The 56,015-nt window shown below is 62.9% G+C and carries 55 protein-coding genes (1 of these 55 running past the window's edge); 25 read left to right on the plus strand and 30 right to left on the minus strand.

Annotated elements, in window-relative coordinates:
* The 6 genes from NKJ64_RS06080 to NKJ64_RS06105 all read right to left on the minus strand — a co-directional run.
* On the minus strand, window positions 1–502 hold a 502-nt coding region (locus tag NKJ64_RS06080), incomplete at its 3' end, for a pilus assembly protein TadG-related protein (protein ID WP_352462158.1).
* Window positions 503–881: 379 nt separating this feature from the next.
* On the minus strand, window positions 882–1,868 hold the full coding sequence (locus NKJ64_RS06085; RefSeq protein WP_352462160.1) for a methyltransferase: 987 nt from the start codon (window positions 1,866–1,868) through the stop codon (window positions 882–884).
* A 237-nt stretch (window positions 1,869–2,105) separates the two neighbouring features.
* Window positions 2,106–3,497 (minus strand): chromate efflux transporter, encoded by a 1,392-nt coding sequence (gene chrA, locus NKJ64_RS06090; RefSeq protein ID WP_352462161.1) that lies wholly within the window; start codon window positions 3,495–3,497, stop codon window positions 2,106–2,108.
* Window positions 3,494–4,312, minus strand: a complete 819-nt coding sequence (locus tag NKJ64_RS06095; RefSeq protein ID WP_023828391.1) for a chromate resistance protein ChrB domain-containing protein — start codon at window positions 4,310–4,312, stop codon at window positions 3,494–3,496. The genes chrA and NKJ64_RS06095 overlap by 4 nt, the downstream gene beginning before the upstream one ends.
* Before the next feature lie 140 nt (window positions 4,313–4,452).
* A complete protein-coding gene (locus NKJ64_RS06100) occupies window positions 4,453–5,241 on the minus strand; it encodes a 3-hydroxybutyrate dehydrogenase (protein WP_023828390.1) in 789 nt (262 codons plus the stop codon).
* 332 nt (window positions 5,242–5,573) lie between these two features.
* A complete protein-coding gene (locus tag NKJ64_RS06105) occupies window positions 5,574–6,110 on the minus strand; it encodes a TetR/AcrR family transcriptional regulator (protein ID WP_023670057.1) in 537 nt (178 codons plus the stop codon).
* A gap of 149 nt (window positions 6,111–6,259) precedes the next feature.
* Here NKJ64_RS06105 and NKJ64_RS06110 point away from each other — a divergent pair, with 149 nt between their 5' ends.
* A complete protein-coding gene (locus NKJ64_RS06110) occupies window positions 6,260–7,564 on the plus strand; it encodes an efflux RND transporter periplasmic adaptor subunit (RefSeq protein WP_023670058.1) in 1,305 nt (434 codons plus the stop codon).
* On the plus strand, window positions 7,561–10,644 hold the full coding sequence (locus tag NKJ64_RS06115) for an efflux RND transporter permease subunit (protein WP_023696405.1): 3,084 nt from the start codon (window positions 7,561–7,563) through the stop codon (window positions 10,642–10,644). Before NKJ64_RS06110 ends, NKJ64_RS06115 begins: the two co-directional genes overlap by 4 nt.
* Before the next feature lie 164 nt (window positions 10,645–10,808).
* On the opposite strand, the gene NKJ64_RS06120 is transcribed toward NKJ64_RS06115, so the two are convergent.
* On the minus strand, window positions 10,809–11,270 hold the full coding sequence (locus tag NKJ64_RS06120) for a L,D-transpeptidase (protein ID WP_023683946.1): 462 nt from the start codon (window positions 11,268–11,270) through the stop codon (window positions 10,809–10,811).
* Between the two features lie 330 nt (window positions 11,271–11,600).
* On the opposite strand from NKJ64_RS06120, the gene NKJ64_RS06125 reads away from it, so the two are divergent.
* Together NKJ64_RS06125 and NKJ64_RS06130 are read left to right on the plus strand one after the other, a co-directional pair.
* Window positions 11,601–11,933: a hypothetical protein gene (locus tag NKJ64_RS06125; protein WP_023670061.1), complete on the plus strand. Its 333-nt coding sequence runs from the start codon at window positions 11,601–11,603 to the stop codon at window positions 11,931–11,933.
* A 31-nt stretch (window positions 11,934–11,964) separates the two neighbouring features.
* The gene (locus NKJ64_RS06130) at window positions 11,965–12,135 is read left to right on the plus strand and encodes a hypothetical protein (RefSeq protein ID WP_023670062.1); all 171 of its coding nucleotides are present in this window, start codon (window positions 11,965–11,967) and stop codon (window positions 12,133–12,135) included.
* Window positions 12,136–12,206: 71 nt separating this feature from the next.
* Here the strand turns inward: NKJ64_RS06130 and NKJ64_RS06135 are convergent, their stop codons facing one another.
* The gene (locus NKJ64_RS06135) at window positions 12,207–12,911 is read right to left on the minus strand and encodes a response regulator transcription factor (RefSeq protein WP_023670063.1); all 705 of its coding nucleotides are present in this window, start codon (window positions 12,909–12,911) and stop codon (window positions 12,207–12,209) included.
* A 94-nt stretch (window positions 12,912–13,005) separates the two neighbouring features.
* On the opposite strand from NKJ64_RS06135, the gene NKJ64_RS06140 reads away from it, so the two are divergent.
* Both NKJ64_RS06140 and NKJ64_RS06145 read left to right on the plus strand, forming a co-directional pair.
* Window positions 13,006–13,734 carry a response regulator gene (locus tag NKJ64_RS06140; RefSeq protein ID WP_023690130.1) on the plus strand — a complete coding sequence of 243 codons (729 nt, stop codon included), beginning with the start codon at window positions 13,006–13,008 and terminating at the stop codon, window positions 13,732–13,734.
* A 223-nt stretch (window positions 13,735–13,957) separates the two neighbouring features.
* Window positions 13,958–16,048, plus strand: a complete 2,091-nt coding sequence (locus NKJ64_RS06145) for a PAS domain S-box protein (RefSeq protein WP_352462163.1) — start codon at window positions 13,958–13,960, stop codon at window positions 16,046–16,048.
* A gap of 235 nt (window positions 16,049–16,283) precedes the next feature.
* Here the strand turns inward: NKJ64_RS06145 and NKJ64_RS06150 are convergent, their stop codons facing one another.
* Entirely contained in the window at window positions 16,284–16,664 is a 381-nt protein-coding gene (locus tag NKJ64_RS06150) for a hypothetical protein (protein WP_023670066.1), read from the minus strand.
* 503 nt (window positions 16,665–17,167) lie between these two features.
* Here NKJ64_RS06150 and NKJ64_RS06155 point away from each other — a divergent pair.
* On the plus strand, window positions 17,168–18,370 hold the full coding sequence (locus tag NKJ64_RS06155; protein ID WP_352462165.1) for an aromatic ring-hydroxylating oxygenase subunit alpha: 1,203 nt from the start codon (window positions 17,168–17,170) through the stop codon (window positions 18,368–18,370).
* Between the two features lie 15 nt (window positions 18,371–18,385).
* Here the strand turns inward: NKJ64_RS06155 and NKJ64_RS06160 are convergent, their stop codons facing one another.
* Window positions 18,386–19,798 carry an aminotransferase gene (locus tag NKJ64_RS06160; protein ID WP_023670068.1) on the minus strand — a complete coding sequence of 471 codons (1,413 nt, stop codon included), beginning with the start codon at window positions 19,796–19,798 and terminating at the stop codon, window positions 18,386–18,388.
* A gap of 295 nt (window positions 19,799–20,093) precedes the next feature.
* Here NKJ64_RS06160 and NKJ64_RS06165 point away from each other — a divergent pair, with 295 nt between their 5' ends.
* The 3 genes from NKJ64_RS06165 (at window position 20,094) to NKJ64_RS06175 (ending at window position 22,997) form a co-directional block, all read left to right on the plus strand.
* Window positions 20,094–21,011 carry an ABC transporter permease gene (locus NKJ64_RS06165; RefSeq protein ID WP_023701363.1) on the plus strand — a complete coding sequence of 306 codons (918 nt, stop codon included), beginning with the start codon at window positions 20,094–20,096 and terminating at the stop codon, window positions 21,009–21,011.
* A complete protein-coding gene (locus NKJ64_RS06170) occupies window positions 21,008–21,832 on the plus strand; it encodes an ABC transporter permease (protein WP_023670071.1) in 825 nt (274 codons plus the stop codon). Before NKJ64_RS06165 ends, NKJ64_RS06170 begins: the two co-directional genes overlap by 4 nt.
* A gap of 91 nt (window positions 21,833–21,923) precedes the next feature.
* Entirely contained in the window at window positions 21,924–22,997 is a 1,074-nt protein-coding gene (locus NKJ64_RS06175; protein WP_023683949.1) for an ABC transporter ATP-binding protein, read from the plus strand.
* 40 nt (window positions 22,998–23,037) lie between these two features.
* Here the strand turns inward: NKJ64_RS06175 and NKJ64_RS06180 are convergent, their stop codons facing one another.
* The 5 genes from NKJ64_RS06180 to NKJ64_RS06200 all read right to left on the minus strand — a co-directional run bounded on the left by NKJ64_RS06180 (window position 23,038) and on the right by NKJ64_RS06200 (window position 28,172).
* Window positions 23,038–24,333, minus strand: a complete 1,296-nt coding sequence (locus NKJ64_RS06180) for a flavin monoamine oxidase family protein (RefSeq protein WP_023683950.1) — start codon at window positions 24,331–24,333, stop codon at window positions 23,038–23,040.
* Entirely contained in the window at window positions 24,330–25,406 is a 1,077-nt protein-coding gene (locus NKJ64_RS06185; RefSeq protein WP_023670074.1) for an extracellular solute-binding protein, read from the minus strand. The genes NKJ64_RS06180 and NKJ64_RS06185 overlap by 4 nt, the downstream gene beginning before the upstream one ends.
* 116 nt (window positions 25,407–25,522) lie before the next feature.
* Entirely contained in the window at window positions 25,523–26,605 is a 1,083-nt protein-coding gene (locus tag NKJ64_RS06190; protein ID WP_023670075.1) for an ABC transporter substrate-binding protein, read from the minus strand.
* A gap of 58 nt (window positions 26,606–26,663) precedes the next feature.
* On the minus strand, window positions 26,664–27,344 hold the full coding sequence (betI, locus tag NKJ64_RS06195) for a transcriptional regulator BetI (RefSeq protein ID WP_023690120.1): 681 nt from the start codon (window positions 27,342–27,344) through the stop codon (window positions 26,664–26,666).
* A 27-nt stretch (window positions 27,345–27,371) separates the two neighbouring features.
* Window positions 27,372–28,172, minus strand: coding sequence for a class I SAM-dependent methyltransferase (locus NKJ64_RS06200; RefSeq protein WP_352462168.1), 801 nt, complete (start codon window positions 28,170–28,172; stop codon window positions 27,372–27,374).
* Between the two features lie 201 nt (window positions 28,173–28,373).
* On the opposite strand from NKJ64_RS06200, the gene NKJ64_RS06205 reads away from it, so the two are divergent.
* The 4 genes from NKJ64_RS06205 to NKJ64_RS06220 are packed head-to-tail and all read left to right on the plus strand — an operon-like array spanning window position 28,374 to window position 33,071.
* Window positions 28,374–29,993 carry a phytoene desaturase family protein gene (locus NKJ64_RS06205; protein WP_023754157.1) on the plus strand — a complete coding sequence of 540 codons (1,620 nt, stop codon included), beginning with the start codon at window positions 28,374–28,376 and terminating at the stop codon, window positions 29,991–29,993.
* Window positions 29,980–31,545 (plus strand): phytoene desaturase family protein, encoded by a 1,566-nt coding sequence (locus NKJ64_RS06210; RefSeq protein WP_023756493.1) that lies wholly within the window; start codon window positions 29,980–29,982, stop codon window positions 31,543–31,545. The genes NKJ64_RS06205 and NKJ64_RS06210 overlap by 14 nt, the downstream gene beginning before the upstream one ends.
* Before the next feature lie 51 nt (window positions 31,546–31,596).
* On the plus strand, window positions 31,597–32,823 hold the full coding sequence (locus NKJ64_RS06215) for an aminomethyl transferase family protein (RefSeq protein ID WP_352462169.1): 1,227 nt from the start codon (window positions 31,597–31,599) through the stop codon (window positions 32,821–32,823).
* Between the two features lie 2 nt (window positions 32,824–32,825).
* Window positions 32,826–33,071 carry a hypothetical protein gene (locus tag NKJ64_RS06220; RefSeq protein WP_023690115.1) on the plus strand — a complete coding sequence of 82 codons (246 nt, stop codon included), beginning with the start codon at window positions 32,826–32,828 and terminating at the stop codon, window positions 33,069–33,071.
* Between the two features lie 3 nt (window positions 33,072–33,074).
* Here NKJ64_RS06220 and NKJ64_RS06225 read toward each other — a convergent pair whose 3' ends face one another.
* The 4 genes from NKJ64_RS06225 to NKJ64_RS06240 all read right to left on the minus strand — a co-directional run bounded on the left by NKJ64_RS06225 (window position 33,075) and on the right by NKJ64_RS06240 (window position 36,244).
* Entirely contained in the window at window positions 33,075–34,133 is a 1,059-nt protein-coding gene (locus tag NKJ64_RS06225; protein WP_023754155.1) for a dipeptidase, read from the minus strand.
* 249 nt (window positions 34,134–34,382) lie between these two features.
* A complete protein-coding gene (locus tag NKJ64_RS06230) occupies window positions 34,383–34,682 on the minus strand; it encodes a GNAT family N-acetyltransferase (protein WP_023683956.1) in 300 nt (99 codons plus the stop codon).
* Window positions 34,675–35,307, minus strand: a complete 633-nt coding sequence (locus NKJ64_RS06235; protein WP_023754154.1) for an alpha/beta hydrolase — start codon at window positions 35,305–35,307, stop codon at window positions 34,675–34,677. The genes NKJ64_RS06230 and NKJ64_RS06235 overlap by 8 nt, the downstream gene beginning before the upstream one ends.
* A gap of 4 nt (window positions 35,308–35,311) precedes the next feature.
* Window positions 35,312–36,244 (minus strand): VOC family protein, encoded by a 933-nt coding sequence (locus NKJ64_RS06240; protein WP_023816424.1) that lies wholly within the window; start codon window positions 36,242–36,244, stop codon window positions 35,312–35,314.
* A 218-nt stretch (window positions 36,245–36,462) separates the two neighbouring features.
* Here NKJ64_RS06240 and NKJ64_RS06245 point away from each other — a divergent pair, with 218 nt between their 5' ends.
* The gene (locus NKJ64_RS06245) at window positions 36,463–37,998 is read left to right on the plus strand and encodes an alkaline phosphatase family protein (protein ID WP_352462171.1); all 1,536 of its coding nucleotides are present in this window, start codon (window positions 36,463–36,465) and stop codon (window positions 37,996–37,998) included.
* Window positions 37,999–38,097: 99 nt separating this feature from the next.
* Here the strand turns inward: NKJ64_RS06245 and NKJ64_RS06250 are convergent, their stop codons facing one another.
* Window positions 38,098–39,402, minus strand: coding sequence for a PRC-barrel domain-containing protein (locus NKJ64_RS06250; RefSeq protein ID WP_352462173.1), 1,305 nt, complete (start codon window positions 39,400–39,402; stop codon window positions 38,098–38,100).
* A gap of 258 nt (window positions 39,403–39,660) precedes the next feature.
* Here NKJ64_RS06250 and NKJ64_RS06255 point away from each other — a divergent pair, with 258 nt between their 5' ends.
* Window positions 39,661–40,581: a diacylglycerol/lipid kinase family protein gene (locus NKJ64_RS06255; RefSeq protein ID WP_023670088.1), complete on the plus strand. Its 921-nt coding sequence runs from the start codon at window positions 39,661–39,663 to the stop codon at window positions 40,579–40,581.
* A 26-nt stretch (window positions 40,582–40,607) separates the two neighbouring features.
* On the opposite strand, the gene NKJ64_RS06260 is transcribed toward NKJ64_RS06255, so the two are convergent.
* Entirely contained in the window at window positions 40,608–40,835 is a 228-nt protein-coding gene (locus NKJ64_RS06260) for a hypothetical protein (protein WP_023742926.1), read from the minus strand.
* A gap of 112 nt (window positions 40,836–40,947) precedes the next feature.
* Between NKJ64_RS06260 and NKJ64_RS06265 the strand changes: the two genes are divergently transcribed.
* Window positions 40,948–42,522, plus strand: a complete 1,575-nt coding sequence (locus tag NKJ64_RS06265; RefSeq protein WP_502902856.1) for a sensor histidine kinase — start codon at window positions 40,948–40,950, stop codon at window positions 42,520–42,522.
* Between the two features lie 58 nt (window positions 42,523–42,580).
* Here the strand turns inward: NKJ64_RS06265 and NKJ64_RS06270 are convergent, their stop codons facing one another.
* From NKJ64_RS06270 to NKJ64_RS06280, 3 genes are all read right to left on the minus strand, one after another.
* A complete protein-coding gene (locus NKJ64_RS06270) occupies window positions 42,581–43,042 on the minus strand; it encodes a hypothetical protein (RefSeq protein ID WP_023706299.1) in 462 nt (153 codons plus the stop codon).
* A gap of 11 nt (window positions 43,043–43,053) precedes the next feature.
* A complete protein-coding gene (locus NKJ64_RS06275) occupies window positions 43,054–43,380 on the minus strand; it encodes an ElaB/YgaM/YqjD family protein (RefSeq protein ID WP_023670092.1) in 327 nt (108 codons plus the stop codon).
* A 124-nt stretch (window positions 43,381–43,504) separates the two neighbouring features.
* Window positions 43,505–44,266 carry a Crp/Fnr family transcriptional regulator gene (locus NKJ64_RS06280; RefSeq protein WP_023806537.1) on the minus strand — a complete coding sequence of 254 codons (762 nt, stop codon included), beginning with the start codon at window positions 44,264–44,266 and terminating at the stop codon, window positions 43,505–43,507.
* A 279-nt stretch (window positions 44,267–44,545) separates the two neighbouring features.
* Between NKJ64_RS06280 and NKJ64_RS06285 the strand changes: the two genes are divergently transcribed.
* Window positions 44,546–44,923, plus strand: coding sequence for a response regulator (locus NKJ64_RS06285; protein WP_023806536.1), 378 nt, complete (start codon window positions 44,546–44,548; stop codon window positions 44,921–44,923).
* Window positions 44,924–44,979: 56 nt separating this feature from the next.
* Here NKJ64_RS06285 and NKJ64_RS06290 read toward each other — a convergent pair whose 3' ends face one another.
* Both NKJ64_RS06290 and NKJ64_RS06295 read right to left on the minus strand, forming a co-directional pair.
* Complete coding sequence (locus NKJ64_RS06290) at window positions 44,980–45,531, minus strand: sigma-70 family RNA polymerase sigma factor (protein ID WP_023670095.1); 552 nt, start codon at window positions 45,529–45,531, stop codon at window positions 44,980–44,982.
* 3 nt (window positions 45,532–45,534) lie between these two features.
* Window positions 45,535–45,738, minus strand: coding sequence for a NepR family anti-sigma factor (locus NKJ64_RS06295; RefSeq protein ID WP_023670096.1), 204 nt, complete (start codon window positions 45,736–45,738; stop codon window positions 45,535–45,537).
* A 212-nt stretch (window positions 45,739–45,950) separates the two neighbouring features.
* Between NKJ64_RS06295 and NKJ64_RS06300 the strand changes: the two genes are divergently transcribed.
* The 6 genes from NKJ64_RS06300 (at window position 45,951) to NKJ64_RS06325 (ending at window position 49,432) form a co-directional block, all read left to right on the plus strand.
* Window positions 45,951–46,745: a response regulator gene (locus tag NKJ64_RS06300; protein ID WP_023670097.1), complete on the plus strand. Its 795-nt coding sequence runs from the start codon at window positions 45,951–45,953 to the stop codon at window positions 46,743–46,745.
* A gap of 220 nt (window positions 46,746–46,965) precedes the next feature.
* Window positions 46,966–47,133, plus strand: a complete 168-nt coding sequence (locus tag NKJ64_RS06305) for a DUF1328 domain-containing protein (RefSeq protein ID WP_023670098.1) — start codon at window positions 46,966–46,968, stop codon at window positions 47,131–47,133.
* 163 nt (window positions 47,134–47,296) lie between these two features.
* Window positions 47,297–48,331: a sensor histidine kinase gene (locus NKJ64_RS06310; protein WP_023670099.1), complete on the plus strand. Its 1,035-nt coding sequence runs from the start codon at window positions 47,297–47,299 to the stop codon at window positions 48,329–48,331.
* A 129-nt stretch (window positions 48,332–48,460) separates the two neighbouring features.
* On the plus strand, window positions 48,461–48,637 hold the full coding sequence (locus NKJ64_RS06315; RefSeq protein ID WP_023670100.1) for a hypothetical protein: 177 nt from the start codon (window positions 48,461–48,463) through the stop codon (window positions 48,635–48,637).
* Between the two features lie 142 nt (window positions 48,638–48,779).
* A complete protein-coding gene (locus NKJ64_RS06320; RefSeq protein WP_023670101.1) occupies window positions 48,780–49,106 on the plus strand; it encodes a hypothetical protein in 327 nt (108 codons plus the stop codon).
* A gap of 83 nt (window positions 49,107–49,189) precedes the next feature.
* Window positions 49,190–49,432, plus strand: a complete 243-nt coding sequence (locus tag NKJ64_RS06325; protein ID WP_023683965.1) for a YMGG-like glycine zipper-containing protein — start codon at window positions 49,190–49,192, stop codon at window positions 49,430–49,432.
* Between the two features lie 39 nt (window positions 49,433–49,471).
* Here the strand turns inward: NKJ64_RS06325 and NKJ64_RS06330 are convergent, their stop codons facing one another.
* The 4 genes from NKJ64_RS06330 to xylF all read right to left on the minus strand — a co-directional run bounded on the left by NKJ64_RS06330 (window position 49,472) and on the right by xylF (window position 54,586).
* Window positions 49,472–51,118, minus strand: a complete 1,647-nt coding sequence (locus NKJ64_RS06330) for a CHASE domain-containing protein (protein ID WP_023670103.1) — start codon at window positions 51,116–51,118, stop codon at window positions 49,472–49,474.
* Between the two features lie 156 nt (window positions 51,119–51,274).
* Window positions 51,275–52,072 carry an ATP-binding cassette domain-containing protein gene (locus NKJ64_RS06335; protein WP_023683966.1) on the minus strand — a complete coding sequence of 266 codons (798 nt, stop codon included), beginning with the start codon at window positions 52,070–52,072 and terminating at the stop codon, window positions 51,275–51,277.
* 12 nt (window positions 52,073–52,084) lie between these two features.
* Window positions 52,085–53,401: a sugar ABC transporter permease gene (locus NKJ64_RS06340; protein WP_352462175.1), complete on the minus strand. Its 1,317-nt coding sequence runs from the start codon at window positions 53,399–53,401 to the stop codon at window positions 52,085–52,087.
* A gap of 144 nt (window positions 53,402–53,545) precedes the next feature.
* Entirely contained in the window at window positions 53,546–54,586 is a 1,041-nt protein-coding gene (gene xylF, locus NKJ64_RS06345) for a D-xylose ABC transporter substrate-binding protein (RefSeq protein WP_023683968.1), read from the minus strand.
* Window positions 54,587–54,851: 265 nt separating this feature from the next.
* On the opposite strand from xylF, the gene NKJ64_RS06350 reads away from it, so the two are divergent.
* On the plus strand, window positions 54,852–56,015 hold the 5' portion of the coding sequence (locus NKJ64_RS06350; protein WP_352462176.1) for an ROK family protein. 72 nt of this gene lie beyond the right edge of the window; the window shows 1,164 of its 1,236 coding nt (coding positions 1–1,164); it begins with the start codon at window positions 54,852–54,854; its stop codon lies beyond the right edge, outside the window.

Raw genomic sequence — 56,015 nt, forward strand, 5'->3', positions numbered from 1 at the left:
CCGAACAGCCGGTGAGGTTGACGGTGGTGTTGCCGGAAAAGAGCGCAGCCTGGGAGGCCGACGGACTGAGCGCCAGCACGCAAGCTTTGGAGGCGTCATTGATCAGCGCCACCGCCCTTGCCTGTTCGGCAACGGGCGCCTGGTTGAAAATCGCCGTGAAGTAGCGGTCGAGGTTCTGCTTGACGATGACCTCCACTGCCTTCTTCGCGGTGTTCGGGCCGGACAATGGCGGCGTGTTGACCTGGATCGTGCCCGGCGTGGCAAAATTGTTCGAGGTCGCGGACTGCGTGGCGGCGGCGATGATGGTCGGGTTATCGGAACCCGCGACTTTCTCGAGCGCGCCGGCATAGGCCGCGGCATCGGCAACGGCCTGCAGCTTGAGGCTGCTGTAATACCAAAAGGATGTCTCCACACCGAGGCCGGCGCCGCCAACCACGACCGGCAAGGTGAAGGCAACGATGACGGCAACGTTACCGTTCGTGGCGCGCCTTAGGCGGCTCAAAGCAAACCAAATCCGGGTGAACGCGTTGGATGCCATATGTATTAGAAACCACGAATAGATAAACGAATGTCTAAAAACTCCATTCCGATTCGACGTAGTCGAACGGGCTAGCTAGGCGCAAGTTGCAGCGACCGCGCAACATCCTGTCGGAGGTTCCGCCCCAATCGACGAATGCGAAATATGCCGCTATCGCGAACTTTGTTGTCGACCAAGTGACATTTAAATGCCCCCTCTGCGAAGAAGCTATCGAGAAGACAGGGGACACCGCGCTGCCGGTAAGGGGAAAGATCGGCTCACGCCGCCTCAGGAACTTTGTGCAATCCGTCCGGGGCTGGCTCTGAGGGCCACACACGCCCGAAACCAACCACTCCAGCCACGTTCAGTCCGTGAGGCGCCCACGAAAGAACGTGGTGCCGTCGGTCAGCTGCGACCTGGAAATATCCCGGAACCCAGCTTCGGCCATCCACCCGCGATACTGACCTTCCGTGTACGATTCGCCTGCGCGGTAAAGGTTCAGGAAGGTGAGATTGAGAAAGACACCCTCTGGCGGGCCGAGGCGGTCGTCGTCGACGACACCCCACCCCGCAATTGCGATCTCGCCTCCCTGTGTGAGGCAACGCGCCGCGTTCAGGATCGAACTGCGCGCCTGGTCCGGCGGCAGGACCTGGACGACGGCCTTCAGGATCGCCAAGTCATGCAGGCCGGTCGATGGCGCGACCGTTATGTCGCCTTCTTCGACAACCATATCGCCGGCACCGTATTCCGACAGGATCGCTGGTGCGACCGCTGCGACCGTCGGGAGTTCCATCAACGTCGCCGCAATATGCGGCCATCGCTCGCGAAGTCCGACCAGAATGGTCCCGGCGCCGCCGCCGATGTCGATCACCGAACGGACCGCCGAGAGGTCCAGCTCACGGGCCAGATTCCGGCCGAAAATCACCCCTCCCGGTGCGAGCATGCGGCTGAAGGCCGCTGCGGATTCTGGCCCCGCTTCAGAAAAGTCATGCAGCGCGGCCGGCCGGTTCTGCCGCAGCGACTCTGCGGTCAAAAGGTCGGCTCCCCAGAGTTCGCGCAGCAGCACATGATCGCCGCCGCGATAGGTCGGCTTGGACGCGTCGAGAAACTCCGACGCTTCGGCTCCGTTGCGAAACTGACCATCCTCGACGTCGAGGAGACCGATGCTGGCGAGCGCGTACAGGAGCCGCGACAGACGAGCGGGCTCGACTTTGAGCGCTGCCCCAAGGCTGTCGGCAGTCGCAGCATCGCCGCCGAGCCAGGTGAAGATGCCAAGGTCCAGCCCGGCACGAAGCGCCAAGGCGGGGGGCACCCCTGTGATCAGCTTGTCGATCCGATCGGAATCCACCATGTCATATCCCGTTGTGCGATCCAGGATCGACTTTGAACAGCTCGGCCAACCTCGTCAAATCAGTTCGCCAGCGCGCCGCTCTCCGCGTCGAGCAGGTTCAGCTTGGCGGTATCGGGTTCGACATAAAGGGTATCTCCGGGGCCAGCGCTGATCCTACCAGCGCCCGCGACCGTTGTGCGCCGGCCCGGCATACCTCAAAAATCCGGCTGTGATAATGGCTGGTCGCGCCTTCGGACGCTACGCAGGCAAGGCCAGCAGCGCCAGTCCGGCCAGCGCCGAGCCGGCCAATGTCGGCAGCATGCCGATCCTCAGTTTCAGCATGGCGACCATAGCGGCTGCCGCCAGCAGCGCGGCACGCCAATCCAGCGACGACAGCACCGGCACCTCCATGCCCAGGCGAACGCGGTGCACCGCGCCGAAGACGACATGCAGTGCGAACCACAGCGCAAGGTTCATCACCACGCCGACGACAGCCGCTGTGATCGCACTCAGCGCCGCCGACAGTGCCTTGTTGCCGCGCAGCGCCTCGATGTAGGGGGCACCGAGAAAGATCCAGAAGAAGCACGGCACGAACGTCACCCAGAGCGTCAGCAATGCGCCGAGCGATCCGGCCACAAGCGGTCCCATCGCACCGGCGTGACGATAGGCGGCGACGAAGCCGACGAATTGCAGCACCAGGATCAATGGTCCCGGCGTCGTCTCGGCCAGGCCAAGCCCATCGACCATTTCACCCGGCGCCAGCCAGCCGAACGAGGTCACCGCTGCCTGCGCGACATAGGAGAGTGCGGCGTAGGCGCCGCCGAATGTGACCACCGCCATCAGGCTGAAGAAGCCGCCAAGCTGTGCCCAAACACTGGCAGGGCCGGTCAGCGCCAGGATCAGTACGACCGGCCCGAGCCAGATCGGCAGCCAGATCGCGATGGTGCGCGGCGCGTGCCATTTCGTCGGCTTGGTGTGAGCGAGTTCGCCGCGTTCGAACATGACGTCGACGGCGCCCCTGACATCGGGCAAATTGTCCTTGCCACGTGCGGCTCCGGAAAAACGCGCCGGTACCAAGCGGTTGCCGATCCAGCCGGTCAGCCCTGCAACCAGGATGATCAGCGGAAACGGCAGCCTTATGACATAAATGGCAAGGAACGCGGCCACCGCGATCGCCATCATCACCCGGTTCTTGAGCGCCCGTTTGCCGATGCGGAGGACCGCCTCGACGACGACGGCCAGCACCGCCGCCTTGATGCCGAAAAACAGCGCCTCGATGACGGGCGCATCATTGTAGAGCACGTAGAAGATGCTGAGGCCCAGCATGACGAACGCACCGGGCAGCACGAACAGGATGCCGGCAACGAGGCCGCCGGCGGTCCGGTGCAGCAGCCAGCCGATATAGATGGCGAGTTGCTGTGCCTCGGGGCCTGGCAGAAGCATGCAGTAGTTGAGCGCATGCAGGAACCGCTGCTCGCCGATCCAGCGGCGATCCTCGACCAATTCCTTGTGCATCAGCGCGATCTGTCCGGCCGGCCCGCCGAAGGAGAGCAGGCCGATCCTTGCCCACAGTTTCGCGGCTTGGCGGAAGGTCGGGACGATCGGAGCCTCGGTAGCCTGTGCATCGTCGTCCGCGGCGAGGGCCCTCATGGCGCTTTGCCCGCGCTGGGCCAATTGTGGGTTTCGTCAGTGGCATCGCGGCACCATCTGAAGAACGCATCGTAGAGCAGCATGCCGGCATCAAGCTGTTCGAGATCGTCGCGGAACTTGCGCGACAGCCCGAGCGATGCAGCGAGGAACCCGGCCGCCTGCGGTACGAGATCTAGGCGCGCCGTATCGGCTGCACGCACGATCAGCGCAAGGCGATCGAGCGCTTCGGACCGCAACCCGAACTCTTCGATCATCGTGTCGAAGGTGCAGCGCTCGCCGCGATGGCTCCAGAACACGTCGTCGATGTCGAAGGCAACCGCCCCAAACCGATCGGCGGCCGCCAGCACTTCAGACGGCTCGACAAACAGGAACACCGCCGAGGGATCGACGAAGCGGCGGATCAGCCAGGGACAGGCAATGCGGTCGACCTTGGGGCGGGCACGCGTCACCCAGACCGTGCGGCCCTTGTCGTCGCGGGGCGGTATCTTGTCGGCCTCGACCAGAAGTCCCTTGGCCGCCTGCCACGCCTCGAAGCCGCCTTCAAGAGATTCGGCAGCAATGCCCTCATGGCGCAGCCATGCGGCAACGCCTTGCGAGAGCTTCAGCCCCTTCTGGCAGATGACGACAGCATGAGCCCCCGTGAACTCGGCCGCCCAGCTCGAAACAGACTTGAAGTCGCGCCGGCACGAGGCCGGAAGCAGCCGCGGATCGACGTCGTAGTCTTCGTCGATGCGGACATCGACAAGAACAGGCGCGTCGGACAGACCGACAAGGCGGGAAAGCTGCGCTACGGTGATTGCGGTTGTTGACGGCATGGCGTCCACCTCCAGAGTGAGAGTTTGGACGCGATCATTGGGCCGACGCCTCACGGGGTCGTCGCGAAGGAACCCCTTGCCACAATGCTGGATTGATCCTTCGTATTTGTCAAGGAAAGAGCGGCGCCGGGGGACCGCGCCTACTGCGCCGTCCAGCCGCCATCCATCGGCAAGGTGGTGCCGGTGATCTGTCTGGCTGCGTCAGAGCACAGGAACAGAGTCAGCGCGGCGAGCTCCTCGACGGTGACGAATTGCTTCGTCGGCTGCGCTGCCAGCAGCACGTCGTGCTTGACCTGTTCCTCGGTCATGCCGCGCGCCTTCATCGTGTCGGGGATCTGTTTTTCGACCAGTGGCGTCCAGACATAGCCGGGCGCGATGGCGTTGACGGTGATGCCGTCCTGCGCGACTTCCAGCGCTACCGTCTTGGTCAGACCCGCTATGCCGTGCTTGGCCGAGACGTAAGCCGACTTGAACGGCGAGGCGACCAGTGCATGCGCCGACGCGGTGTTTATGATGCGGCCCCATTTGCGCGCCTTCATGCCGGGCACCACGGCCTTGATCGCGTAAAAGGCGGCAAGCAGATTGATGCGGATGATGGCTTCCCACTTGTCGTCGGGAAACTCCTCGATTGGCGCGACATGCTGTATCCCGGCATTGTTGACCAGAATGTCGAGGCTGCCCAAGGCCTGCTCGGCTTCGCGCAGCATGGCGGTCACCGCTGCGCCGTCCATCATGTTGGCGCCGGAGTAGCGGCACTGGACGCCGAAATCCTTCTCGATGCCGGCGCGCTCCTGTTCGATCGCCGCGGCTTCGCCAAGGCCGTTGATCGTGACGTTGGCGCCCTCGGCGGCAAGGGCGCGGGCAATGGCCAGGCCAATGCCGCTGGTCGATCCGGTGACGAGCGCATTCTTCGAAGAAAGGGAACCCATGGAGATCTCGCGACTGTTAGGAGGACTACAAAGGCACATAGTTTGTGCGCCGCAACATGACAATGCCATAACCATATGTCGGCGCCATCACAGCCCTAAAACGCGCTTTGCCGGCCTCGCCGAGCGCCGCCTCAAGGCTGACACGGCAGTGTTATGGTGCGGCGCAACATAGTCGGCCGCGCATTCGCGCAGTCATTCCTGAACCATCATCCAACGAATCAGGGGGGCTGTAGCTTGAAATCGCCGATGTCGTGATGCGTGCCTATGCCATGCCGCTCACCAACCGTCCTTTCCGCCCGGCCCGTATCGCTTCTTCGACGCGACGCCCTGAGCTATCCTGCAATCTCCAGCAGGGCCGATACCAGCAAGTGGCGTTCGTCGGCGGACAGCACGTCGGAATCGAAGAGGTTCATGCTGCGCAGCCCTTCGATGGCCAGAAAGCAGACCAGCAGCGTCTTCAGGTCCGGCGTCTCGCTCTTCAGCCGCTGCAGCAGCTGCGACTTGAAGGCTTTTATCGGCGTCAGGAAATCCGGATCCTCGGCGATCGCCGAGAATATCCACGAAGCCGTCGGCTTCGGCTCCTCGCAATCATCCGCCGAGAGCCGGATATAGGTGGCGAGCAGGCTCTCGCCGCTGGCGCCGGCGACACGGCCCGATTCCAGCGCCAGCTCGAACGCGCGCAGGTAATTCTCCACCAGGCCCTGCATCAGTTTGGCCTTGGTCGGAAAGTTATATAACAGGCCGCCTTTCGACACGCCGGCGCGGCTGGCGACGGCGTCAAGCGACAGGCTGCCGGGACCGGTCTCGCGTGCGACATCGGCGGCGGCGGCGAGTATCTTGTCGCGCGAATTTGCCCTTTGGGTCTTCATCGATCCCTTCCCCCACACCAGCCTAGGCGGAATTGACAAGACCGTCCAGACGGTACAGTAAGTTCGCCGTCATTTGTAATCGGGACCTGGCGTCGATAAGTGTCCCGCTATTCGGCTATTTTGCCGGACATCGGCCGAGGGGACAGTTCGTGAAGCGCTTCATCTCTATCACCGCAATTCTGCTTCTGCTCGCTCTGGTGTGCGTCGGCGTTGTCGGCTTCAACCTGTTCCGCGACAACGCTATCAAACAGTATTTCGCCACCATGAAGCCGCCGGCGACGACCGTATCGACGGTTGTCGTCAAGCCTTCCGACTGGACGCCGGGCGTCGAGGCGATCGGCACGGTACGCGCCGTGCGCGGTGTCGACCTTACCGTCGAGACCAGCGGCATCGTCAAGGACATCCTTTTCCATGCCAACCAGAAGGTGCCGGTCGATTCGGTCCTGCTGCAGCTCGACGATGCCGTCGAACGCGCGGATCTGGTCGCGGCCAAGGCGCAGTCCGTGTCCGACAAGACGGCGCTCGAACGCGCGCTGGAGCTGCAGCGGCGCGGCGTCGGAACGGATGCCACGCTCGACACCGCTCAAGCCGCTGCATCGGCCTCCGCCGCGCAGGTCAACAAGCTGCAGGCCGTGCTCGATCAGAAGCAGCTGACGGCGCCGTTCGCCGGCACCGTGGGCATCCCCAAGATCGACCTCGGCCAATATCTCTCGCCCGGCAACGCAGTGGTGACCTTGCAGGATCTGGACACCATGCGGGTCGATTTCTCGGTACCCGAACAGCAGCTGCCGCTGCTCAAGATAGGCCAGGCGGTGCGGCTCGGCCTCGGCGGCACCGGCGGCGGCGCCGACATGCCGTTTGCCGGCTCCATTCGCGGCATCGATCCCAAGATCGACGCTTCAAGCCGCCTGGTGTCCGTCCGCGGCGAGGTCGCCAACCCTGACGGCAAGCTGACGCCCGGCCAGTTCGTCCAGGTTCGCGTCGAGCTGCCGCAGGAGAAAAACATTCTGTCCTTGCCGCAGACGGCATTGACGTCGAGCCTCTATGGCGACTTCGTCTTCGTCGTCGTTCCGGCGAAGCCGGCGGAAGGCGCCCCAGCCGCGAAACCCGAGGAAAAGCCTGCCGCGGGGGCCGACGCAGCAAAGCCGGCGGCAGATGCAAAGCCGGCAGACGCGAAACCGGCTGCCGAAGACGCCGCGGCGAAGCCCGCGGACAAGCCGGCTGTCGACCCCGCGAAGCCCGCGGCAGAACCGGAAAAGCCGGCGCTCGTGCTGTCGCAGGTGTTCGTGAAGCCCGGCCGCCGCAACGACGGCATGGTCGAGATCATCGAGGGCATCAAGGCCGGTGACGAGGTCGTCACCGCCGGTCAGAACCGTCTCTTCAACGGCATGTCCGTCGCTGTCGACAACACCATTGACCCCAGCAAGTCGGCTAACCAGCAGGCTCAGCAATGAACTTTTCCGACATCTTCATTCGCCGGCCGGTCCTCTCCACCGTCCTCGCCTGCATGATCCTGCTCCTGGGTTTCCAGGGCATCTTCAACCTGTCGATCCGGCAGTATCCCAAGGTTGACGAGACGGCGATCACCATCACCACCGCCTATCCCGGCGCCAGCGCCGACCTGATCCAGGGCTTTATCTCCGCCCCGATCGCGCGGGCCGTCGCCTCGACCGAGAACATCGACTACGTCACCTCGTCCAGCCGGCCGTCTTCGAGCACTGTGGTCGTCCAGATGAAGCTCGGCTCCAATCCGGATGTCGCGCTCACCGAGGTCCTGTCGAAGGTGCAGGGCGTACGCGGCACCTTGCCGGATGCATCCAAGGACCCGGTCATCGTCAAGGGCACCGGCCAAGAGTTCGCGATGATGTACATCTCGATGCAGAATCCGAACATGAGCAAGGAGCAGCTCACCGAATATATCGAGCGCGTCGTGCGGCCTCGCATGTCGACGGTCGAAGGTGTCGCCGACGTGCAGATCTTCGGCGCCGAGGAATATTCGATGCGGGTCTGGATCGACCCGGTCAAGCTTGCTGCGCGTGGCGTCACCGCCGCCGAAGTGCTGGCGGCGATCAACAACTCCAACTTCCTGTCGGCGCCCGGCAACACCGAGAACGAATATGTCGTCTCCTCGATCACGGTTCGCTCGACGCTGCAGACGCCTGAGGCCTTTGCCGAGCTTCCGCTGCGCTCGACGGACGGCCAGGTGGTGCGCTTGCGCGACGTGGCGCGAGTCGAGCTTGCCGCCGAGAGCACCGACACGAGGGTGAGCTTCAATGGCAAGCCCGGCACCTTCCTCGCCATCTTCCCGACGCCGGCCGCCAACCCGCTGACAACGGCGGAGGCGATCCACAAGATCGTGCCTTTGATTCAAGAGACGCTGCCGAAAGGCATGACCATCGAAATCGTCTACGATTCCACCGAACAGATCAGCGCCTCGATCGATGAAGTGTTCAAGACCATCGCCGAAGCCGTCGCCATCGTCGTCGTGGTCATCCTGTTGTTCCTCGGCTCATTCCGCTCGGTGATGATGCCGATCGTGACCATCCCGCTGTCGCTGGTCGGCGTCTGCTTTCTTTTGTTTGCGGTCGGCTATTCGATCAACCTTCTGTCGCTGCTGGCCATGGTGCTGGCCATCGGCCTTGTCGTCGACGACGCTATCGTGGTGGTGGAGAACATTCATCGCCACATGGAGGAGGACCACATGTCGCCGATGCAGGCGGCCTTCAACGGCATGCGCGAGATTTTCTCCGCCATCGTGGCCATGACCATCACGCTCGCCGCCGTGTTCGCGCCGCTGGCCTTCACCGGCGGCCTGACCGGCGCGCTGTTCCGCGAGTTCGCGGTGACGCTCGCCGGTTCGGTGGTGCTGTCCGGCCTCATAGCCGTCACCATCACGCCGATGATGGCGGCGCGTCTGCTCAAGGCGGGATCGCACAGTCGCTTCCAGCGCGTCGTCGACGGAACCTTCAGCCGTGTCGAGCATGTCTATGAGCGGGCGGTCACCGCCTCCTTGAGAAATCGACCGGTGACGCTGCTGATGGTCGTGGCGCTGGTTGCGCTCACCGGCTTCATGTTCACCAAGACCTCGAGCGAACTGGCGCCGGAAGAGGACCAGGGCTTCCTCTTGTCTATCGTGACGGCACCGCGCTACGCGACCTCGGACTACACCGAGACCTACGTCAACCAGATCCTCGGCCTGGTGAAGGACATTCCCGAAACCAGGGCGCAATTCTCCGCCGTTGCCTTTGGCGGCGCCACCAACGGCGCCTTTGTCGGCTTCGCCTTCAAGGATTGGGCCGAGCGCCAGCGCAACTCAAAGGAGCTTCAAGCCGATATCCAGGGACGCCTCGGCAAGGTGGCCGGCGTCGAGGCCTTCGTCTTCGCGCCGCCGACGCTGCCGGGCTCCGGCGGCGGCCTGCCGATCTCCATGGTGGTGCGCTCGACCGGTGGTTCCGCCGAGGTCTACGAGGCGGCCGAGCAGATTAAGAACAAGGCGCAGGCCTCCGGCCGCTTCATCGTCGTGCAAAACTCGATGTCCTTTGACGCTCCGCAGGTGACGGTGACCATCGACCGCGACCGCGCGGCGGCTCTCAACCTGCCGATCGCCGACATCGGCCAGACGCTGACGCTGCTGGTCGGCGGCGCCGAAGTGGCTCAGTTCGACCGCGACTCCAACAGCTACGACATCATCCCGCAGGTGCCGAAGGAATTCCGCGACAATCCCGAGAAGCTCGGCGAATATTTCGTGCGTAGCGTGACCGGCGAAATGGTGCCGCTTTCAGCGGTGGTGAAGATTTCGACCAACGCCGCGCCGGCCGCGATCGAGCAGTTCAACCAGCTGAACTCGGCGACGATATCAGCGCTGCCGCTTCCCGGCGTCACCACGGGCGACGGGCTGCAGACCCTGGAGAACCTTGCCAAGGAGAGCCTGCCCGATACCTTCTTCATCGATTATTCCGGCCAGTCCCGGCAGGAGAAGGAGCAGGGCAACACGATCCTTATCGCGTTCGCAGCCGCCGTAATCGTCATCTATCTGGTGCTGGCGGCGCAGTTCGAAAGCTTCCGCGACCCGCTGATCATCATGATGGCGGTGCCACTGTCGATCTTTGGCGCCATCGTGCCGCTCAATCTGGGGCTTGGAACGCTCAATATCTACACGCAGGTCGGCCTGATCACACTGATAGGTCTGATCACCAAGCATGGCATTCTTCTGGTCGAGTTCGCCAACCAGCAGCGCGAGCTGCATGGCATGAGGCGGCGCGATGCGATCGTCGCCTCGGCCAAGGTGCGCTTGCGGCCGATCCTGATGACGACAGCGGCGATGGCGCTCGGCGTCGTGCCGCTGATCGTGTCCAGTGGTGCTGGTGCGGCGGCGCGCTATTCGATGGGCCTCGTGATCTTCACCGGCATCCTGGTCGGAACCATGTTCACCCTGTTCGTGGTGCCGATGTTCTACACCTTCATCGCCAGCAAGGACCTGCCGCACCACGCCGAAAAGCCAGACCCGAAGCTGATGCCGGTGCACGCGGACTGAGCTGCGAACGGCGTTAGCGAACAAACGAAAAGAGGCCGGAAATTTCCGGCCTCTTTTTTGACTGGATTGATTTACCGCGAAGCTCTGATGGAGCTTCAGGCGGGAACTTGCGGTGCGGCATGACCTGGCCGGCTGCGCTGCACCATCGCTCCAAACGCAGTCTGCTACTTGACGATGACGATGCTGGTGTTGGTCGGGCCGAAGGTTTCGACCAACTGGTAGAAGTCGGCGGCATTGTCGGGATGCAGCCGCACGCAGCCATGCGACGCCGGCCGTCCCAGCCGCTTGATGGCGTTGGTCGCATGCACGGCGTAGCCGCCGCTGAAGAAGACCGAATGCGGCATCGGCGCGTTGTCGTATTTCTTCGAATGCCACATCTCGTGCATGCGGGTCGGCTTGAACGAGCCGGTCGGCGTGACATGCGCACTGTCGCCGGTCGAGACCTTCCAGGCGAAAGTCGGCCGGCCATCGACCAGCACTTCCATGGTCTGCTGCGACAGCGAAACACGCGCCACGATCTGGTTTGCCGCGGCATGGGCGGTGCTGTTGGCGGTGCCAAGCAGAAGCGCGGCGCCGCCGGCTGCGGCGGTGACGTTGATGAGTTTGGCGGAAATGGCTTTGTACATGATGGCTCCTCTTTGCCGGTCCTGCCGGCGTCAATTCGGTGGCCGCCTTATCCCCGCGCCATGTTTCAGACTGACTTCGCTGAGGCTCGTTTGTGTTTCGAATCTGTTTCCTCTGGTTAACAAGCAAGGTGGACAAGGAGCGTGCTCCCGTCTTCGCTGCGCACTCCCGATCACGCACCGCCCCCCAAACGAAAGTGCTGATGTCCTTATATGAAAGAAGATTGGCATCGCTCGAAACCGACTTGCAACAAAGCGCGGCCTGGGCGGCATGATCTGGTTACAGGCTCACGGCACAGTCATCCCAACGAGAACAGCCGGCGCCAACGAAAAATGAGCATCAAATCGACAACCCTGTCCTGGCTCTTCAGGATAAGCATCGCCGCATTTGTCGTCGGCGGCATCGGCACAGTAGCCGGCACCCCGATGACGAAACTGGCGGTGATGAATTCGGGTGAGATTTCGACGCTGCATGCCGCGCTGTTCATAGCCTTGGTCTGGATTGTCTCCAGTCTGCGCATCAACCGTCTCAGGGCCCTCTGGCGGGTCGGCCTCGGGTTGAAGTGGATGCGCGGCCCCTCCGGCAACTTGCTGCCGAGAGGACCGAAGGCCCGCGTCGCAACGGGGGGCTCCGTGGGCGACGCGGGCACTTCGGGTTTATCCTGAAGCACCCGCGGTTCTGATTTTGGGACAACCGATGAAGACGAAATCTGCAGCCTCCGTGCTTTCGGTACTGCTCTATGCACAAGGCCTGCTCGGCTTTGCCGGTCTCGCCACGGTTCTCCTGAAGGACCGCGCGCATGCCGCCAGCGAAATCGTAGTCGCCAGCGAATTGCCGTCGGGACCATCGCTTCTGGTGGTGCGCTGACGCCTATGCATGGCGCCCAAGATTGCGCAGCTTTTTTGGGCGAGCCGAGGAACAATCCAGCCTCCCAACCCTCAGTCGGCGCGCTGCGTCGGCGGGTCGAACCGGTAGCCTGCGCCGCGTATAGTTGTGATGGTTTCGGTGTCGAGCTTGCGGCGCAGCCGCACGATGCGCGAATCGATCGAGCGGTCGAAGGCATCGGCATTTTCGGCGGGCGCCGCCGCAATGATGTCGTCGCGCGTCAGCACCTTGCGCGGGCTGGCCAGAAACAGCCTGAGCAGCGCCACCTGGCCCGGCGACAGCTGTTCTTCCGTACCCGAACGGTGCATGACGATGGCCGACCGCAAATCGACGGTGGCATTTTCCAGCACGATCAGTTCCTGGGCGGACCTGCCGCGCCGCGTCAGCAGGCCGCCGATGCGCGCGGCAAGCTCCCTGACATTGAGCGGACTTTCGACGACATCTGCGGCGCCAAGCTCGAGCGCCAGCACCTTGTCGACCAGATCGGCCGGCCGGCAGATCAGGATGAAATCCGGCCCCGCCTTCCCGTCCGCGCTCTGGCCGCCGCCATAACGCCTGAGCAGGTCCCGCCCCTCCGCCTGGCTGAGGCTGTCGCCGACGATGACGATATCGATGCCTCCGGCCGAAAGCAGGGATTCAGCTTCCCAGGGCTGCCGCGCCTCGCGCACGTCATGGCCGCGCCGGTCGAGATGATCGGCAAGATCGCCGGCCACCACATCGGCGACGGAAACCAGCGCGATGACGGATCGTGCAGCCATGTTTTTCTTCCCGTTCCCCCGCAACCGGATATGAGTGCTGGACATCATGTTTATACCCAATCTACTTTCCGCTGAAAGCGGGAGCGAGGCCATAGTGCGGGCACGGATTGTCATCGTCGAGGACGAGCCCGATCTCCGGGACGCGGTCGCCGAGTATCTCGGCGCCAACGGCTACGATGTGACCCAGGCCGGAAGCGCGGCCGAGGCGCGCGCCTTGCTGGAGACGGAATCGTTTCATTTGGCCATTCTCGACATCGCCATGCCGGGCGAGGACGGACTGTCGCTCGGCCGCTGGCTGCGCTCGCAAATACCGGTCGGCATCATCTATGCCACGGCTGCCGGCACCGCACTCGACCGCATTGTCGGGCTGGAGCTTGGCGCCGACGACTACATCGTCAAGCCCTACGAGTTGCGTGAGGTGCTGGCTCGTGTGCGCAGCGTGCTGCGCCGCGTTCCGCAGCCGAGCCCGCCCCAGGCGGCGAAGACACAAGCCGATGGCGGCCGCCGCCTGACCTTCGGCCCGTTCCAGGCCGACCTCGACGGCAGGCTTGTCACCGGCGCCAACGGCGCCGTCATCGACATGGCCAAGAGCGAGTTCGATGTGCTGGAGGTTTTCCTGACCCGCGCCAACCGGCTGTTGACGCGATCGGCGATCTCCGAGGCGATTGGTTTTGTTGAGGATCCTGAATCGTCGCGCGCCGTCGACATTCGCATCATGCGGCTGCGCAAGAAGATCGAAACCGATCCGGCCAATCCGAAATTTTTGCGCACAGTGCGCGGCGAAGGCTATATCTTCTCGCTGCCGACCGGTGACGGGCACTAGAGCAATTACAGGAAAAGTGTACGCGGTTTTCCGCCCGGAATTGCGTAAAAACAAAGAGATAGAGGCTTCTCCGTTTCCGTGAAACGGTGAAACGCTCTAGCAATTCCAGGAACAGTGCGTAGCGATTTTCCGTTCGGGATTGCATTGAAACATGGAGCGTTTCACCTTTTTCGTGAAATGCTCCATAGCTGCCTAATTCGACGGCCCTTTACTGATGGCTGACATGACCGCTGAACCAGCACCACGTATGGACCCGCAAGGCGCTCGCCAGAGCGCCGCGATGGCGGCTGTGCGCGTCGTCCGCCGGTTGCGCGATGCCGGCGACTGGCAGCGCGAGATGGAAACCATCCTCGAAACGCTCTGCAGCGCCATGAATTGCCAGCGCGGCATCCTGTTCAGGCTGCGCGAATTGCCCGGCCAGGGCTTCGCCCAATCGGTCGCCGCCTACTGGATCGATCCTCGCTTCGGCGGCGAACTGGCTTCGCCGACGGTGATCATGCAGTCGATCGTCGATACCGATCCGCTGCTGGAGCGGGTTGGAGAGGACGAGCGGCAAGGCAAGATCTTCGCCGGCCATACGCGCGATCTCGACGGGTTCCTCAGGGCCGATTTCGAAAAGCAGCACATCAAGTCGTTCCTGTCGGTATCGGTGTTCGCGCACGGTCATCTGTGGGGCACGTTCGCGGTCAATGACTGCCTAAACGAGCGCGAATGGACCGAAGAGGAAGAGGCGACGATGCACATCATCGCGCTCGCCATCGGCGACGCCATCGAGCACTCGCCGTCCGACGCCCATGCCAGCGAAGTCATCCGCCGCACCATGCTGCAGGCGTCGCTCGACGCCATCATCGTCATCGACGAGACCGGCTCGATCATCGAATTCAATCCGGCCGCCGAAAAGATGTTCGGCTATCAGCGCAGCGACATCCTCGGCAAGGACCTGCTCGATACCGTGGTGCCGGAATATTACCGCAAGGGCTATGTCTCGGGCGCCGAATACATGTCTGGCCGCGGCGCGCCGATGGTTGGCCAACGGCTTGAGACCGTGACACAGAATGCGGCCGGCGAGGTGTTTCCCATCGAATTGACGGCGACCGAGATGCGGGTGGCTGACCGTCAGCTCATCTTCGGTTCGATCCGCGATCTGCGCGATAAGCTGCGCGCCGAAGAAGAGATCAACCGCCAGCGCGAAAAACTGCACCAGAACGAGAAGATGGCGGCGATGGGTTCACTGCTGGCCGGTGTTTCGCACGAGCTCAACAACCCGCTCGCCGTGGTCGTTGCGCAGTCGACGCTGCTGCATGAATTCGCCACCGACCCGCAGACCAAGGTTCGCGCCGAGAAAGTGCGCGCCGCTGCCGAGCGCTGCGGCCGCATCGTCAAAAGCTTCCTGTCGATGGTGCGCCTGCATCCGGCGGCGCAGGCCGAGACCGATCTCAACCAGGTGATCCGCGCCGCACTCGAAGTAACCGCCTATGGCGCACGCTCGAGCGGCATCATCATCGACACCGATTTCGCGCCCGGCCCGCTGCTGGCGATGGCCGATGCCGACCACGTCACGCAGGTGGCCGCCAATTTCCTGATCAACAGCCAACACGCTCTGGCCGGTATCGGCGGCGACCGCCTGATCAAGGTGCGGACATTCCGCAGCGATCGCGGCAACCCCGGGTTTTCGGTCGAGGACAACGGACCGGGCATTCCCGAGGCGATCCGCAGCCGCATCTTCGAATCCTATTTCACCACCAAGCCGGTCGGCGTCGGCACCGGCATCGGCCTGTCGATCTCGAAATCGATCGTCGAGCGCCACAACGGCAATATCTGGTTCGAGGAGGTGCTGCCGCGTGGCGCGCGCTTCGTCGTCCAGCTGCCGGTAATCACCGGCGGCGCGGCAGCAGCCGGCGACAGCCCGGCTCGTTCCAGCGGCTTGCGCCATGCGCTGATCATCGACGACGAACCCGACGTCGCCGGCTCCCTCTCCGACATCCTGGAACTGATGGGTATCAAGTCGCGGGTCGTGCCGGCCTGGACGTCGGCGGCGGCGACCTTGACCGGCCACATGCCGCCAGACATCGTCTTTTCCGACTTGCGCATGCCCGGCACCAGCGGCATTGCCATCTACCGCGAATTGCTCGCCGACAACCTGGCGCTGGCCAAACGCTTCGTGCTGGTCACCGGCGACCTGATCGGCGCCAAGGCCGAGATCGAAGCCTTGCCGGCGCCGCAGCGCCCGCAAATCCTGGAAAAGCCGTTCTCGACGCTGGACGTCCGCGGCGTACTCTCGGCAATAGCCGACCAGGTCGCCGCCGCCGGCTAAGTTTTCGGAAGCACCCATGTAGGGTCTATCGAGATTCGGGTCAGGCCGAGTCGAGAATGGTGGTTCCCGAGAACCGGAGCGGAGCGTACTTGAAGTACGCGAGCACCGGAAGCGCAGGGAACCTCCATGCGCAGGCCGGCCTCACCCGAATATCGATAGGCCCTAAAAAAGAGGCTCCCGACCGAGGGAAGCGGCGGGAGCCAAGAACGAGCGCGGGAGGAAGCGCTCGGGAGGTTCAGAAAACGTTGGGTGTCGTGGTCAGCGGCGCTGCGTTGGCGATCATGCGGACGGAACGCGCCTTGTGCACGCCGGACTGGGCGGCGATGACGCGCAGGCACTCCGCGCTCTCGGCGCCCCAGGCCTGACCCTGGCAGGCAAAATCGATTTCCGGCTCCGGCAGCCGGGCGGTCTTGATGGTGGTCGGCGCGCCCTGGACAACATTGGCCGGCGGGTTGAGCGAAGCAAAAGCCGGACCGGAAGCCGGTGTCAGGAACATGACGGCCAGAGCGCAGGCGCCCAGCATGGAGAACATCGCAACCGGATGGTCGCTGGCGCGCTGACGCAGTGCCAGTTTGGCGCGTCGTTCGTTGCTAGTGATCTCGACTTTCGTATGCATTGCTGCTCCCCTTCGTTTTCTTATGAAACGAACCTAAGCGCGCCTGGTAACGGGCGAATGATGCGCTTGGCTTGCCCGCGTAACAGGTTTGAAACAAGAAATTCGGGCATATCCGGACAGATCCGGTCATGTGCCGACGGCAAGATGCGTTTGCGAAGCTGTTTCATCCGGGCAATCAAATGTTGACGACAGGCGGGCCGCGAACGCACCAAGCCCGCTTCCTGTCGGCCGCACTATGAACAAGCTCACACTGCGGATCGAATTTGCGGACGCCAGGTATTTTCGTCTCGGAGCGGGCCGTGTTTGCAAGCTCGGCACGGCCAAATCCGCATGCCGGACAGCTATTTCACGCCCCCGGTTAACGCCCGGATATTCCGGGATTTTCTGGCTTTCAGCTGGTCCTGTTGTGCCGACTTGAAAAGTTGTGATTTCTACAAGCCATTGCATTTCAATGTAAAATATGGTTTTATTGAATGAGTATTCAATAAAAGAAGAGCTTTTTTATGAACCCGCATCTCCGTGACGTGGCGATCCCCAATGATTGGGACCGGCGGGGTCTGCCGGGCTGGAGTTATCACTCCGACGCGCTTCTCGAACTTGAGAAGGAATACGTCTTCCGGAACCATTGGCAGATCGCCGGCCATGTCTGCGACGTGCCGAATGCCGGCGACTATCTGACTATGGACGTGGTCGGCGAGCGGGCGCTCATCGTGCGCGGCAAGGACGGCATCGTGCGCGCCTTCAACAACATGTGCCGGCATCGCGGCAGCCGCGTCGTCGCCGACAGCCAGGGCACCTGCAACAACGCGCTGGTCTGCCCGTTCCATGGCTGGGTCTACAATCTCGACGGCACGCTGCGCGGCGCCGCCCGGCCGCGCTCCTTCCCCGAGCTCGACAAGACCGAATTCGGCCTGATGCCGCTCAACCTCGAGATATGGATGGGCTTCATCTTTGTCCGCTTTCGCAAGGGCGGCCCGCAGCCTTCGGTGGCCGAACTGTTGAAGCCGATCGAGGCCGAGATGGCACACTACAATGTGACCGAGATGGTGCCGTCCTGGGGCATCTGGACACAGAAGACGCCGGTCAACTGGAAGTCGGTGCGCGACGTCGACAATGAAGGCTACCACGTTGCCATGGCGCATCCGGCGCTGCAGGATCTCTACGGCTCAACCTATTTCGACGAGCCGTTCATCGACGGCGTGTCGCGCTCGTTTGCCACCTACAATCCGCATGCCGGCCGGCGCTGGAGCGTGCGCGAATACATCAAGCTCACGCCCGATGCCTCACACCTGCCGGAGCATCTGCGCAGGGCCTGGATCTATTACGGCATCTTCCCCAACAACGCGCTGTCGATCATGCCGGAATCGGTGCAGTTCTATCAGGAGTTCCCGCTGTCGACCGGCGAGACGCTGCTGCGCGGCGCCATCTACCGCTACCCCGACGAGACCCGGGAACAGGCGGCCGCCCGCTATCTCGCCTACCGCATCGACCGGGACACCATGAACGAGGACGTGCAGCTTTCCGTCTGGTCAAACGAGTCCATGATCTCGGAGGCCTTCGAGGGTTTTTATCTCTCCGACCTCGAATACGGTGTGCGCACCCACCACGACCATCTGCGCAAGCAGATCCCGGTGCTGGGCCTGGAGACGGCGCCGGAGGAGAAGGACATGTGGAACCTCAATGAGGCTATGCGCTCGCAGGTGTAGGGGCGGAACTGCCAGTCACCCCTGCCACACGCCCTCTTTGCGCAGATCATCCATGGTCCGCGAAATGCCTTCGCGCAGGATCGCCACCATGTCGTCGATCTGCTCTCGCGTGATGATCAGCGGCGGCGACATCACGCACATGTTGATCAGCGGCCGGACCAGGAGGCCGAGTTCGTGGCAATGCGCGTCGATGCGCTTGCCGACATCCTTGTCGAGCTGCAGCGGATCCTTGCTTTCGCGGTCGGCTACGCACTCGACGCAGCCCATCAGGCCCATGCCGCGGACTTCGCCAACCAGCGGCAGTTCCTCCAGCGTCTTCAACTGCGCCTGGAAATAGGGCGCGACATCGCGCGTGTGGGCCAGCACGCTGTCTTCCAGGATATCGAGGTTCTTCAGCGCCACCGCGCAGCCGATGGGATGACTGGTATAGGTCAGGCCATGGCCGAACATCGCATCGGGATGGTTGGAACGGCGCATTTCCTGAAGCAGCCGCTCCGAGATGATGACGCCGCCAAGCGGGAAATAGCCTGATGTAACGCCCTTGGCGAAGGTGATCATGTCGGGGTCGATGCCGAAGCCATCGCCGGAGGCAAAGACATGGCCGAGCCGCCCGAAGCCGGTCACCACCTCATCGGAGATATAGAGGATATCGTTGTCCCTGCAGATTTCGCGAATGCGCTTGAGATAGCCATCCGGCGGCACGACGACGCCGCCGGATGCCTGCACCGGTTCGCCGACGAAAGCACCGATCTTCTCTGCGCCGACGCGGGCGACCGTATCGCGAAACTGATCGACCAGGAAATCGCAGAAGGCGGCGATGTCAATGCCTTTCGGCCGCCGGAACGGGTCTGGCGAGGACAGTTTGACGACCAGATCGTCGGCGCCGTCCATCCAGTCGCGGTCGCGCGGCCGGCCGTTGAGCGAGGCCGACAGATAGGTCGAGCCGTGATAGGCGCCGCCGCGGCTGAGGATCAGCTTCTTTTCCGGCCGCCCGCGCACATTGTTGTAGAACTGCATGAAGCGCAGTGCCGTCTCGACAGCCGACGATCCGCCGGTGGTGAAGAAGGTATGGCTGAGATCGCCCGGCGCATGATCGGCGAGGCGCTTGGCGAGCTCGGCCGACGGCGCATTCATCGTATACCAGGGCGTGTTGTAGGACAGCATCATCGCCTGGTCGTACATCACCCTGGCCAGCTCCTCGCGGCGGTGGCCGACATTGATGCACCACATGCCGGCCGGCCCGTCGATCAGTCGCTTGCCTGTTACATCGGTGATGTAGATGCCATCGCCCTCGCCAATCAGCGCACGCGCTTCATTGCCGACCGAGCCGGCATAAGGCCAGGGCTGGATGAGATGGCGCTTGGCCAGCTCGACCGCATCGCCACCGTCAGCCATTTCCATCGCTCTTAGGTCTCTTGCAGCCGCCATCATTGCCTCGCATCGTCTGAGCGTAATTTTCACCGGACAGAACATGAAGCGCCAAGGGCAGGAAAGCCGGCTTTCTTCACTCCATTTTGAATGTCCGTTCAATCAATATTACAGAAATAGCGCTTGATTTCAATGCACGGATGCGCTCATGATGAAAGAAAGCCGGCAAGCTTGGAGCGCGCAACCAGCAAAGCGCGCTCCGCAAAAATTGGGAACAGGCAGCCGGCCCGGTCGAAGGGAGCATCATGGCGGAACAGTTCGAGCCAGCAACCGAGATCACGCCCGGGTCGCTGCAATGACGGTAGCTGCCGAAGGGGTGCCCACGCGGCGCATGACGCGAGCAAGGCGAAACGCCCTTCTGCAGTCCGAGTCCGTCCAGGGCCTTGCCCTGATCAGCCCGACCTTGGTCTACGCTTTGATCCTGCTGCTGGTGCCGATCCTGGTGGTCTTCGCCCACTCCTTCTGGACGCAGAACTACCTCACCATCGACCATACATTCACGCTGGAGAATTATCGCATCGCGCTGACCGAGCCGATCTACCGCGATCTGCTCTGGCGCTCGCTCTACATTTCGCTGACGGTGAGCTTTTTCACCGTCATCCTCGCCTATCCGATCGCCTATTTCATCTCGTTCCATGGCGGTCGCCACAAGAGCCTGTGGCTGTTCCTGATTACCATCCCGTTCTGGACCAGCTATCTCCTGCGCGTGATGTCATGGAAAGTCATCCTCGGCTATAATGGCGTGCTGAATTCCGGCCTGATGGGCCTCGGCATCATCGACGAACCATCGACCGCGCTACTCTACAATTCCAGCGCCGTCATCATCACGCTCACACACGCCTGGGCGGCCTTCGCCATCCTGCCGATCTTCGTTTCGCTCGAGAAGGTCGACCGCACCTTGGTCGAGGCTGCCACCGATCTTGGCGACGGCCCGCTGCGCTCCTTCCTGCGCGTGACGCTGCCGCTGTCGGCGCCGGGCGTCATCTCGGCCGCTCTCATCGTCATGATCCCCACCGTCGGCGACTATGTCACCCCAAGGCTGGTCGGCGGCAAGGATGGCGTGATGATCGCCAATGCCATCGAGTCGCAGTTCCATAAGGCCTCCAACTGGCCACTCGGCGCGGCACTGTCCGTGACCACCATGCTGGTCGTGACGCTGATGGCGGGCGCCACCGTGCTCATCATCCGCGCGCTGCAGAGGCTGGCGCGATGACAGCGAGGCGGCGCCTTTTTCCCGGCGGCTGGCTGTCCGCCTACGCCTTCCTCTACGTCGTCTTTCTCTATCTGCCGGTGATCTTCCTGCCGATCTTCTCGATCAACACCGCGCCGACGCCAAAATTTCCTCTCACCGGCTATACGCTGAAATGGTACCAAGACCTGCCGAAGACGCCGGCGCTGCTTGACGCCGCCTGGAACAGCCTGATCGTCGGTATCTCGGCATCGGTGCTGGCGACGCTGCTCGGCATCCTCGCCGCCCGCTCGATCACCCGCTACCGCTATCCCGGCCGCCGCACAATCAATGGCCTGATCATGGCGCCGCTGGTGCTGCCGGAAATCATCCTCGCCATCTCCATGCTGCTGGTCATGCTGCAACTGGGCTTGAGCCTTTCGCTGTTCACCGTCGTACTCGGCCATGTCCTGATCTGCATTCCCTATTCGATGACGGTGCTGACCGCCGGTTTCGAGGGCTTCGACCGCAGCCTCGAAGAAGCCTCCGCCGATCTCGGCGAGAGTGCCTTCGGCACCTTCCGGCGGGTGACGCTGCCGATGGTGGCGCCGGCGATCATTTCCAGCCTCCTGGTCTGCTTCACCATCTCGCTCGACGAGTTCGTCATCGCTTTCTTCCTGACCGGCACCGAGACGACGCTGCCGATCTATATCTGGGGCCAGTTGCGCTTTGCCGCCAAGCTGCCGGGTGTGTTGGCGCTGGGCACGCTGCTGCTGGTTGCCTCTTTCGTTTTGATGACCGTTGCCGAGATCCTGCGCCGCCATGCGGCCAGACGCACCCAGAGCGAGGGAGGCCTCTATGCCTGAGCAGTCCCGGGCCGAACGGCCTCAGGATGAACCATCCAAGCAAGATAAGTCCGAGCGGGCCCAATCTGATCGACCCCAAACCGACCGAGCAATGATCGAAATCCGCAGCGTTACCCGCAGCTATGGGGCGTTCAAGGCGCTCGACGACGCCTCGCTGACCATCAAGGAGGGCGAATTCTTTTCGCTGCTCGGCCCTTCCGGCTGCGGCAAGACTACGCTGCTGCGCATGATTGCCGGTTTCGACAACCCGACCAGCGGCTCGATCTCGGTCGGCGGCCAGTCGATGGAAGGCATCCCCGCCAACCGCCGGCCGACCAACATGGTATTCCAGAGTTATGCCATCTTCCCGCATCTCAATGTCGAGCAGAATGTCGCCTATGGGCTGAAACGGCTCAGGCTGGGAGGAACGGAAGAAAAGCGCCGCGTCGAGGAAGGGCTGGCGCAGGTGTCGCTCACCGGCCTCGGCAAACGCCTCGCCACCGAGCTTTCCGGCGGCCAGCGCCAGCGCGTGGCGCTCGCCCGCGCCTTGGTGATGCGGCCCAAGGTGCTGCTGCTCGACGAGCCGCTGTCGGCTCTCGACAAGAAATTGCGCGAGCAGATGCAGGTCGAACTGCGCCGCCTGCAGCAGGCGGTCGGCATCACCTTCGTGCTGGTCACCCATGACCAGTATGAGGCGCTCGCTATGTCCGACCGCATCGCCGTAATGTTCCGCGGCAAGATCGCCCAGGTCGCCTCGCCCAAGGAAATCTACCAGCGGCCGGTCAACCGCCAGGTCGCCGATTTCCTCGGCGGCATGAATTTCGTAAAAGCGCAGATTATAGAGGAGAATGCCGCCTCGCTGGTCGTCGACACGCTGGGCTTCGGCCGCGTCAGGACCGACAAGCCGAAGGCCTTCATGCGCAATGGCGGCGGCGCCACTCTGGGCATCAGGCCGGAGCGATTGCGCGTGCTGTGGGACAATGCGACGGCGAAATTCGAAGTGGCCGGCAAGGTGGTCGAACGCCACTATTTTGGCGAGATCACCCATCTCATCGTCGAGATACCCGGATTGGAAAAGCCACTGTCGGTCACCGAGACCAACGACTTCGGCGCCGACGATATCCCCGTCGGCACTTCGATCCGCCTCGGCTACGATCCGGAGGCCTTGGTGGCGATGGCGGACTGAGCATGATCCCGAAAAGTGGAAACCGGTTTTCGGAATAAGATCATGCTCCACTAAGAATTTTAAGTTCCGTCGCGATCTGTTTGGCTGCGATCCGCCCCATCACGATGGCGCCTTCGACATAACCCGGGAATGACGGCGACAGTTCCGACGATGCGAAATGAACAGGATCTGCGCCGGCACGGATCGTGCGCTCGGCATCCCTTGCCGTCACATCGACAATAAGGTCGCTGTAGGCGCCGCCGCTCCAGCGGTCATCGATCCAGTCGCGCTGGCTGAAATCGATAATATCGGCCGCCTCCGGGCCAAGGGCATCAACGAGCCTTGCCGTGACCTCCGCACGCAGCGCCGCGTCCGCGAGCGGACGCCAACGCAACGCCAGTGGTCCGCCGACGAAGACGACCAGCGCGGCATGTTGCGCATCCTTGCTGGCGTCACAGGCGAACAGGCCCGGCAGGTCGCGCCACATCACCATGCCGCACAGGTCGCGCTCGCGCCAGAACGGCGTGGGATAGCGCACCAGGATCTTGATCACCGCACCGCTTTCCCAGACGCCGAGCGCCTTTGCGAGAGCCGGCGGCAGAGCGGGCGCGAAATCCAGCTTCGCGGCCGTCGCCGGCGGCAGCGCGACCAGCACTTTTCGCGCTTCGATGGAGTTGCTCGCCGAGACGGCACGAACCCGTTGCGGCCCGTGCTCGATGCGCGTAACCGGTTCGTTCAGCCAAACCCTGTCGCCGAGATCTCCCGCCATGTCGTCGGCCAGCGACTGCATGGTTTCGAGCAGCGAATACTGCAGCTCCGGCACCTCGTTGGTGATGCGGCGGTCATTGTCGATGAGGTACCACAGCGGCACCTTGTGCATCGCCAAGCACCACAGGCCTTCGATCATCGAGCGGAAAGCCGTCTTGGCGTCAGTGGGATCATGCTGGCGTTCGAGCCAGGCGGCAGCGCTCATGCCGGCGATCGAGGGATCGTCCGGCTCGATCGCATTCATCCGCTCGCGGATTGCCATCGCGCCATGATAGGTCCGTTCGGCCTCTTCGACCGACAGCGATGGATGGGTGATGAAATCGCCATTCACATAGGTTTCGACGAAGGCCTTGCCACGGGACGCGGCCAGCGCCGTCACCTCCGGCATGTCTTCGCAGAAAAACTGGCCGCCGCTGTCGATGCGCTCGCCAAGCCCGTTGCGAATAGCCTCGACCCTGCCGCCGACGCGGTCGCGTGCCTCGAGCAGCACGACATTGATGCCGGCCTTTCTCAGCTCAAGCGCAGCCGACAGGCCGGTGAAACCGGCGCCGACGATGACGACATCGGTTCTTTCAGTCCTGTCGCTCAATAGCCGGCCTTGATCTTCTCGAATTCCGTGACCATGCGCTGCTTGAGCTCAGGCGGCACCGGCTGCTGGAACAGCGTCTTGTCCAAGAACTTGTCGAGATTGTCGAAGCCACGGTCGCTCAGCACCTGATGGTCGATCGCGGCCATCCCGGCGCTGTTGCCGTGGCCGTAGCCGAAGGTCTTGACCAAGTAATCGGACACGGCATGCGCGTTGACCGCACTGAGGAAATCATAGGCCTGATCGAGCTTGCCCGGCGCGTCCTTCATCAGCACATAGCCGCACACCCAGGTGGATATGCCTTCCCTGGTGTCGCGGTTCATGGCGATCGGCATGCCTTGGCCCTTGAGCGTCACGAAGGTCTCATTCCAGCCCCAGACGAGGTCGACCTCATTGCCGGTAAAGGCCTGGTTGAGGTCGGTGTCGTCGGTCCAGTAAAAGCGGATGTTCTTGTGGACGTCACGCAGGAAGGCGGACGCCTCCTGGAACTGCGCGTCGGTCATCTTGGTCCAGTCCTTGAGGCCGATGACCAGGCTGGCCAGCGCATAGGCGTCATCGACATTGTCGCCGATGGTGACGCGGCCCTTGAATTTGGGATCGGCGAAAATCTTCAGCGACTGCGCTTCCTCCGCCGTGACCTTGTCGGTGCGGTAGAGCAGCGAAGTGTTGCCCCAGTCGAACGGCATGAACCAGGCCTTGCCGTCGGCGGTGACGGCGAGATCCTTCATCGCCATGATGCCGGGATTGAGATCCTTCCAGCCGGCGATCCGGGAGGTGTCGAGCGGTTGCAGAATGCCGGCCGCGCGCCACTTGGTCACGCTTTGCGAGCAGGGGTGGGCGATGTCGGCCTTGAAGCCGGCGCGCATCTTCTGGAACGCTTCCTCCTCGTCGCCGAAGAAAGCAAAGGTCGGCTCGGCGCCGTATTTGGCGGTGTAGTCGGGGTGCAGCAACGGATCTTCATAGCCTGACCAGTCGAACACGACGAGGTCGCCGCCGCCTTCGGCATAAGCAAGCACGGCGCCGGCGCCGACTGTAAGAGCAGCGGCAAGGGCGAGGCGGCGAAGCATGGAATTCAAGGCGCGAAACTCCTCATCGCGAAAAGCGGCCGGGCGACGTTACGGAATTTCAGCGGCCTTGGCGAGACCGTCTGCCCGGCGCACTGACAGGCAGACGGAGGAGGCCGGACAGAGCTTTAGTAGCCTGCCTTGATCTTCTCGAATTCGGCGATCATCTTGAGCTTGAGCGACGACGGCACGGGCGATTGGAACAGGGTCTTGTCGACGAATTTCTGCACGTCGTCATAGCCCTTTTCTTTCAGGATCGCCGGGTCGACGCCGGCCATGCCCTTGGCGTTGGCCTGGCCATAACCCCAGTCCTTGACCAGCACCTTGGCGGTCTCGGGATCGTTGATCGCGTTGAGGTAGTCATAGGCCTTGTCGACATTGCCGGGTGCGTCCTTGAACAGCACGTAGCCGCAGACCCAGGTCGAGATGCCTTCGTCCGTATCCTTCTTGGACTTGATCGGCACACCGGCAGCGACGGATTGTACCGTGGCATCGTTCCATGCCCAGGCGAGATCGACCTCGCCGCCGCTCAGCAACTGGACGACGTCCGTGGTATCGGTCCAGTAGGAGCGGACATTCTTGTGCACCTGGCGCAGGAAGTCGGACGCCTGCTTGAACTGGTCGTCCGTCATCTTGGTCCAGTCCTTGAGCCCCATGGCAAGGCTGGCCAGCGCATAGGCGTCGTCGACATTGTCGCCGATCGAGACCCGCCCCTTGAACTTGGGATCGGAGAAGGCCTTCAGCGACTGCACATCCTTCGCGTCGATCTTGTCGGAGTTGTAGGTGAGCTGGGTGTTGCCCCAGTCCCACGGCATGAACCAGGCCTTGCCGTCCGAAGTGGTGGCCAGATCCTTCATCGCCATGATGCCGGGATTGAGATCCTTCCAGCCGGTGATCTTCGAGGTGTCGAGCGGCTGCAGCAGCCCCGCCTCACGCCACTTTGTCACGCTCTGCGAGCAGGGATGGCCAAGATCGGCCTTGAAACCGGAGCGCACTTTCTCGAAGGCTTCGTCCTCGTCGCCGAAGAAGGCGAAGGTCGGCGAGTCGCCGTTCTTCTCGACATATCTGGGGTGGAAGCTCAGGTCCTCATAGCCCGACCAGTCGAACACGATCAGGTCCTTGTCGGCGGCGACCGCAATCGCCGCGGCCGAACCAGCCAGCGTCGCCGTCAGCGCCAATGTCAGTGTCAGGCGTCGGGTTATTCTTTTCATGCTGTTCCATCCTCTTTGTTTTTGATTGTTCGCTCCGGCTTGGATCCGCCGGTTGTTGTCAACGTCCGCTGTCCGGCGGGTAGTGCTTCGGAAAGGCGGCCGACAGGAATTCGTTTGCCGCCTGCAGCGCGCTCTCACGGGTGACGTCCTCGGTCCCCATCATCAGCCGCAGCCACAAGCCCTCCAGCATGGCGCTGAGCGCGAGCGCCATGACCTGCGGCTCATAGCCATAACCACCGCCCTGCTTGAGCGTGGCACAGAGGTCGATGAAGATCTTCTGGTAGGCCGCGTCGCGCGCGCCGCACAGCGCCTGGTAGGTCGGCCGCGACTTGGCCTCGCCCCAGAACGCGCACCACGCCGCGAGCTTGCGCTTGTTGCAGATCGAACGGTCGAAATCGGCGGCGACCAGCGCCCGCAGCTGCCGGGCTGGATCCTCGCCGGCCTTGGTCAGCGCGACGCGCCAATGCGCCGCATATTCGTCGGCCATATAGGCCAGCGTGGCGACGAGTAGCTTCTCCTTGCTCTCGAAATGGAAGTTGACGATGCCGCGCGACAGGCCGGCGCCGTCAGCGACATCGGCCATCGTCGTTTCCGAATAACCGCGCTTGGCCAGCGAATCGATGGTCGCTTCGATCAGCTGCTGTTGCCTGACCTCCTTCGACGCCTTGCGGCCGCGTTTTTCCGGCTCGGTTTTTCCAGACGTGTCGGAGGATCGCTCTTCGCGCGCTGCAGCTTTCATCGGTGCCGTCATGCTCCACATTGCCGGCTATCCCACCACAGCCGGCTTCCACCCGCGAAGATGAGTGGGACGGTGCTCGCCACTGTCAAGCACCTTCTGCATGGCTTCCCAGGTCTTGATGTTCTTGTCGACATAGGCCGCTCCGACCGCGACTGCCGCCGTCTCGTAGAGCGGGCCTTTCAGCCTTTCCAGCTCGCCGCGTGCGACCTCGCGGTACCAAGAATTGCGGTCCTTCACAGTGACATCGACAAAGCCGGCGCTGCGCATCGCTTGCGCATAGCGTGCCGGCGAGGCCATGGCGAAGGACAGGCCTTCGGCCGCGACATAGGCCTTCATCTCAGATGACGGCTCGCCGTCATGGCCGATCAGCCAGTCGGAGGCGGCAAGGACGCCGCCCGGCTTCAGCACGCGGAAGATTTCCGCAAACAGCGCGTCCTTGTCGGACACGTGCACCAGCGCATCCTTGGAGAAGACGACATCGAACGAAGCGTCGGCAAAAGGCAGCGGCCCCGGCGGCGCCTGGACGAAGCTGGCGCGGTCTGAAAGCCATCGTGCAGCGGCATGCTTTCTGGCCGCCTCGATCACCGGCCGCTCGATGTCGAAGCCGGTGGCATGAGCAGCACCGTGGCGCTCCACCAGATGCAGCGCGATGCCGCCGGAGCCGCAGCCGATGTCGAGGATCGTCTTGCCCCTGAGCGACAGCCCTTCGACCACCCGGTCGACCTCGTCTGGTCCGCCCGGCGACAGATAGCCCTCGCCCCACAGCGCCTCGAGGAAGCGGATCGCGGCGTCGTCATATTCCGGCTCGCCATCTGCCGTTTCGATCATCAGACCTTAAGTCCCGTCAGCCGAATTGCGCAGGTTCGAATGCCGGCAAAGCGTAGCGTATTAACAGGAAAACGCAATATCATTTGTTGAACATTCATTCAGAATGGCTGGACAGAATAGCCGCTGCCGTGCCAAATTCCGCGCATTCGGCGACAAATCACGCGAAAATGAAGGGTCGAGCACCATGAAGGCTGGGCGCGAATGAAAGCTTGGGATGCGATCGTCATCGGCGGCGGACACAACGGCCTGGTCAACGCCTGCTATTTGCAACGCGCCGGGCTCGACGTGCTGGTGGTGGAAAAGAACGACTGGGTCGGCGGCGCCGCCACCAGCCGCGAGCTGACGCCGGGCTTCCTCTACTCCAACTGCTCCTATGTCTGCTCGCTGTTTCGCCCCGAGATCATGCGCGACCTCGAACTGCCGCGTTTCGGCTTGCAGGTTATTTCCTATGAAGGCGGCGCCGTGTTCACCCGCGACGGCGACTACCTCGCCAACTACCGTGACCACGATGCGCACCGGCGCGAATTCGCCCGCTTCTCCAGGCGCGACGCGGAGGCCTATGACCGCTATTCGCGCGACGTGACGCGGCAGTGCCGTTTCATCCAGCCGCTGCTGATGCGCACCGCACCGGACCCGGCCAGTCTCAAGCCGCGCGACCTCGGAGAGCTTCTCTATCTCGGCAAGAAATTCGTCGGCCTGTCATCAGAAGAAATGGCGCTGACGCTGCGCTTCTGGACCATGTCGATCTCGGAATTCCTCGACGAATATTTTGAGACCGATGTCATCAAGGCGAACTTCGCTTTGTCCGGCATTATCGGTACCGCGCTCGGGCCGATGTCGCCCGGCACAGCCTACGTGCTGCTGCACCATTATATGGGTGAGGTCGACGGCTCGGTCGGCGCCTGGGGCTATGCGCGCGGCGGCATGGGCGCCGTCACCAAGGCGCTCGCCGCTTCATTCAAGGCGTCCGGCGGCGCTATCCGCACCGGCGCCGAGGTCGACCATGTGCTGGTGAGCCGAGGCAAGGCCAAGGGCGTGGTGCTGGCCGGCGGCGAGGAGGTCTACGGCAAGCTCGTCGTCTCCAACGCCGACGTCAAACGCACATTCCTGAAACTGGTCGAGGAGAAGGAACTGCCCGACATTTTCCTGCGGCGGGTCAGGAACTTCAAGATCCGCGGCTCCTCCGGCAAGGTCAACATCGCGCTGGATTCTCTGCCGGAATTCCCGGCACTGCCGAAGGATTCACCCGTTTATCGCGGCGACATGCATTTCACCGATTCCATGGAGCGCATGGAGCGCGCCTATGACGACTGGAAGGCCGGTCGCTGGTCGGCCGACCCATTCCTCGACATGGTCATCCCAACGACGCTCGACCCGACCATGGCGCCGCCGGGCAAGCATTTTATGAGTTGCTTCGTGCAGTACGCGCCGCCCAAGGTGAATGGCCAGGACTGGACCGATGCCGACCGCGACGGTTTCGCTGAAAGCGTGGTTGCGCAGATCGCGGAATACTCGCCAGGCTTCCGCGACCGCATCGTCCATATGGAGGTGCGCACGCCACGCGAGATCGAGGCCGAGGTTGGGCTGACCGAAGGCAATATTTTCCAGGGCGAGCTGACCTTCGACCAGCTGCTGTTCAACCGGCCGGTGCCGGGCTACGCACAATACCGCTCGCCGGTCGGCGGGCTCTATATGTGCGGCTCCTCGACCCATCCCGGCGGCGGCGTCATGGGCGCACCCGGCCGCAATGCGGCAGCCGAGATCCTGCGCGACCTCGCCAAATCGACCTCCCATATGAGCCCGGCCCATGACGTCATTTGATGCCATTATCATTGGCGGTGGCCACAACGGCCTTGTCGCTGCCGCCACTCTGGCGAAAGCCGGCCGCAAGGTGCTGGTGCTGGAAGCGGCCGGCGATGTCGGCGGCGCGGCGCGCACCGGAGAGTTTGCGCCGGGTTTTCGGGTCTCCTCGATCGCGCATGTGCTGAACCGCCTGCACCCCGACGTGGTGAAGAAATTGGAGCTGGAGAAACACGGGCTGCAGGTCACCCGTACAGACTTCATGCCGTCGGTCGCCTTGGCGAAGGACGGCCCGCCGCTTGTCCTGCATGGCGCCTATGGCGAGGTGCTGACCGGCTCCACTCCATCCGAGCAGGCGGCCTGGGAGGAATTGCGCGCGCAACTTCTGCGCTATGCCGGCATCCTGAAACCGTTCCTGTCGCGGCGCCCGCCCGATCTCGGTGGCATGTCGCTGCTTGAAACCGCAGCGCTCGGCCAGACGGCCGTGGCGCTGAAAAAGCTCGGCAAGGAAGACATGCGCGACTTCCTGCGCGTTCTCCTGATGAACGTCGCCGACCTGCTCGACGAACAGCTTGCCGATATCAGGCTGAAGGGCCTGCTTGCCTTCGACGCCACGCTTGGCAGCCATCTCGGTCCGCGCTCGCCGACCTCCCTGCTCGGCCTCTACTATCGGCTGGCCGGCGAGACCGGCGGCAAAACCGGCGCGCAGATGCTGCCGAAAGGTGGCATGGGTGCGGTCGTCGCCGCGATCCGCGCGGCGGCGGAGAAAGCCGGCGTCACCATCCGCACGGCAGCGCCCGTGGCCAGGATAGTCGTCGAGAAAGGCCGCGCCGTCGGCGTGACCCTCGACGGCGGCGAGGTGCTGCACGCCAGAACGATCGTCTCCGCCATCAACCCGGCGACCACCATGCTCGATCTCGTCGGCCCCCGCGAGATCGACACGGGTTTCGTGCGCAAGGTAAAAAACATCCGCATGAGGGGCGATGCGGCGAAGCTCCATCTGGCGCTCGAACGGCAACCGCAATTTTCCGGCGTCGACGCCGATAATCACAAGGGCCGTCTGGTCATCGCGCCCTCGCCCGACCATGTCGAGCGCGCCTTCAACCCGTCAAAATATGGCGAGTTCTCAGCCGAACCGGTGATGGAGATCACACTGCCCTCGCTCTCCGACCCGTCGCTCGCGCCAAGTGGCGCCTGCGTGCTATCGGCGATCGTGCAATACGCGCCTTATGCGCTGAAAGAGGGTTGGGATGCCGGCAAGCCGAAATTCCTCAAGGCTGTTTTGGCGCAGCTCGAAGCGTACGCCCCCGGTATTGGCAAGTCCGTGCTGCATGCCGAGCTTTTGACGCCAGCCGATATCGAAGCCAACTACCGCATGCCGGGCGGCCACTGGCACCACGGCGAATTGCAGGCCGACCAGATGCTGATGTCGCGGCCGGTCTCCGGCTGGTCGGGCTACGACACGCCGATCGAGGGGCTGTTCCTGGCCGGCGCCGGTTCGCATCCAGGCGGCGGCGTTTCGGGTGCTCCCGGTTTTAATGCGGCGCGGCGCATCATAGCGACGAAGGGATGACCGGATGTTTCAGCCAGTCAACGCCGCACTCTACGGCGAAGGAATGTCGTCATGACGAGTCCGATCAACAACGCCGCCCGCACCACAGCGCAGGGCCATTTCCGCACCTTGCGTCTCGGCACGCCGTTCCAGCCGCGCATCGATGCGGTGGCCAAAACTCAGGACTGGTACAATTGGGCCGGCTATCGCGCGCCGCATTCGCTGTGGGACGAGGAACTCGAATATTTCGCCATCCGCAGCCAGGCGGCTTTGTTCGACATCTCGCCGATGACCAAATACCGCATCGAGGGGCCGGATGCCGAAGCCTTCCTCGATCGCGTCACGCTGCGCGATGTCACCAAGCTGAAACCGGGCCGCGTCCACTACACCGCATGGTGCGACGACGAAGGTTTTGTCCTCGATGACGGCACGCTGTTCCGGCTGTCGCCGACCCGCTTCCGCCTGTGTTCGCAGGAGCGGCACCTGCCCTGGCTGCTCGACAGCGCCATCGGTTTCGAAGTGACCGTCGAAGAAGAGACTGAAAGCGTCGCTGGTCTCGCTCTGCAAGGCCCAACCTCCTTCGCCGTGCTGCGCGAGGCCGGCTTTGCCGGCGTTGAAAAACTCAAAGTGTTCGATCTCGCCGAGTTCCCGCACGATGGCGGCACTATCACCATCTCGCGCACCGGCTTCACCGGCGATCTCGGCTACGAACTGTTCGTGCCGGCCGAAAAAGCGCTCAGCCTCTGGGACCGCCTGATGACGGCAGGCGAACTGCGCGGCATCCGCGCCATCGGCTACGCCGCCCTCAACCGCGCCCGGCTGGAAGCCGGCCTCATCGTCGCCAATGCCGACTTCACCACCGCAGACCATGCCATTCGCGCCGACCGTCTGCGCATGCCGGACGAGATCGGTCGCGGCTTTATGGTCGATTTGGGAAAAGGCCATTTCAATGGCCGCCGCGCCATGCTCGAAGCGCGCGCCAAACGCAAGCTGCGCCACATGCTGGTCGGGCTGGAGATCGAAGGCAACATCCCGGCCGAGCACGCCATCGTCTACCACAAGAAGCATCAGGAGGTCGGGCTGGTCAGCGCCGCCATCTGGTCGCCGATGGCCAAGCGCAATATCGCCATCGCCTCGCTGACGCGTCCCTATGGTGATACGATGGTGGAAGACCTCTGGGTCGAGATCTACGCCATGCGCGAGTTGCAGTACCAGAAGCTGATGAAGCGGGCCAAGGTGGTGGCCCGTCCTTTCATCAAGCTCGACCGCCGCACCGCCAATCCGCCGGCGGATTTCTGATCATGGCCGACGAACCGGATGATGAGACGGAAGCCGCCGAACAGTGGCAGCTGGTCAACACGCCGCTCGGCGAAAAATGGTCGGGTCGTACCCGCTATGCCGCCGCCATGTACTTCTACAAGCGCGGCGAAATGAGCGCCGAGACGCTCGAAGTCTACCGCATCTGCGCGCGGCTGGACTGGGAGAACCCGCTGCCGATGATCAGGGATCGCGGCGGCCAGGATTGGCTGAAGCGCATGGGCGCTTAAGCCTCACCCTATGGTTCTTTCGAGAACGTTCAGCCAGTTGCGATAGGCGATCTTCTCGATCAGCGCGCGTCCGAAGCCGCGCGCGGCCAGCGCATCTATCAGCTTCGGCAGACCGGCAACGTCGCCGATGACCGCCGGGATCATGGCGCCGTCGAAATCGGAGCCGAGACCGACGCCGTCCTCGCCCAGCGCCTGCAGCAGCGAGTCGACATGGCGCACCATGATGTCGAGGCTGGTGTCCGAGTTCATCCGTCCGTCTTCACGCAGGAAGCCGGTTGCGAAGTTGAGCCCGACCATGCCGCCGGTCTCGCGGATGGCGCCGAGCTGCCAGTCCGTCAGGTTGCGCGAATGGGTGCACAGCCCATGCACGTTGGAATGAGTGGCGACCAGCGGCGCATCACTGAGTGCGGCGACATCGCGAAAGCCCTTTTCGTTGAGATGCGACAGGTCGATCATGATCTTGAGCTGATTGCAGGCCTTGACCAGCGCCTTGCCGGCATCGGTCAGCCCCGGTCCGGTATCGGGCGACGATGGAAAGCGGAACGGGACGCCATGGCCGAAGGCGTTGGGTCGGCTCCAGACAATGCCGAGCGAGCGCAGGCCGGCTTCGTAGAGCACGTCGAGCAAGGTAAGTTCGGGATCGATCGCCTCGACGCCTTCGATGTGAAACACCGCCGCGATCGAACCTTTCGCCATCGCTTCGCGAATGTCACCGGCACTGCGGCAGACGGTCAGCGCGCCCGCGCGCTCCAGCCGAAACAGGATCGAGGCCATGCCGATGGTGGAATTGAGCGCATCAGCGCGTGGCAGTTCCGGCGGCAATGGCTCATTGTCGCTCGGCGCCGGCGGCACCGCAGAGCGTTTGCTCTTCTCGACCGGCGGTGGAAAGATAGCGAACATGCCGCCGGCAAAGCCGCCCTTCTTGGCGCGCGGCAGATCTATATGACCGCCCTGCGTCCCCTCGATGAACAGCTTTTCGACGTCGGTGTCTTTCGACTGGTACAGTCGCAGCAGCGTGTCGTTGTGGCCGTCGAAGACGGGGACGAGATCGGATTCGGTCATCAGGAAGCCATTCGGTCAGTTGGCAGGAGCGGACGAACCGCAGCGAACTGTGTACTTAGGCAAGAAGGCCGAACTGCGCAAATGCCAGAGAGGTGTTCGCTCTTGTGGCTGAGCGACTCCGACCACCTACCGGGTCCCCGCTGCTTCGCAGCGTCCCGGCGTTCGCCGGCCTTTCATCGTGCCACTGGCACGATGAATTCGCCTTCGGCGACCGGCAACTCACCCCACAAGGGGAGAAGGGAAAAAGGTCTATTGCTTCAGCACATCCGCCCATTCCGGATGGCGGCGGAACTGGGCGTTGGCGAAGGGGCAGAGCGGGATGATCTTCTTGCCCACTGCCCGCGCGTCCTCGACGGCGCGTGTGACAAGCCGAAGGCCGGCGCCCTGGCCGCGAAACACGTCCGGCACTTCGGTGTGATCGATGATGATCTGGTGCTCGCCGACCTTGGTGAAGGTCATTTCCGCCTCGGCGCCACCGGGCCCGCGCAGGACATAACGTCCCTTCGAGCCGCGGTCCTCGAGTTCGATCTCAGGCAATTCGTCAGGCATCGCTTGCTCCTTCAACCGGCGCATCGGCAAAAAGCCGCCTCGCCGCTTCGATCTCGTTTGGCCGAATTTCGTGGCCGCCATCGTGCCACTCCACTGTGACATCGGCGCCATCTGCGCGCAAATAGGCTTCCAGCCGCGACGTCAGGTTGGGCGGGCAAATCGGATCGCGTTTGCCGGCGGTGACCAGGATGCGGCGTCCGGCAATGCTGCCCTGCACCTGCGGTTCGAACGGGATCAGCGGGTGCATCAGCACCGCCGCATCGAACAGCTCGGGCGCGGCGAACATTACGGACGCCAGGATGTTGGCGCCGTTGGAATAGCCGAGACCAAAGACCGAAGATGGCCTTGCCGCTATCACCTGCGCCTTGATGAAACCGGCCATCTTGGCGGTCGCCCGCGCGAGGTCGTCCATGTCGTAGACGCCCTCGCCGGTGCGGCGGAAGAAACGCGCCGCACCATGCTCGGAAACATCGCCGCGCGGCGATACGATCGTCGCCTGTGGCGCGAGGTCGCGCCCGAGGGACAGCAGCTGGCTCTCGTCCGCGCCGGTGCCGTGAAAGACGAAGAGCAGCGGGCCGCCGGGCGAACCCGGCAGCGCCTTATGGATGTAAGCTTGCTTGCTCATCGTCTCAGCCCTCCAGCTTCTGCAGATGCTCTTCAAGATAGGGCCGCAGATGCTGGTGCTGCGTCGGCAGTTTCAGGGCTTCGCCGAGATGGGCGGTGTCCTCGTCACGGTCGAAGCCCGGCTCATTGGTGGCGACTTCGAACAGCACGCCGCCCGGCGTGCGGAAGTAGATCGCCCAGAAATAGTCGCGGTCGATCACCGGCGTCACGCCATAACCCGTATCGATCAGCGCCTTGCGCACTTCGAGTTGCTGGGCGCGATTCTCCACCGCGAAGGCGACATGGTGGACCGAGCCGGCACCGAGATTGGCAAAGCCCGCCGTAGGCAGCGATTCGATGTCGACGACATCAGCGCCGTTGCCGTTCTTGACCGCCAGCCGGCTGACATTGCCGGACTTGTCCACTTGCTCATAGCCCATGAACTTCAACAGCTCTTCCGTGGCGCCACCATCCTTCAATCTGAGCGAGACCGAGTGGAAGCCGCGTATCGCCTCATCAGCGGGAATGCCGCCTTTCAACCACGGCGCGCGGCTGTCCGCTTTGTCTTCGACCAGCGCGAAACCGTCGCCGTCGGGACCGGCGAAGGCCAGCCGCTTCTCGCCGAACGTCTCTTCGCGGGAGACACCCGCAACGCCTTCATCGGCGAAGCGCTTTTCCCAATAGCCGAGCGTGCCGGCCGGCACCGAATAGGCCGTGGTACCGACCTCGCCGACGCCGTGGCGGCCCCTGGCAATGTCCGGGAACGGAAAATAGGTCATCACCGAGCCGGGCGTACCGTGCTCGTCACCATAATAGAGGTGATAGACATCTGGCGCGTCGAAGTTGACCGTCTTCTTGACCCGGCGCAGGCCGAGCTTGTGCGTGAAGAAATCATTGTTCTGGCGCGCATCGCCGGCCATCGACGTCACGTGATGCAGGCCCTTGATCTGGTCGAGCATTGGTCTTGCTCCTTCCCTTGGGTTTGCGGCCCTTGCCGCTGTCCACGCCTATATGAGGGGCCGCCCAACAATGGCAAAGGCGGCAAACTCAGAATGGACTGTATCTCAATAGTGAACAGCAGGAAATTTTCGTTCACCATTTAAGCAAGACCGACAGGCTTGCGCCGCAGCCAAATTCCGGTTCATTGAACGTCTTCCCGACGTGACAGGATAGAGCATTGGCCGCGAAAAGCAGACGCCCGAACATCCTATTGATCTCCTGCGACCAATGGCGGGGCGATTGCCTGTCGGCTGCCGGCCATCCCGTGGTGAAGACGCCGAATGCCGATGCGCTCGCCGCCGAAGGCGTCCGTTTCAAGCGGCATTACGGCGGCGCGGCTCCCTGCTCGCCGGCCCGCGCGTGCCTCTACACCGGCCTTTACCAGATGAACAATCGCGTTTGCCGCAACGGCACGCCGCTCGACGCCCGCCACGGCAACATGGCGCTTTCGGCCCGCGCCCTCGGCTATGATCCGACTTTGTTCGGCTACACCGACGTCTCGCCCGATCCGCGCACGATGGCGCCGGGCGATCCCCGGCTGAAAAGCTATGAGGGCGTGCTGCCCGGCTTCAGCGTGCGCCAGTTCCTGCCTGAGCATCAGAAACCATGGCTGTCATGGCTGAAGGCACGTGGCGTCGACACCAGCGCGGGCTCTCCCGGCATTCACCGTCCCGTGGGCGGGGAAGCGGGCGACGCCGTGACCAATGCGCCGCCTGTTTATTCCAGGGACGAGACGCCGACCGCTTTTCTTGCCGGCGAATTCATTCGCTGGCTAGACGAACAGGATGCGCCATGGTTCGCGCATGTCTCCTTCATCAGCCCGCATCCGCCCTTTGTCGTGCCGCAGCCCTACAACACGCTGTATGATCCGGCGGACGGACCGCCCTTCCGCCGTGCCGGGACTTGGCAGGCAGAGGCGCAAAGGCATCCCTATCTGGCTTACGACCTTGGTCGCCAGAAGCGGAGAAGCTTCCGCCCCGGCACCGACGGCCACGTGCGCGACTGGGGCGAGGACAACATCCGGGCCATCCGCGCGATCTATTACGGCATGATCTCGGAGGTCGACGCGCAGCTTGGCCGCATCTCGCAAGCGATCAAGACGGCGAATGCATGGGATGACACCATCATCGTGCTGACTTCGGACCACGCCGAGATGATGGGAGACCATTTCATGCTGGGCAAAGGCGGCTTCTTCGACGGCAGCTATCACATCCCATTGATCGTGCGCGACCCACGACGCGGCAATGCAGCCGGCTCGATCGTCAACCACTTCACCGAGGCAGTCGACATCTTCCCGACCTTGCTCGATCTGCTGGACGCCGACGCCCAGCTGCATCTCGACGGCCGCTCGCTAAAACCGTTCCTGCAATATGAACCGCCTAAGGATTGGCGCGACGCGGCGCATTGGGAGTTCGACTTCCGCTCGATTGCCGATGGTGAGGCCGAACGGCATTTCGGCATCGGCTCGCGCCAGTGCAACCTCGCCGTCATCCGTACGGAAAAATTCAAATACGTGCATTTCGGCGGCGGCCTGCCGCCGCTGCTCTTCGACATGGAGAAGGATCCGGGCGAACTGGCCAACGTTGCCGCCGACCCGGCCTATCTCAGCGTGCGGCTTGAATTTGCCGAGCGGCTGCTTGCCTGGCGCGCCGAGCATCTTGACCAGTCGTTGGCGCTTGCAGAGCTAACGGACGAAGGGGTGGTGGGTATGTGATAGGCAGTAGGCAGTAGGCAGTAGGCAGTAGAATGTTCTGGCGGCCTGATGCCTCGTCACTCGGTTTCGCCTACTGCCCAATCCCTACTGCCTATTCCCTTACTGTACCATCATCCGCTGCTGGTCGCGCTTCTCGGCATAGCTGCCCTTGTCATACGCGGCCTGCGCCTGCAGCTGCTCCTTGGTGAAGTTGGTGTAGAGATATTTGTTGCCGTCCTTGTCGGTCATGAATTTGAGCTTGTCCATGCCGACCGCGACCTCCTTGGCGCCGATGCCTAGAAAGCCGCCGACATCGATGATGACGGCATCCGGCTTGCTGTCGGGCGTGAGCACGACGTCGCCGATCTCGCCGACCTTGGCGTCGTTGGCGCCATAGACGGTGGTGCCCTTCAGGTCGTCGCCTCTGATGTTACCGACCGGCATTTCGGTCAGTGTCGACTTGTCGATCGCTGCCGTTTGCGTCGGATCGGTGGCCTTTGTCCCGGCCGGAGCTTCCGCGGTCTTGTCCCCTGGATGAGCATTGTCAGCCGGTGCAACGGCCGTCGGGGCAGCCGGAGCAGTCGGCTGCGTCGCGTCGGAGGTTGTCGTCACGGGCGCCGGATCATAGGGCTTCCGGTCGAAATCAGGCTGCGCCTGCAGTTCCTCCTTGGTCGTCTGCGCCACCAGCCAGCGATCGCCGTTCTTTTCGGCCCACCGCGCCTTGGCGAAATCATAGGTCACGTTCTTTTCACCCATGCCGAGGAAGCCGCCGACGCCGATCACCAGCGACTGCGCCTTGCCATCCTTGGTCAGCACGATGTCGTTGACGTCGCCGATATTCTGGGCATCGTCGCCAGTGCCATTGTAGACATTCTCGCCGATGATGTTGGTTGCGAGATTGCCGTCAGCGCGTTTCACCGCCGGTTCTGACGGCGCGGCGTTGAGATCAACCGGCTTCTGCGGGTCGTTCTGCGCCGTGGAAGCAGGCGCCGAGGCCGGATCGTAGGGCTTACGGTCGAAGTCGGGCAGCGCCGTCAGCGCTTCTTTCGTCGTCTCGGCGACGAGCCAGCGGTCACCATTCCTCTCGACCCATTGCAACTTGCCGTAGTCGAAGGCGACGTTCTTGCTGCCTATGCCGAGGAAGCCGCCAACGCCGATAATGGCGGATTTCGCCTGGCCGTTTTCATCGAGGACGACGTCGCTGACGTCACCGATCTTCTGCGCATCGTCGCCAGTGCCATTGTACACCGACTCGCCGATGATATTGGTCATCAGCGCGCCGTCGGCCTGTTGCGGCGCCGGCGCGATGGTAGCAGGGGCTTCAGCCGGCGCTGGGGTCGTCGCCGGGGTCGTCGTTGACTGCGCAAACGCACCGGTAGCGATCAGCGTTGCGAGTGCAGTCGTCGCGAACAGTGTGCGGATCATGATTAAGTCTCCTCTTGCGTGATCTCATGCGCGCCGCAATCGGCAAACCACTTGCCGGGAGACCGAAGGCGGCGCCTCCAATGGGATCACAACGTTGTGACAAGGCGCTTGTTCCGAAAAAACGGGAGCATCGAAATACCCTGGGCAAGTCCGCGGAATCGCCCGACATTCCCGCCCGGCCGATGGAACCTTTGCCAAGCTTGCCCGTTTCAGCCTGCGGCTGGCATTCCGGCCGCTAAAAAGAATACGGAGTGGGGCATGCGATTTGCAGCGGTGCTGAACCGGGACGGCGGCACCTTGCGGACCACCGATCTTTCAGCGCTAACCGACCGGATGCGCCAGACGCTCGAGGCGGCTGGTCATTCCATCGAGATCGACATCGTCGCCGGCAAGGAGATTGTCGCGGCGCTCGACAAGGTCGCCGCGCGGCGCGACATCGACGTCGTGCTGGCCGGTGGCGGCGACGGCACCATTTCGGCCGCCGCGGGGCGGCTGATGAATGGCAAGAAGGCGCTGGCCGTCCTGCCTGCAGGAACAATGAACCTGTTCGCCCGCGGCCTTGGAATTCCGCAGACCATCGATGGCGCGCTGAAGTCCTTTGCCGACGGCGAGATCATGGCGGTCGATATCGCGAGCGCGAATGGCCGGCCGTTCGTACATCAGTTCTCGATCGGTCTGCACGCCAGGATGGTGAAGCTGCGCGACAATATGGAATTCGCCTCGCGCTTGGGAAAGATTCGCGCTTCGGCCAAGGCCGCTTGGACGACGATCAACAATCCTCCCGCCATGAAGGTGACATTGACGGTCGGCGAAGCCGAGATCGTGACCCGCATCAGCGGCATCGGCATTTCCAACAATCTGTTTGGCGAAGGCCATCTGCCTTATGCCGACAATCCTGCCGGCGGCGTGCTCGGCATCTATGTCACCGTGGCGCGGCAGCGTGGCGAGCTGGTCAGGGCGCTCTTCGACATGGCTCGAGGCAGGTGGCGCGACAGCGATCATGTCGAAACTCATCAGGCCGACAAGGCAATCGTGAAGATCCATACCGGGAGCAAGAAATTCGGCGCCGTCATCGACGGCGAACTGGTCAAGCTGGAGCGTGAAACGACAATCCAGATCCACCCTGGCGCACTGAACGTCCTGGTTCCGGCGCAAGCCGCCCAGGCGAAGGCCGCCTGATGCGATTACGAATGACGCGGAAAACCCTAGCCGCCCGACTGCCCCTCGCCGGCTGGCGAGCTCTGGTTGGCCGGCGCGGTCTGGCCGGTGGGCTGCCCTTGGCTTTCAGGGCTATCTGGATCTATCTTTTGGCCATAAATCTCGGCCGCTCCCCAAGCAATAAAAGCCAGGAGCAACGCGGCGACCAATATGCGCAGGCCGTGCCAACCCCAGCGCCCCTGACGGGCTTTGTTTTCAGGGGCGATCTTGGTCATTGGCGGCGTTCCTATCGTGCAACCGGCATGGTCGATGAAACCATCGCCGGCGAAACATGGTGGGGTAACGATTGCTTGCTACAAAAGTTCCGGCGCGCGACGGCCGCGCAAGATGCGCGCCACCGCGGGTGGGGCCTGCAAGCGAGGGGGCTTGGTGGATAGCAAGGTGGCGAAGCAGGCTGGTTTGCCGGTTGAGGTCCGCCGCGCCGTGGCGGCGCCGGAGCGGCTTGCCGTACTGCACGGGCTTGACGCGATCGACACCGACTCCGATCCCGACTTCGATCGCATCACCGACCTTGCCGCAGCCGTGATGCAGGCGCCGATCGCGCTCGTCACGCTGCTCGACACCGAACGACAGTGGTTCAAATCCTGTGTCGGCTTCAACGAGACCGAAACCGCGACCGACATATCGTTCTGCGCCCATACCATTGCCGCCGGCGACGAGCCGATGGTGGTGCCGGATGCCAGCATGGACCCTCGCTTCTCCCGCAACCCGCTGGTCACCGGCGAACACCATGTCCGCTTTTATGTCGGCGCGCCGATGGTGGTCGCCGGCGCGCGCGTCGGCACGGTGTGCGTACTCGACCGGGAGCCGCATGAATTTCCGTCCGCTGCCGCGCTCGATCATTTGAAATCGCTGGCCAGCCTCGCCGCCAGCCTGTTTACCCTCAAGGACGCCACCCGCAGCGGCGCCATTGCCACGGCTGCTTTGGCGCAGGAGGAAAAGCGCCGAGCCATAGCGCTCGACGCCGCCTCGCTCGCCAGTTGGGCCTGGGATATCCGCACCGACATGATCGAATGCGACGTGCGTTTGTCGGAGCTGTTCAACCTGCCGCGTTCGAACCGGCTGCGGGCGCGCGACATTCTGGCCGCCATCGACCCGCGCGACGTTAACCAGACCGAGACGCGCTTTCGCGATGCCCTGACCGGCAGCGACGACTATTTCGGCGAATACCGGGTCAAAGGCTTCGATCCGCCGCGCTGGATAGTCACCCGCGGCCGCGTCATCGAGCGCGACGGCGAAGGCAAGCCGACGCTGATCTTTGGCGTCAACTACGACATCTCGGAACGCAAGCTCGGCGAGGACCGGCAAAGGCTGCTGCTGCGCGAGCTCAACCATCGGGTCAAGAACACGCTGGCGACGGTGCAGGCGCTGGCCACACAGACCGTTCGCCACGCTCGCCGCCCAAGCGAATTCCTGGAAGCCTTCGGCGCCAGGCTGCAGGCGCTGGGCGCTGCCCATAACCTGCTGTCGGATCGCGAATGGCGCGGCATCGGTATTCGCGAACTGATGCAGATCGAGGTGAAGCCGTTCGATTCGGCAGAACGGCCGCGCATCGTGATCTCCGGTCCGGAGCTGCTGCTTTCGCCCGACCAGGCGGTGGGGCTCGGCCTGATCATGCACGAACTGGCCAGCAACGCGCTGCAATACGGATCGCTGTCGGTTGGCTCGGGGAAGGTCGATGTCGACTGGAAGGCGGCGGGCAAGAAAGGCGCGCGCCGCCTTGTGCTGACCTGGAGCGAAAGCGGCGGGCCGAAAGTCGACCCGCCGGAACGCCAGGGCTTCGGCTCTATCCTGATCCGCCGCAGCCTCGCCAAGGTTTTATCGAGCGAAGTGACCCACGAATTCCGCAGCGAAGGCGTGTTCGCCGAAATATCGATGCCGCTTGAAGATCTGCCGGCTTAAAGCAATTTCAGAAGTGCGAAGCGGTTTTCCCGGGAACAGCGTATCAGCGCGACGCGCTTTAGTCGGCTTCGCTGTCTGGATCGCCCGGATCCGGTTTGACGTTCTCGCGGTAGATGGCATAGGCCGCGAGCGCGATCATCGGGCCGAGAATGACGCCCTTCCCGCCTTTCCCCTTGAGCAAGGCCGGCAGCACGGCAAGCGCCGCGGTGATACCGAGCGCCTTCAGGTCGGCATTGCGCCTTCGCGCACGTCGGCGCGCACGCGTTCCGGCCGCAAGTTGATGAATGAGCACGATAAGCCCGGCCGTTACCAGGAAACCGGCCGCGAAGCCAAGACAGGCGGCCATCGAGCCATAACGGTCAGCCGCCCAGATGTAGGCCGCCCCCAGGAGAAACCCGAGGCCGCACAGGGCAGCCACGGCGGCGAGCCCGTAGACGATTGCCGCCGTGCGCGCGCGGCGCATGGCGGCAATGGCTTCACCCGAGGCCAAGGCCGAGATAAGCGGTGCCAGCATGCCCATCTCTGTCGAAACTAGCGCCGGGCAAGAAGCGCAAACAGGAAGCCGACGCCGGCCGCGATCGCCAGTGAAGTGACCGGCTTCTCGCGCACATTGGCCGTGATCTGGGCCTCAAGATCCTTGGCGTTGCCACGCAGGCTGTCGAAGACGGCTTCGCCCTGCGCGCGCAACTGGTCGACGCCTTCGGCAGCAGCGCGCCGCGCCGTGCCGTAACCATGTTCGCCGGTCTTGGCCAATTGCTTGGTCAACTTTTCGATATCCGCCTTCAACTGCCGAATGTCGGCTTCCAGGTCGGCGTTCGTCTGACTTTCGTTGGCGGTTTTTCCTGCGGCAGTTGCCATTCTAAACTCCTTGCGTTTGCTTGGCTTCAAACGCCCGACACACGTCATGGTTCCGAAATCGGAGACCGTATCCATGAAAGGGTGTTTGCAAGTGCGAGTCCAGCCCCAGATGGAGGCCTGCCTGTCAGATCAGCGGCCGACGGCCTTCGCTTAGGCCCTCCCAGCGCGCGAGATCCTTCAGCCCCTCCCCGTCGATCACTTCGCAACCGCCGTCGCGCCAGGCGATCAGCTTGCGATCGATGAGCTTGCGGATCGTCTTGTTGGTGTGGACCAGCGACAGGCCGAGCGTATCGGCGACATGCTGCTGGGTAATCGGGATTTGCACCGGCGCCTTGCCGTTGAGCCCGACTGCCGCCGCGCGGCTGGCGATGAAGGCAATGAGATAGGCGGTGCGCTCGACCGCCGTGCGCCGACCGACGCTGAGCAGGTTCTCGTCCAGCATGCGCTCCTCGCGCGACGCCAGCCAGGTAATGTCGTAAGCAAGGCCCGGATGGTTGCGGTAGAGCTCGTGCAGGTTTTCACGCTCGAAGACGCACAACAGCATGGGCGACAGCGCCTCGACCGAGTGCTGCATTTCGCCCATCAGGCTGCCCTGCAGCCCGATAAGATCGCCGGGCATGGAGTAGTTCAGGATCTGGCGCCTGCCGTCCGACAATAGTTTGTAGCGGAAGGCCCAGCCCGAAAGCACGGTGTAGAGATGAGCACTTTGGCTGCCTTCGACCAGCACTGTGGCGCCCTTGTCGACGGCCAGTTCGCCCTTCTTGAACATGCTGACATAGGCAAGCTCCTGCTTCTCGAATTCCCGGAACACCGGCAATGCCCGAAGCGGGCAGATCTCGCATGGGTACTGACGGCTGGAAAACGAACGACCATTCTGGCCAGACATTTCGATCCCTCTTTCGAAAGTCTCTTGCCAGAGACTGAGTGCTACGCCTTTGCAAGGCCGCGGTTCCGCTGCCGATGGCATGTCTTTTTTAAATGACAGGATGGCAAATAGCGATCATGACTCGCTACACTCGACTGAGGCGAATTCGAAGCTCGCTTGTGGAGTAGAGCCGGTGGGCGAACTTTTCGGATTAAGGCCTGACCGATCCCCCAAGGTCCGCGATGCGGTTGACTGGAGTCACTGTACCCGATGCTGCAAGAATTGAGGAGAGATTGCCAAGTGCCGCCATTGCTTGAGGGATTGCGAATTCTTGTCTTGGAGGATGAATTCCTGATCGCCATGGATGTCGAGCAGCTTTGCCGCGACCATGGCGCGAGCGACGTAGTGATTGCCCGCGCTCTGGCCGAGATCGATGAGCAGAAGGTCGTTGGCGAGTTCGACGCCGCTATCGTGGACCTCATGCTGGGCGGAACGTCTACACTCGATTTCGCCTCGCGGCTGCGCCAATCGGGCCTGCCGTTTGTCTTTGCCTCCGGCTATTCGGACCCGGATGAGATCAAAGTGTCTTTTCCCGGCATCCGCCTGGTCACCAAGCCTTATTCGGGGACCGATCTCGTCGAGGCTCTGGCGGCGGCCTGCGGACGCGCGCCAGTCTGAGATATCTTCGATGCGTATGTGTAGAGAGCCCAGGCCCGCAAACGGGGCCTCCGCCGTCAGGCAGCGTTTGAACCCGTCACCTGGGACGAGATCGCGTCCGGCCCGTATTCGTCTTCGCCGGAGATTTTGAGGATCTCCTGCAACCGCGTGCGGGCCCGGCTGACCCGGCTCTTGATCGTTCCGACCGCACAGCCGCAGATTTCGGCGGCCTCTTCATAGGAAAAGCCTGAAGCGCCGATGAGGATGATGGCTTCGCGCTGGTCCTCGGGGAGTTGCTCGAGCGCGCCGCGGAAATCCTTGAGGTCAAGCTGGCCGTGCTGAGCCGGATGAACGGCAAGCCTGGCCGTCATGATGCCGTCGCTGTCCTGCACCTCGCGGCCGCGCTTGCGCATCTGGGAATAGAACTCGTTGCGCAGGATGGTGAACAGCCATGCCTTGAGATTGGTGCCGGGCTGAAAGCTCTCATGCTTGTCCCAAGCCTTGACCAGCGTCTCCTGCACCAGATCGTCGGCCTTGTCGGCATTCTGCGTCAGCGACACGGCAAAAGCCCGCAGGCTCGGGATCGAGCCGAGCAGGTCGGTCTTGAACCCTTGTGAGACAGCTGCCATGCCTCAGTCCTTCTTCTGTGCGGGTTCGGCCTTTTCCAGTTGGCTGAGCAACTGGGCAAAGCGATCCGGCACATTGTCCGAGACCAGCTCGTCATAATACTGTTTGAGTTTACGGCCAATTTCCGAATTCGCCCCGAGCGGGTCGCCGGAATTGGCCCGGCGCCTGTCAGCGGCGCCAGCCAGCGTTTCTTTATTCATGTCCTTCATTTCGCCCTTAAATCCAGCGCCCCGAGCCGCCCCATTACACAACGCAAAGCGGCCCCCTCGTCTGGTTGCCCATCGCACCACAAACGTCGCCCGTGCAGTTTCGTTCCACAAGTGTCGGAACTTTTTCGCAAAACCCGCGTTTGGGTGTTGGGGCTTGCAATCAGCTTGACCTGCAATCTATGCAATCACGTCATCTGAGGGAGACGTCTACCATGAGCCTTTCCGCAACCATCGCTCCGCACCTGCCGTTCCTGCGCCGCTTTTCACGCGCCGTATCCGGATCGCAGGAGAGTGGCGATGCGCTGGTAGCCGCGATGCTCGAAGCCATCATCGCCGACGTCGACATCTTCCCGCAAGCGTCAAGCGACCGCATCGCGCTCTACAAGGTATTCGCCAAACTGTTCACCTCCATTGCCATCCGCGTTCCGCAGGAGCAGGCGCAATCGGCATGGGAGCAGCGCGCCGCCGCCAATCTGAACGCCATTGCGCCACGGCCACGCCAGGCTTTCCTGCTGGTCGCGGTCGAAGGCTTCGGTGAAGACGAGGCAGCTGAAATTCTCGATGTCGACGCCAAGGAATTCTCCGAACTGCTTGCCCAGGCGAGCAACGAGATCTCTCGCCAGGTGGCGACCGATGTGCTGATCATCGAGGACGAGCCGCTGATCGCCATGGACATCGAGGAAATGGTCGAGAGCCTCGGCCACCACGTGGTCGGAACCGCGCGCACCCATACCGAGGCGGTGGCGATGTTCGGCAAGACAAGGCCGAAGATGGTGCTGGCCGACATTCAGCTTGCCGATGGCAGCTCGGGTATCGATGCGGTCAACGAAATCCTGTCGTCGACTTCGGTGCCGGTAATCTTCATCACCGCCTTCCCCGAACGTCTGCTGACCGGCGAGCGGCCTGAACCGGCCTTCCTCGTCACCAAGCCGTTCAATCCCGACATGGTCAAGGCGCTGATCAGCCAAGCGCTGTTCTTCGACCGGCAGGCCAAGGCCGCCGCGTGAAGTAGGGCCTTCAATCTCCAACTTTTCGCCGCCTCGCAGCGTTGGCGGCACTGGCGATCGCCTAACCCGGCGATCGGCGGCTGCCCGTCGCGCCGTATCGCGCTCACGCGCGCGAATCAATTCGCGTCCGGGCCTCTTCCAAAGACCTTCTTTTTCGGCAAATGGTGGAACAAACAGCAATCACTCACGTTCTTGATCCAGTATCGGAAGGAGACAGATCATGCTCTACTGGGCGCTCGTATTTCTCGTCGTGGCGATCATCGCCGGCGCGCTTGGTTTCGGCGGCATCGCCGGTACCTCGGCCGGTATCGCGCAAATATTGTTCTTCATCTTTCTCGCCTTCCTCGTCATCTCGCTTCTGGCCGGCCTGTTCAGACGGGCATCGTAGGAGCGGGCGAAGAACACTGGAAGCCGCACCCCTCAAACGGTTTCCAGCCACCGCCGGGCGATGTCCTCCAACGGGACATCGTCCGGCGGACCTTTTCTGGGGACCTACTCAGGAACTGAGTCCAAGTGAATCGTTCGGTCCTGATCAGGTGGACAGGTGATTGATGCGTTCCATTGGCGGAGGCGAGAGCGGACAGGGCGACGAGGTGATCGCACTGCACCCGGCTGAAAGCGGAATGCAGCTTGGCCGGGCCTTGCTTCACGCTCTGCACAATGCCGGCATTTCCGTCCTCTATCAGGATCGTGAATTGAAGACTGTATGGGCCCGCAACATGCGTGCGCCGTGGGTTTCCGACACAGCCGACAGCAACGGCGCGTTGCCACCGGCGCAAGCTGAGCAAATCGCCGCCGCCAAAAGCAATGTGATCGCTTCCGGCAATCCGGAACGCCTTGAACTGAGTGTTCCCACCGGGGATGGCATGCGCTGGTTCCAGGTATGGGTCGATGCCGATCGGGGCCATCGCGGCGACGTTCAGGGCGTCGTCACCACGATGGTGGAAACCACCGAGCAGAAACGCCGCGAACAGACGCTGAAGACGCTGTTGCGCGAAGTCAGCCACCGCTCCAAGAACCTGTTGGCCATCATCCAGAGTATTGCCACCCAGACCGGCCGCTATTCCGAGACACCCGACGATTTCCTGAAGCGCTTTCGCGGCCGCCTGCAGTCACTGGCTTCCTCCCAGGATCTGGTAACGTCGTCGAACTGGCGGGGTGCAGCACTTCGCGAGCTTATCCGCGGCCAGGTCGTTCGCTACGGCGCCGATCCCGCGCAGAGCCTGCGCTTCAATGGCGTCAACCCCTACCTCAATCCCAACGCGGCCATTCATATCGGACTGGCAATGCACGAACTCGCCGTCAATTCATTCAGCTACGGCGCCCTGGCGCGGCCGGACGGCTTTGTCGAGGTAACCGCCGATCTGTCGAACGTCGCAGAGGCCGCAGACAAGCCGGCTTTGTCGCTGACCTGGGTCGAGGCCATTGTCGCCAATGATAACAGGCGCACCGAGAAACGCTTCGGCAGCGTTGCCCTCGAACGTGTCGTGCCGGCATCGCTGAACGGCACGGCGACGCTGGAGATCACCAGTGACCGCCTCGAATATCGCCTCGTCGTTCCGCACGGCAATTTCGAAACCGAATGAGCGGCGGGATTCCTTAACCGGCTGTTCACCATAAAATCCGATGCTGTGGTTCCCAGAGATTGCTGGATCTTGACCGATTCAACCGATGTTTCGGCCGCAGCCTGCAACGCGAGTATGGGAGGAATGATCATGACGGTTGCCGATATGAACAGGCTGGAGCAGGCCGCCCGGGTGTCCATGAGCGGCTTTCAGGATCCTGACGCTTCAGCCTCGCCTTTGCAGCACGCCTGGCATCCCTTGCTTCGCGTCGCCGCTGTCGCGCTCGTCGCCGCTGTTGTGCTGATCGTGGCGTCGCAATTGGCCTGAGCCAGATGCTCAGGTTCACGCTGCTCCCAAGCAGCCTGGCTCAGAAGCTGTCCAGCTCGTAGCCGACCAATTATTAACGCCCCTTTCGGCACAGGAACTTTGACGGCTGTGGACCGTTCTTATGGCGAGAGGACGTATCGCCGTGGAACACATCGCCGCTTTGCTTTTGGTAATTGGCTGTTCGAACAACATGACCGAATGTCGTGAACTGCCGGTGCCGGTCAGTGTTTTCGAAACCGCCGAAGCATGCACGGCAGAACGTCCATTCGCTGCCGGCGACGTGCAGGGTCAGGCCGAGCACGTCGTTGCCAAATGTCTTACGGTCGACCCCGCGCTGGAGGATGATTACGACCAGATCGTCTGGAACGTGCGCCCGGACGGCACCCTCGACGCGTCTTTGCAGATTTCCAGTGTCGTGGTCGCGTCGAACGCCACGCGCCGCGAAAAAGACTCTCTTAGCCAACAATAAGATCGAGCGGGCAAAGGCTGCTGTTTCGTGCTAAATAGCGGCTGGAGCTTACTAAAGTGAGGACAAAAGTGAGGAGAGATTCTATGCGGAAATTGATTATTGCCATGGTTACGGTGGTCGCCGTCAGCGGCTGCAGCACGACCGAGCAGGATGTCGGTGTCGGCGCCGGTGTCGGTGCTTTGGCCGGCGGACTGATCGGCGGCGGCAAGGGTGCGCTGATCGGCGCAGCCGTTGGCGCCGGTTCCGGCCTGCTGGTGCGCAACCTGCGCAACGGCTATTGCCAGTATCGCGACAATCGCGGCCGGCTCTACACCGCTCGCTGCTGATCCGCTTCAAAAGCGTCAGACAATCGCGACGGAGACCGGTCAGCCGGTCTCCGTTTGTTTGACTGCATCAGGCTGCGGGATCCTGATTTCCACCGTAAGCCCATCGATGCGAAAATCTCGGGCAATCGTGCCGCGCAATTCGCGCGTGACATTGAGGTCGATCAGCTTGGTGCCGAAGCCGGTCTTCGCCGGCGCTTCGAGTTCCTTCTGCCCGGCCTCGCGCCAGTTCAGAACCAGCATCCGCTCGGACCCGCGCCCCTCGAACGACCAGTCGACCTTGAGCGCACCCACGGAATTGCCGGCCTCGCCATATTTCAGCGCATTCGTCGCCAGTTCGTGAAAGGTCAGGCCAAGCGCCTGCGTCGTCCTCTCGTCGAGCAGCACCTGAGGCCCTGACAATATCCCTTCCGGAAGCTCCTTGCCGAACACCTGGCCGAGCTCGATGCGCAGCAGGTCGCCAAGATCGGCCTTCTGCCAGCGCGAACGCGTCAGCATATCCTGGGAAGCCGCCATTGCCTGCAGGCGGGCTGAGAAGGAAGTTGAGAACTCCTTCACGTCGGTTGCTTGCGCTGCCGTCTGGCGCGCAATCGCCAGCACCCGCGTGATCGAATTCTTGATCCGATGCTTCATCTCCTGCAGCATCAAATCCTTTTCGAGCAGGCTTTTTTCCGTCGTTTCATGCAGCAGCGACTTGGCGTCGTAGGCGCGCTCCTGGTAGCGCGCCACCAACGCGATGGCCCCGGCCAGAAGCAGGCCGAACAGCCCGAGCATGACCGGAATGGCGCGCGAGGACGGTTGCGAAAATGCACTTGTCGGCCGAAACAGCACCGTCCACGGCCGACCGGCGACGATGATCTTGCGCGTCACCAACAGCCTGTCGCCAAAGCTCGCAACCGGCGGCGTTTCCGACTGGAACAGAAGATTGTCGGCGTCGGCCGTGCCGTCATAGACCGCGGTGTTGACCGGCAGCAAAGGCGTGCGGCTGAGCGCGGTCTGGAACAGGTCGCGGGCGCGGAAGGCCGCGTAGAGAAGGCCTGATGTCGATGATCTGGACGCATTGATACCATCCGGCGCGGTTTCGACATTGAGCCTGACGAAGACCAGGAAACCGGTAAAGGTCTGCGCCGCGCCAGTGTCCTGGCCGAGCTGGACCAGACCGCTTGCGTGCTGTGCGTCATCGGCCATCGCTTTTTCGATCGCCTCGCGCCGCACCGGCTCGGTGAACATGTCGTAGCCGATGGTGGATTCGTTGGCAGGGTCGAGCGGCTCGAACAGCACGACGGGCGTGCGCCATGGCTGTGTCGTGTCCGGATAGACCGTGTGGGCGGCGCCGCGGTCGCGCAACATGTCGCGCTCGACCGCCGCTTCGTCACCGGTCTTGGCCAGCCTGAGATAGCCGATGCCGCGCAGGCCGGCGAAATTGTTATCGACATCGAGGGCGCTGAAGAAGGCCTTGAATTCGCTACCTGAAATCTCGCCATTGCGGGCGTCGAACAGCGCCTGCGTCGAGCGCAGCAGTGACAGATGCAGATCGATACGGCTTTCGATGCGGTTGAGCGCGTCGTCGGCCGTCGCCTCGAACTTGATGCGCGCCGCTTCCTGGGTCGCGAAATAGGCGAAGCCCGCCATCGTCAGGCTGATCAGTGCAACGGCAATGAAGGCAAGGATCGGGAAAAACTTCTTCAACGCAGGCCCATGGACGGTTCGGGACCTTTATGGGCAAGTCGCCGCGGCAAGACAATGGCGCGGCCAAGCCATAATGACAGCTGGCATATCATGCATATTTAGCCGGCTTATCGATCTCGAGCATCAGTGAACATGACAGCTGACGATAGCGTGGTCTCAGGCCGCGATCTTCAGCGCACCCGGACCGGGAATGGCGCCGGGCGGGCACTTTCCCAGGATGATCATGCCGAGCACTTCGTCCTGCGTCACATCGGTGGTGAGCGCGGTGCCGACGACCTGGCCGTTCTTCATTACGCAGACCCGGTCGGCAAGCTCGAACACGTCGTGAATGTCGTGGCTGATCAGGAAAATGCCGATGCCGTCGGCCTTGAGCTGCTTTACCAGTTCGCCGACCTGCGCCGTCTCCTGCGGCCCAAGCGCGGCCGTCGGTTCGTCCATGATCAGGATGCGGGCGTTGAACAGGATGGCGCGTGCGATCGCCACCGACTGGCGCTGGCCGCCCGATAGCTTGATCACGGGCTCCTTGAAGCGCTGGAAGCGCGGATTGAGCCGGCCCATCACCTTGCGCGCCTCGGCCTCCATGGCGACATCGTCGAGTGTCCCCCACGCGGTCATCAGTTCGCGGCCGAGGAAGAGGTTGGCGGCAGCGTCGACATTGTCGGCCAGCGCAAGCGTCTGGTAGATCGTTTCGATGCCGTATTTCTTGGCGTCGCGCGGATTGGAGATCGAGGCCTCCTGGCCGTTGACCAAGATCTGGCCGGCATCGCGCTTGTAGGCGCCCGACAGGATCTTGATCAGCGTCGACTTACCGGCGCCGTTGTGGCCAAGCAGCGCCACCACTTCGCCCGGGAAAAGATCGATGGACGCATCGTCGACGGCGCGAATGCCACCGAACGCGATCGAGATGTTGCGCATGTCGATCAGTGGCGTACCGGTGGGAGCAGTTTTTTCCATAATCGTTCCTCCCTAGACGCGCTTGCGATAGACGGTGTCGAGCCAGACGGCGATAACCAGGACGGCGCCAACGACAATGCTCTGCAACGGCGAGTCGATGCCGAGCAGCACCATGCCGGATTGCAGCGACTGCATCAGAAGCGCGCCGAGCATGGCGCCCATCACCGTTCCGGCGCCGCCCGCGAGCGACGTGCCGCCGATGACAGCGGCCGCGATCACCAAAAGCTCGTCCAGTGTGCCCAGCGCATTGGTTGACGCATTGAGACGGGCCGACGAGATCGCCGCGCTGATTGCAGCCAGCACACCCATGATCATGAACACCTTCATGGTCACCCAGCGCGTGTTGATGCCGGCGAGTTCCGCTGCCTCCGGATTGCCGCCGATGGCGAAGACATAGCGGCCGAAACGCGTGCGCTTGGTGATGAACGTCATGATGATGCCGACAATCACCGCCATCAGCACCGGTATGGCGATGCCATGCGCGATGAACAGCCCGCCTTCGGGAACGGTGATGCCGTTCTGCTGTGCGTACTGGCGCACGATGCCGATCGGCCATGGATAGGAATTGGCGATCCACACGGCGCCGAGGATGGCCGCGCAAGCGACCACGCCAAGCAGGGTCTCGGCCCAGACGGGGCGCAGTGGAAAGCTGAAGCGCTTGCGCTGCGAGCGACCGTTGAGCAGCGCGAAGGCGACCGCCGCGCAGGCGACGATGCCGACGATCCAGCTGGCAGCGGCGCCAATCGAGCCGCGTGGTCCGCCGCCCATCAGCTGGAAGGTGGCGTCGAGTGGCGCGACCGTGCGCCCGCTGGTGATGAGCCATGCCATGCCACGCCAGACCAGCAGGCCACCAAGCGTCACGATGAAGGCCGGAACCTGCATATAGGCGATGATGAAGCCCTGGAACGCGCCGATCAGCAGACCAAGCACCACGCCGGCGGCAAGCGCGACGACCCAGAGCCAGGGGTTTCCAAGCTGGAAGCCGATGACGCGAATGAGGAATTCGGCCTGTGCCACGCCCATGATCATGCCGATCACGCCTTCGACGGAGCCCACCGAAAGGTCGATGTTGCGCATGACGATGACCAGTACCATGCCGGTCGCCATGATCGCGACCGAGGACGTCTGCACCGACAGGTTCCAAAGATTGCGCGGCGTCAGGAAAAGCCCACCCGACAGGATATGTATGCCGACCCAGATGACCAGCAGCGCGCCGACCATGCCGAGCATGCGCGTGTCGAGCTCGGTCGCTTTCAGGAACCGGGCGACCGCGCCGAGTTCAGACGCTCGTGCCGTATCGGCCTGCGGATTTGAGGTCGTGTCGGTCATGATGTCCTCCAGCGGCTTGCCGTCTGGCGCGGATGCCGGACCACAGCCTAGAAGTTTGCCGCCGATGGCGGAAACACACAATTCTCGTAGAGAAAACGCCGCGGCTTGACAGCCGCGGCGCCTCATTTCTTCAAGTCGTCGAGATCAGTTGCAAGCCGCGACGCTGCCGGCGGCGACGCCTGTGCAGACTTCGTCCTTCTTGATCCAGCCGGCGTCGATGACGACGTTGAGGTTGTCCTTGGTGATCGCGACGGGGGTCAGGAACAGCGACTTGACGGTGTTGCCGCCAGGCGTGGTGAAGTCCTTGGCGCCGGCAATGTCGCCCGTCTTCTTGCCATCGGCAAGCTGCGAGGCGATCTCGGCGGCGTTCTTGCCGAGTTCGCGCGCGTCTTTCCACACCGACACCGTCTGCGTGCCGAGCGCGATGCGGTTCAGGGCGGCATGGTCGCCGTCCTGGCCCGAGACCGGAACCGTTCCGGCAAGGCCCTGCGCCGTCAGCGCGGCGACAACGCCGCCGGCGGTGCCGTCATTGGCCGCAACCACGGCATCGACTTTGTTGTCGTTGGCGGTCAGGAACTGTTCCATGTTCTTCTGGGCGTTGGCCGGCAGCCAGCCATCGGTATAGGCCTCGCCGACATTCTTGATCTTGCCCGAGTCGATGGCTTCCTTGAGCACTTCCATCGAGCCCGAGAACAGGAAATCGGCATTCGGATCCGAGCCAGAGCCCTTAATGAAGACATAGTTGCCTTCGGGCTTCGCCTTGAACACTTCGCGGGCCTGCATGCGGCCGACTTCCTTGTTGTCGAAGGTCAGGTAAAAGACGTCCTTGTTCTCGATCAGGCGGTCATAGCCGACGACCGGAATGCCTTCGTCCAGCGCCTTCTGCACCGCCGGGCCGATGGCCGAGGCGTCCTGCGCCAGGATGATCAGCGAGTTGGCGCCCTGCGAGATCAGGCTTTCGACGTCGGTCAGCTGCTTGCCGGGATTGGACTGCGCGTCGGCGGAAATGTACTTGTCGCCGGCAGCCTCGATCGCCGTTTTCATCGCAGCCTCGTCGGTCTTCCAGCGCTCTTCCTGGAAGTTCGACCACGACACGCCGATGACCTTGTCCTTCGCCTGCGCGACCGACATCAGCGCCAGCGACATGGCGACACCCGCCAGCATGGCGGCTGCAAATCTGTTCATCATAATCCTCCCTGCGCCGCGTGCGGCGCGACAAAACTGGCCCGAGGGCCGGCACACAGAGGCCCTATTTTTTCGAGCCTCGAAAAAATACTGGTTCAATGATAAGGCGCTGTCAACATCGATTCTGATGGATTCTGATGGCCTTGCCGATTTTTTTCGAGGTCCGCAATAAACAATGACAGGGCTGCCGGCGTCTGCCAATATTTGGCTGGTGCCGTCGAACGCCTTCACTATCATGAGGCGCGAGGAGGCCGGGAGGAAACAAATGTCGGTTGGAATCCGCCACGACGATCTGCGCCGTCGCAACCGTGCCATGGTGATTTCGGCCGTGCGCCGGGCCGGCCAGCCGTCGCGGACCGAGATTGCGGCGACCACCGGCCTCAGCCACTCGACCATATCGGCAATCTCGTCTGATCTGATTCAAGAAGGCACCCTGATTGAAGGCAAACCTGGCGAGACAGGCGCACTGAAACGCGGCCGGCCGCAGGTCGGCCTTGGCCTCAACCCGGAAGCGGCGGCGGTGATGACCGTCGTGCTGTCGCTCAATTTCCTGTCCGTCACCGTCATCGACTATGCCGGCCACGTCGTCGCCGAGGAACAGCGCCGGCTGGACACGCTGACCAAGCCGCGCGACGAGCTGATCGGCGAATGCGTAGCAATCGTCCGGCGGCGGCTTGAGGATCCCGACCTCGATGTCCAGAGCATCGCCCGCATTGCCATGGGCATCCAGGGCATCACCGATTCGCAGGCGCGCGCCATGCTGTGGTCGCCAATCACGCCACTGACCGACATTGCCTTCGCCGACATGTTGGAAGCGGAATTCGGCATTCCGGCCACCATGGAGAACGACTGCAATATGATGGCGGTGGCCCTGCAATGGCGCCAGCCCGAGCGCTACCGCGACAATTTCATCGCGATCCTCTTGTCGCACGGCATCGGCATGGGGCTGGTGCTGAAAGGCGAACTGTTCACCGGCACCCATTCCTCGGGCGGCGAGTTCGGCCACATGATCCACCGTCCGGGCGGCGCGCTCTGCCGCTGCGGGCGGCGCGGCTGCGTGGAAGCCTATGCCGGAAACTACGCCATCTGGCGCAGCGCCAAAATGATGGGCGAGGATGCCGAGCCGGTCGATATCGGCGACGCTGATATGCGGGCGCTGGCCGCTCGTGCGCGAGAGACGGACGGACCGGAGCGCGAAGCCTATCGCAGGGCCGGCGAGGCGCTCGGCTTCGGCCTCGGCAGCCTGTTTGCGCTGATCGACCCGGCCCCCGTCGCCATGGTCGGCGTCAGCGCCGCCGCCTTCGACCTGATCGAACCGGCATTGCGCGAAGCGATCGCCCAGACCGCCGGCGGCCAGCACTCGAAGTCGATCTCCTTCGACACCGAACCCAACGAGCTGCCGCTGATCCGCGAAGGCTGTGCCATGCGC

It is taken from the genome of Mesorhizobium sp. M0062 (assembly GCF_040323125.1).
Taxonomy (GTDB): Bacteria; Pseudomonadota; Alphaproteobacteria; order Rhizobiales; family Rhizobiaceae; genus Mesorhizobium.

Coding starts and splice junctions, on each gene's coding strand:
- NKJ64_RS06115 (WP_023696405.1), top strand. CDS start 7,561: ATGAACTTTTCCGACATCTTCATTCGCCGGCCGGTCCTCTCCACCGTC.
- NKJ64_RS06340 (WP_352462175.1), bottom strand. CDS start 53,401: ATGACCGACACGACCTCAAATCCGCAGGCCGATACGGCACGAGCGTCT.
- NKJ64_RS06255 (WP_023670088.1), top strand. CDS start 39,661: ATGCGATTTGCAGCGGTGCTGAACCGGGACGGCGGCACCTTGCGGACC.
- NKJ64_RS06335 (WP_023683966.1), bottom strand. CDS start 52,072: ATGGAAAAAACTGCTCCCACCGGTACGCCACTGATCGACATGCGCAAC.
- xylF (WP_023683968.1), bottom strand. CDS start 54,586: ATGAACAGATTTGCAGCCGCCATGCTGGCGGGTGTCGCCATGTCGCTG.
- NKJ64_RS06265 (WP_502902856.1), top strand. CDS start 40,948: ATGCGCGCCACCGCGGGTGGGGCCTGCAAGCGAGGGGGCTTGGTGGAT.
- NKJ64_RS06220 (WP_023690115.1), top strand. CDS start 32,826: ATGGCCGACGAACCGGATGATGAGACGGAAGCCGCCGAACAGTGGCAG.
- NKJ64_RS06135 (WP_023670063.1), bottom strand. CDS start 12,911: ATGGCTGCACGATCCGTCATCGCGCTGGTTTCCGTCGCCGATGTGGTG.
- NKJ64_RS06170 (WP_023670071.1), top strand. CDS start 21,008: ATGACAGCGAGGCGGCGCCTTTTTCCCGGCGGCTGGCTGTCCGCCTAC.
- NKJ64_RS06325 (WP_023683965.1), top strand. CDS start 49,190: ATGCGGAAATTGATTATTGCCATGGTTACGGTGGTCGCCGTCAGCGGC.
- NKJ64_RS06240 (WP_023816424.1), bottom strand. CDS start 36,244: ATGCTCGACCAGATCAAGGGCCTGCATCACGTGACGTCGATGGCCGGC.
- NKJ64_RS06315 (WP_023670100.1), top strand. CDS start 48,461: ATGACGGTTGCCGATATGAACAGGCTGGAGCAGGCCGCCCGGGTGTCC.
- NKJ64_RS06160 (WP_023670068.1), bottom strand. CDS start 19,798: ATGGCGGCTGCAAGAGACCTAAGAGCGATGGAAATGGCTGACGGTGGC.
- NKJ64_RS06270 (WP_023706299.1), bottom strand. CDS start 43,042: ATGGGCATGCTGGCACCGCTTATCTCGGCCTTGGCCTCGGGTGAAGCC.
- NKJ64_RS06250 (WP_352462173.1), bottom strand. CDS start 39,402: ATGATCCGCACACTGTTCGCGACGACTGCACTCGCAACGCTGATCGCT.
- betI (WP_023690120.1), bottom strand. CDS start 27,344: ATGAAAGCTGCAGCGCGCGAAGAGCGATCCTCCGACACGTCTGGAAAA.
- NKJ64_RS06215 (WP_352462169.1), top strand. CDS start 31,597: ATGACGAGTCCGATCAACAACGCCGCCCGCACCACAGCGCAGGGCCAT.
- NKJ64_RS06085 (WP_352462160.1), bottom strand. CDS start 1,868: ATGGTGGATTCCGATCGGATCGACAAGCTGATCACAGGGGTGCCCCCC.
- NKJ64_RS06305 (WP_023670098.1), top strand. CDS start 46,966: ATGCTCTACTGGGCGCTCGTATTTCTCGTCGTGGCGATCATCGCCGGC.
- NKJ64_RS06100 (WP_023828390.1), bottom strand. CDS start 5,241: ATGGGTTCCCTTTCTTCGAAGAATGCGCTCGTCACCGGATCGACCAGC.
- NKJ64_RS06095 (WP_023828391.1), bottom strand. CDS start 4,312: ATGCCGTCAACAACCGCAATCACCGTAGCGCAGCTTTCCCGCCTTGTC.
- NKJ64_RS06165 (WP_023701363.1), top strand. CDS start 20,094: ATGACGGTAGCTGCCGAAGGGGTGCCCACGCGGCGCATGACGCGAGCA.
- NKJ64_RS06130 (WP_023670062.1), top strand. CDS start 11,965: ATGAAGACGAAATCTGCAGCCTCCGTGCTTTCGGTACTGCTCTATGCA.
- NKJ64_RS06230 (WP_023683956.1), bottom strand. CDS start 34,682: ATGCCTGACGAATTGCCTGAGATCGAACTCGAGGACCGCGGCTCGAAG.
- NKJ64_RS06310 (WP_023670099.1), top strand. CDS start 47,297: ATGCGTTCCATTGGCGGAGGCGAGAGCGGACAGGGCGACGAGGTGATC.
- NKJ64_RS06120 (WP_023683946.1), bottom strand. CDS start 11,270: ATGTACAAAGCCATTTCCGCCAAACTCATCAACGTCACCGCCGCAGCC.
- NKJ64_RS06125 (WP_023670061.1), top strand. CDS start 11,601: ATGAGCATCAAATCGACAACCCTGTCCTGGCTCTTCAGGATAAGCATC.
- NKJ64_RS06190 (WP_023670075.1), bottom strand. CDS start 26,605: ATGAAAAGAATAACCCGACGCCTGACACTGACATTGGCGCTGACGGCG.
- chrA (WP_352462161.1), bottom strand. CDS start 3,497: ATGAGGGCCCTCGCCGCGGACGACGATGCACAGGCTACCGAGGCTCCG.
- NKJ64_RS06235 (WP_023754154.1), bottom strand. CDS start 35,307: ATGAGCAAGCAAGCTTACATCCATAAGGCGCTGCCGGGTTCGCCCGGC.
- NKJ64_RS06210 (WP_023756493.1), top strand. CDS start 29,980: ATGACGTCATTTGATGCCATTATCATTGGCGGTGGCCACAACGGCCTT.
- NKJ64_RS06145 (WP_352462163.1), top strand. CDS start 13,958: ATGACCGCTGAACCAGCACCACGTATGGACCCGCAAGGCGCTCGCCAG.
- NKJ64_RS06260 (WP_023742926.1), bottom strand. CDS start 40,835: ATGACCAAGATCGCCCCTGAAAACAAAGCCCGTCAGGGGCGCTGGGGT.
- NKJ64_RS06225 (WP_023754155.1), bottom strand. CDS start 34,133: ATGACCGAATCCGATCTCGTCCCCGTCTTCGACGGCCACAACGACACG.
- NKJ64_RS06300 (WP_023670097.1), top strand. CDS start 45,951: ATGAGCCTTTCCGCAACCATCGCTCCGCACCTGCCGTTCCTGCGCCGC.
- NKJ64_RS06150 (WP_023670066.1), bottom strand. CDS start 16,664: ATGCATACGAAAGTCGAGATCACTAGCAACGAACGACGCGCCAAACTG.
- NKJ64_RS06155 (WP_352462165.1), top strand. CDS start 17,168: ATGAACCCGCATCTCCGTGACGTGGCGATCCCCAATGATTGGGACCGG.
- NKJ64_RS06205 (WP_023754157.1), top strand. CDS start 28,374: ATGAAAGCTTGGGATGCGATCGTCATCGGCGGCGGACACAACGGCCTG.
- NKJ64_RS06175 (WP_023683949.1), top strand. CDS start 21,924: ATGATCGAAATCCGCAGCGTTACCCGCAGCTATGGGGCGTTCAAGGCG.
- NKJ64_RS06200 (WP_352462168.1), bottom strand. CDS start 28,172: ATGATCGAAACGGCAGATGGCGAGCCGGAATATGACGACGCCGCGATC.
- NKJ64_RS06105 (WP_023670057.1), bottom strand. CDS start 6,110: ATGAAGACCCAAAGGGCAAATTCGCGCGACAAGATACTCGCCGCCGCC.
- NKJ64_RS06275 (WP_023670092.1), bottom strand. CDS start 43,380: ATGGCAACTGCCGCAGGAAAAACCGCCAACGAAAGTCAGACGAACGCC.
- NKJ64_RS06280 (WP_023806537.1), bottom strand. CDS start 44,266: ATGTCTGGCCAGAATGGTCGTTCGTTTTCCAGCCGTCAGTACCCATGC.
- NKJ64_RS06295 (WP_023670096.1), bottom strand. CDS start 45,738: ATGAAGGACATGAATAAAGAAACGCTGGCTGGCGCCGCTGACAGGCGC.
- NKJ64_RS06290 (WP_023670095.1), bottom strand. CDS start 45,531: ATGGCAGCTGTCTCACAAGGGTTCAAGACCGACCTGCTCGGCTCGATC.